Annotated in this window: 58 protein-coding genes, 1 tRNA gene and 1 riboswitch (1 of these 60 cut by a window edge); of the genes, 47 read left to right on the top strand and 12 right to left on the bottom strand. The window is 63.9% G+C overall.

From position 1 onward, the window contains the following. From PQQ53_RS26520 to PQQ53_RS26505, 4 genes are all read left to right on the top strand, one after another. On the top strand, positions 1 to 554 hold the final stretch of the coding sequence (locus PQQ53_RS26520; protein WP_408327317.1) for a type IV pilus secretin PilQ. It extends 1186 nt beyond the left edge of the window; only the last 554 of its 1740 coding nucleotides appear in the window; the start codon falls outside the window, past its left edge; it ends in the stop codon at positions 552 to 554. A gap of 106 nt (positions 555 to 660) precedes the next feature. Next, positions 661 to 1212 carry a shikimate kinase gene (locus PQQ53_RS26515; RefSeq protein WP_121315876.1) on the top strand — a complete coding sequence of 184 codons (552 nt, stop codon included), beginning with the start codon at positions 661 to 663 and terminating at the stop codon, positions 1210 to 1212. Then, positions 1212 to 2297 carry a 3-dehydroquinate synthase gene (gene aroB, locus PQQ53_RS26510; protein ID WP_408146413.1) on the top strand — a complete coding sequence of 362 codons (1086 nt, stop codon included), beginning with the start codon at positions 1212 to 1214 and terminating at the stop codon, positions 2295 to 2297. Before PQQ53_RS26515 ends, aroB begins: the two co-directional genes overlap by 1 nt. A gap of 75 nt (positions 2298 to 2372) precedes the next feature. Then, a complete protein-coding gene (locus PQQ53_RS26505; RefSeq protein WP_408146415.1) occupies positions 2373 to 3578 on the top strand; it encodes a deoxyguanosinetriphosphate triphosphohydrolase in 1206 nt (401 codons plus the stop codon). A gap of 177 nt (positions 3579 to 3755) precedes the next feature. On the opposite strand, the gene PQQ53_RS26500 is transcribed toward PQQ53_RS26505, so the two are convergent. Both PQQ53_RS26500 and PQQ53_RS26495 read right to left on the bottom strand, forming a co-directional pair. Next, positions 3756 to 4136: an ElaB/YgaM/YqjD family protein gene (locus PQQ53_RS26500; RefSeq protein WP_408146417.1), complete on the bottom strand. Its 381-nt coding sequence runs from the start codon at positions 4134 to 4136 to the stop codon at positions 3756 to 3758. A gap of 346 nt (positions 4137 to 4482) precedes the next feature. After that, a complete protein-coding gene (locus PQQ53_RS26495) occupies positions 4483 to 5208 on the bottom strand; it encodes an OmpW/AlkL family protein (RefSeq protein ID WP_408327314.1) in 726 nt (241 codons plus the stop codon). Positions 5209 to 5395: 187 nt separating this feature from the next. Between PQQ53_RS26495 and PQQ53_RS26490 the strand changes: the two genes are divergently transcribed. The 3 genes from PQQ53_RS26490 to PQQ53_RS26480 all read left to right on the top strand — a co-directional run bounded on the left by PQQ53_RS26490 (position 5396) and on the right by PQQ53_RS26480 (position 12690). Then, on the top strand, positions 5396 to 6103 hold the full coding sequence (locus tag PQQ53_RS26490) for a transposase (protein ID WP_168663499.1): 708 nt from the start codon (positions 5396 to 5398) through the stop codon (positions 6101 to 6103). 294 nt (positions 6104 to 6397) lie between these two features. Further along, a complete protein-coding gene (locus PQQ53_RS26485; protein ID WP_408327311.1) occupies positions 6398 to 11101 on the top strand; it encodes a glutamate synthase-related protein in 4704 nt (1567 codons plus the stop codon). A gap of 119 nt (positions 11102 to 11220) precedes the next feature. Continuing rightward, positions 11221 to 12690, top strand: coding sequence for a glutamate synthase subunit beta (locus PQQ53_RS26480; RefSeq protein WP_408327308.1), 1470 nt, complete (start codon positions 11221 to 11223; stop codon positions 12688 to 12690). A 215-nt stretch (positions 12691 to 12905) separates the two neighbouring features. On the opposite strand, the gene PQQ53_RS26475 is transcribed toward PQQ53_RS26480, so the two are convergent. After that, on the bottom strand, positions 12906 to 14171 hold the full coding sequence (locus tag PQQ53_RS26475) for a D-amino acid dehydrogenase (protein ID WP_408327306.1): 1266 nt from the start codon (positions 14169 to 14171) through the stop codon (positions 12906 to 12908). A 37-nt stretch (positions 14172 to 14208) separates the two neighbouring features. Beyond that, a complete protein-coding gene (locus PQQ53_RS26470; RefSeq protein WP_408146425.1) occupies positions 14209 to 15468 on the bottom strand; it encodes an MFS transporter in 1260 nt (419 codons plus the stop codon). A 352-nt stretch (positions 15469 to 15820) separates the two neighbouring features. Here PQQ53_RS26470 and PQQ53_RS26465 point away from each other — a divergent pair, with 352 nt between their 5' ends. Continuing rightward, complete coding sequence (locus tag PQQ53_RS26465) at positions 15821 to 16771, top strand: tyrosine-protein phosphatase (RefSeq protein ID WP_408327303.1); 951 nt, start codon at positions 15821 to 15823, stop codon at positions 16769 to 16771. A 191-nt stretch (positions 16772 to 16962) separates the two neighbouring features. Here the strand turns inward: PQQ53_RS26465 and PQQ53_RS26460 are convergent, their stop codons facing one another. Both PQQ53_RS26460 and PQQ53_RS26455 read right to left on the bottom strand, forming a co-directional pair. Further along, a complete protein-coding gene (locus PQQ53_RS26460) occupies positions 16963 to 18258 on the bottom strand; it encodes an ATP-binding protein (RefSeq protein WP_408146429.1) in 1296 nt (431 codons plus the stop codon). Further along, positions 18255 to 18995: a response regulator gene (locus tag PQQ53_RS26455; RefSeq protein ID WP_408146431.1), complete on the bottom strand. Its 741-nt coding sequence runs from the start codon at positions 18993 to 18995 to the stop codon at positions 18255 to 18257. Before PQQ53_RS26455 ends, PQQ53_RS26460 begins: the two co-directional genes overlap by 4 nt. Before the next feature lie 417 nt (positions 18996 to 19412). Between PQQ53_RS26455 and PQQ53_RS26450 the strand changes: the two genes are divergently transcribed. From PQQ53_RS26450 to PQQ53_RS26435, 4 genes are all read left to right on the top strand, one after another. Further along, on the top strand, positions 19413 to 19595 hold the full coding sequence (locus tag PQQ53_RS26450; RefSeq protein WP_408146433.1) for a hypothetical protein: 183 nt from the start codon (positions 19413 to 19415) through the stop codon (positions 19593 to 19595). Between the two features lie 15 nt (positions 19596 to 19610). Then, positions 19611 to 19808, top strand: a complete 198-nt coding sequence (locus PQQ53_RS26445) for a DUF6726 family protein (protein ID WP_408146435.1) — start codon at positions 19611 to 19613, stop codon at positions 19806 to 19808. Between the two features lie 3 nt (positions 19809 to 19811). Then, positions 19812 to 20561: a hypothetical protein gene (locus PQQ53_RS26440; RefSeq protein ID WP_408146437.1), complete on the top strand. Its 750-nt coding sequence runs from the start codon at positions 19812 to 19814 to the stop codon at positions 20559 to 20561. 103 nt (positions 20562 to 20664) lie between these two features. After that, on the top strand, positions 20665 to 21336 hold the full coding sequence (locus PQQ53_RS26435) for a flagellar basal body L-ring protein FlgH (protein ID WP_408146438.1): 672 nt from the start codon (positions 20665 to 20667) through the stop codon (positions 21334 to 21336). A 70-nt stretch (positions 21337 to 21406) separates the two neighbouring features. On the opposite strand, the gene PQQ53_RS26430 is transcribed toward PQQ53_RS26435, so the two are convergent. The 5 genes from PQQ53_RS26430 to PQQ53_RS26410 form a co-directional block, all read right to left on the bottom strand. Beyond that, positions 21407 to 22144 (bottom strand): response regulator, encoded by a 738-nt coding sequence (locus PQQ53_RS26430; RefSeq protein ID WP_121315861.1) that lies wholly within the window; start codon positions 22142 to 22144, stop codon positions 21407 to 21409. A 90-nt stretch (positions 22145 to 22234) separates the two neighbouring features. Continuing rightward, complete coding sequence (locus PQQ53_RS26425; protein WP_408146596.1) at positions 22235 to 22861, bottom strand: hypothetical protein; 627 nt, start codon at positions 22859 to 22861, stop codon at positions 22235 to 22237. A gap of 97 nt (positions 22862 to 22958) precedes the next feature. After that, on the bottom strand, positions 22959 to 23420 hold the full coding sequence (locus PQQ53_RS26420; RefSeq protein WP_408327300.1) for a hypothetical protein: 462 nt from the start codon (positions 23418 to 23420) through the stop codon (positions 22959 to 22961). 249 nt (positions 23421 to 23669) lie between these two features. Beyond that, the gene (locus PQQ53_RS26415; protein ID WP_408146442.1) at positions 23670 to 24464 is read right to left on the bottom strand and encodes an SDR family NAD(P)-dependent oxidoreductase; all 795 of its coding nucleotides are present in this window, start codon (positions 24462 to 24464) and stop codon (positions 23670 to 23672) included. 5 nt (positions 24465 to 24469) lie between these two features. Then, on the bottom strand, positions 24470 to 26221 hold the full coding sequence (locus PQQ53_RS26410) for an ABC transporter ATP-binding protein/permease (protein ID WP_408146444.1): 1752 nt from the start codon (positions 26219 to 26221) through the stop codon (positions 24470 to 24472). Between the two features lie 409 nt (positions 26222 to 26630). Then, a riboswitch (TPP riboswitch) is annotated at positions 26631 to 26754 on the top strand. 231 nt (positions 26755 to 26985) lie between these two features. Between PQQ53_RS26410 and PQQ53_RS26405 the strand changes: the two genes are divergently transcribed. The 28 genes from PQQ53_RS26405 (at position 26986) to tatC (ending at position 48703) form a co-directional block, all read left to right on the top strand. Further along, complete coding sequence (locus PQQ53_RS26405; RefSeq protein ID WP_408327299.1) at positions 26986 to 28116, top strand: FAD-dependent oxidoreductase; 1131 nt, start codon at positions 26986 to 26988, stop codon at positions 28114 to 28116. Positions 28117 to 28181: 65 nt separating this feature from the next. After that, complete coding sequence (gene thiS / locus PQQ53_RS26400) at positions 28182 to 28379, top strand: sulfur carrier protein ThiS (protein ID WP_121315856.1); 198 nt, start codon at positions 28182 to 28184, stop codon at positions 28377 to 28379. Between the two features lie 47 nt (positions 28380 to 28426). Continuing rightward, entirely contained in the window at positions 28427 to 29242 is an 816-nt protein-coding gene (locus PQQ53_RS26395) for a thiazole synthase (protein WP_408146448.1), read from the top strand. Next, positions 29239 to 30342 carry a thiamine phosphate synthase gene (gene thiE, locus PQQ53_RS26390; RefSeq protein ID WP_408327297.1) on the top strand — a complete coding sequence of 368 codons (1104 nt, stop codon included), beginning with the start codon at positions 29239 to 29241 and terminating at the stop codon, positions 30340 to 30342. The genes PQQ53_RS26395 and thiE overlap by 4 nt, the downstream gene beginning before the upstream one ends. A gap of 94 nt (positions 30343 to 30436) precedes the next feature. After that, positions 30437 to 31258, top strand: a complete 822-nt coding sequence (locus PQQ53_RS26385; protein ID WP_408146452.1) for an ABC transporter ATP-binding protein — start codon at positions 30437 to 30439, stop codon at positions 31256 to 31258. Beyond that, complete coding sequence (gene mlaE, locus PQQ53_RS26380; protein WP_408146454.1) at positions 31255 to 32022, top strand: lipid asymmetry maintenance ABC transporter permease subunit MlaE; 768 nt, start codon at positions 31255 to 31257, stop codon at positions 32020 to 32022. Before PQQ53_RS26385 ends, mlaE begins: the two co-directional genes overlap by 4 nt. Before the next feature lie 91 nt (positions 32023 to 32113). Further along, positions 32114 to 32653, top strand: a complete 540-nt coding sequence (gene mlaD / locus PQQ53_RS26375) for an outer membrane lipid asymmetry maintenance protein MlaD (RefSeq protein ID WP_408146456.1) — start codon at positions 32114 to 32116, stop codon at positions 32651 to 32653. Positions 32654 to 32664: 11 nt separating this feature from the next. Further along, the gene (locus PQQ53_RS26370) at positions 32665 to 33702 is read left to right on the top strand and encodes an MlaA family lipoprotein (protein ID WP_408155278.1); all 1038 of its coding nucleotides are present in this window, start codon (positions 32665 to 32667) and stop codon (positions 33700 to 33702) included. A 114-nt stretch (positions 33703 to 33816) separates the two neighbouring features. Beyond that, entirely contained in the window at positions 33817 to 34449 is a 633-nt protein-coding gene (locus PQQ53_RS26365) for an MlaC/ttg2D family ABC transporter substrate-binding protein (protein WP_408146460.1), read from the top strand. Beyond that, a complete protein-coding gene (locus PQQ53_RS26360) occupies positions 34446 to 34739 on the top strand; it encodes an STAS domain-containing protein (RefSeq protein WP_408327295.1) in 294 nt (97 codons plus the stop codon). The genes PQQ53_RS26365 and PQQ53_RS26360 overlap by 4 nt, the downstream gene beginning before the upstream one ends. Before the next feature lie 299 nt (positions 34740 to 35038). After that, positions 35039 to 35971: an ABC transporter ATP-binding protein gene (locus PQQ53_RS26355; protein WP_408327292.1), complete on the top strand. Its 933-nt coding sequence runs from the start codon at positions 35039 to 35041 to the stop codon at positions 35969 to 35971. After that, complete coding sequence (locus PQQ53_RS26350) at positions 35968 to 36732, top strand: ABC transporter permease (RefSeq protein WP_408146465.1); 765 nt, start codon at positions 35968 to 35970, stop codon at positions 36730 to 36732. Before PQQ53_RS26355 ends, PQQ53_RS26350 begins: the two co-directional genes overlap by 4 nt. A 15-nt stretch (positions 36733 to 36747) precedes the next feature. After that, positions 36748 to 36987 carry a BolA family protein gene (locus PQQ53_RS26345; protein ID WP_007180203.1) on the top strand — a complete coding sequence of 80 codons (240 nt, stop codon included), beginning with the start codon at positions 36748 to 36750 and terminating at the stop codon, positions 36985 to 36987. 111 nt (positions 36988 to 37098) lie between these two features. Then, positions 37099 to 38361: a UDP-N-acetylglucosamine 1-carboxyvinyltransferase gene (gene murA / locus PQQ53_RS26340; RefSeq protein WP_408327326.1), complete on the top strand. Its 1263-nt coding sequence runs from the start codon at positions 37099 to 37101 to the stop codon at positions 38359 to 38361. Further along, a complete protein-coding gene (gene hisG, locus PQQ53_RS26335; RefSeq protein ID WP_408327289.1) occupies positions 38358 to 39044 on the top strand; it encodes an ATP phosphoribosyltransferase in 687 nt (228 codons plus the stop codon). Before murA ends, hisG begins: the two co-directional genes overlap by 4 nt. A 63-nt stretch (positions 39045 to 39107) precedes the next feature. Then, the gene (hisD, locus tag PQQ53_RS26330) at positions 39108 to 40442 is read left to right on the top strand and encodes a histidinol dehydrogenase (protein ID WP_408155271.1); all 1335 of its coding nucleotides are present in this window, start codon (positions 39108 to 39110) and stop codon (positions 40440 to 40442) included. Positions 40443 to 40625: 183 nt separating this feature from the next. Beyond that, entirely contained in the window at positions 40626 to 41696 is a 1071-nt protein-coding gene (gene hisC / locus PQQ53_RS26325) for a histidinol-phosphate transaminase (protein WP_408327286.1), read from the top strand. A gap of 67 nt (positions 41697 to 41763) precedes the next feature. Further along, positions 41764 to 42351, top strand: coding sequence for an imidazoleglycerol-phosphate dehydratase HisB (gene hisB / locus PQQ53_RS26320; protein WP_042329170.1), 588 nt, complete (start codon positions 41764 to 41766; stop codon positions 42349 to 42351). Positions 42352 to 42479: 128 nt separating this feature from the next. After that, the gene (gene hisH / locus PQQ53_RS26315; RefSeq protein ID WP_408146472.1) at positions 42480 to 43121 is read left to right on the top strand and encodes an imidazole glycerol phosphate synthase subunit HisH; all 642 of its coding nucleotides are present in this window, start codon (positions 42480 to 42482) and stop codon (positions 43119 to 43121) included. Positions 43122 to 43335: 214 nt separating this feature from the next. Further along, positions 43336 to 44088 (top strand): 1-(5-phosphoribosyl)-5-[(5-phosphoribosylamino)methylideneamino]imidazole-4-carboxamide isomerase, encoded by a 753-nt coding sequence (gene hisA / locus PQQ53_RS26310; protein ID WP_121315844.1) that lies wholly within the window; start codon positions 43336 to 43338, stop codon positions 44086 to 44088. A gap of 242 nt (positions 44089 to 44330) precedes the next feature. Next, the gene (gene hisF, locus PQQ53_RS26305) at positions 44331 to 45104 is read left to right on the top strand and encodes an imidazole glycerol phosphate synthase subunit HisF (RefSeq protein WP_408146475.1); all 774 of its coding nucleotides are present in this window, start codon (positions 44331 to 44333) and stop codon (positions 45102 to 45104) included. Position 45105: 1 nt separating this feature from the next. Then, positions 45106 to 45516: a phosphoribosyl-AMP cyclohydrolase gene (hisI, locus tag PQQ53_RS26300; RefSeq protein WP_408327284.1), complete on the top strand. Its 411-nt coding sequence runs from the start codon at positions 45106 to 45108 to the stop codon at positions 45514 to 45516. After that, positions 45513 to 45896, top strand: coding sequence for a phosphoribosyl-ATP diphosphatase (locus PQQ53_RS26295; protein WP_408146478.1), 384 nt, complete (start codon positions 45513 to 45515; stop codon positions 45894 to 45896). The genes hisI and PQQ53_RS26295 overlap by 4 nt, the downstream gene beginning before the upstream one ends. A gap of 84 nt (positions 45897 to 45980) precedes the next feature. After that, positions 45981 to 46376, top strand: a complete 396-nt coding sequence (locus PQQ53_RS26290) for a DUF4870 family protein (protein WP_408327281.1) — start codon at positions 45981 to 45983, stop codon at positions 46374 to 46376. Positions 46377 to 46457: 81 nt separating this feature from the next. Then, on the top strand, positions 46458 to 46823 hold the full coding sequence (locus PQQ53_RS26285) for a histidine triad nucleotide-binding protein (RefSeq protein ID WP_408146481.1): 366 nt from the start codon (positions 46458 to 46460) through the stop codon (positions 46821 to 46823). 265 nt (positions 46824 to 47088) lie between these two features. Then, positions 47089 to 47328: a Sec-independent protein translocase subunit TatA gene (gene tatA, locus PQQ53_RS26280; protein WP_408146483.1), complete on the top strand. Its 240-nt coding sequence runs from the start codon at positions 47089 to 47091 to the stop codon at positions 47326 to 47328. A 39-nt stretch (positions 47329 to 47367) separates the two neighbouring features. After that, a complete protein-coding gene (gene tatB / locus PQQ53_RS26275; RefSeq protein WP_408146485.1) occupies positions 47368 to 47886 on the top strand; it encodes a Sec-independent protein translocase protein TatB in 519 nt (172 codons plus the stop codon). 34 nt (positions 47887 to 47920) lie between these two features. Continuing rightward, positions 47921 to 48703: a twin-arginine translocase subunit TatC gene (tatC, locus tag PQQ53_RS26270; RefSeq protein WP_408146487.1), complete on the top strand. Its 783-nt coding sequence runs from the start codon at positions 47921 to 47923 to the stop codon at positions 48701 to 48703. A 145-nt stretch (positions 48704 to 48848) separates the two neighbouring features. Here the strand turns inward: tatC and PQQ53_RS26265 are convergent, their stop codons facing one another. Further along, positions 48849 to 50072: a Do family serine endopeptidase gene (locus tag PQQ53_RS26265; protein ID WP_408146489.1), complete on the bottom strand. Its 1224-nt coding sequence runs from the start codon at positions 50070 to 50072 to the stop codon at positions 48849 to 48851. Between the two features lie 19 nt (positions 50073 to 50091). Here PQQ53_RS26265 and PQQ53_RS26260 point away from each other — a divergent pair, with 19 nt between their 5' ends. The 7 genes from PQQ53_RS26260 to PQQ53_RS26230 all read left to right on the top strand — a co-directional run bounded on the left by PQQ53_RS26260 (position 50092) and on the right by PQQ53_RS26230 (position 55231). After that, positions 50092 to 50838, top strand: coding sequence for a Nif3-like dinuclear metal center hexameric protein (locus PQQ53_RS26260; protein ID WP_408146491.1), 747 nt, complete (start codon positions 50092 to 50094; stop codon positions 50836 to 50838). Positions 50839 to 51058: 220 nt separating this feature from the next. Beyond that, positions 51059 to 51682, top strand: a complete 624-nt coding sequence (gene petA, locus PQQ53_RS26255; RefSeq protein WP_168663719.1) for a ubiquinol-cytochrome c reductase iron-sulfur subunit — start codon at positions 51059 to 51061, stop codon at positions 51680 to 51682. Then, positions 51682 to 53061, top strand: a complete 1380-nt coding sequence (locus PQQ53_RS26250; protein ID WP_408155262.1) for a cytochrome b — start codon at positions 51682 to 51684, stop codon at positions 53059 to 53061. The genes petA and PQQ53_RS26250 overlap by 1 nt, the downstream gene beginning before the upstream one ends. A gap of 22 nt (positions 53062 to 53083) precedes the next feature. Then, positions 53084 to 53839, top strand: coding sequence for a cytochrome c1 (locus PQQ53_RS26245; protein WP_408146495.1), 756 nt, complete (start codon positions 53084 to 53086; stop codon positions 53837 to 53839). A 95-nt stretch (positions 53840 to 53934) separates the two neighbouring features. Beyond that, positions 53935 to 54546: a glutathione S-transferase N-terminal domain-containing protein gene (locus PQQ53_RS26240; protein ID WP_006052302.1), complete on the top strand. Its 612-nt coding sequence runs from the start codon at positions 53935 to 53937 to the stop codon at positions 54544 to 54546. A 68-nt stretch (positions 54547 to 54614) separates the two neighbouring features. Then, on the top strand, positions 54615 to 55136 hold the full coding sequence (locus PQQ53_RS26235) for a ClpXP protease specificity-enhancing factor (RefSeq protein ID WP_408146496.1): 522 nt from the start codon (positions 54615 to 54617) through the stop codon (positions 55134 to 55136). Positions 55137 to 55155: 19 nt separating this feature from the next. Further along, positions 55156 to 55231: transfer RNA gene (locus PQQ53_RS26230), tRNA-Thr, on the top strand. Positions 55232 to 56068 lie beyond the last annotated feature (837 nt).

Here is a 56068-nt window from a genome sequence, read left to right as displayed (position 1 = left end):
CCGGCTTCGACGCCGCCAGCGCTGGGCTCACGTTGTTCGCAGCCGGCGCGACGCGGCTGCTGAATATCCAGTTGAGCGCGCTCGAAGCGGAGGGGCGCGGCAAAATCATCTCGAGCCCGCGGGTCGTCACCGCCGACCGGATGAAGGCGGTGGTCGAGCAGGGCACCGAGCTGCCGTATCAGGCCAAGGTGGGGCAGGGCGTGTCGGGCGTGCAGTTTCGCCGGGCCACGCTCAAACTGGAGGTCGAGCCGCAAATCATGCCGGACGGCCGGGTGGTGCTGGACCTCGATGTCGCCAAGGACAGCGTCGGCGAACAGACCGACGCCGGGCCCGCGATCAACACCAAACACGTGCAAACGCGCGTCGAAGTCGAGGATGGTGGTACGGTGTCGATCGGCGGAATTTACGCGTCCGATGACCGGGACGATATGACTCGGGTCCCTGTCCTGGGCAAAATACCCATTTTGGGCGCGCTTTTCCGCAATCGGGCACATCGCGACCAGCGTAGCGAACTGGCGGTATTCATCACGCCGAGCGTCGTTCCGATAAATTAGGGGCAGGCCGCCGCCGCTCGCCAGCGGCGGCGCGTAGGCTCGACAAGGCAGCCGCTTTGCCAGTAAGCTGCGGCACGAACCATACCGGATTAGCCAGAGGACACCGTTGCAAGCGCGGGACGCACACGCCAATGTTTTTTTTGTAGGTCTCATGGGGGCAGGGAAAACCACCGTGGGCCGGGCCATTGCGCGCCGTCTCGATCGCCCGTTCTTCGATTCCGACCATGAAATCGAGGCGCGCACGGGCGCGCGCATTCCGGTGATCTTCGAGATGGAAGGCGAAGCGGGCTTCCGCGAGCGCGAGGCGAGCGTGATTTCCGAGCTCACCGGGCGCGACAATATCGTGCTGGCGACGGGCGGCGGCGCGGTGCTACGGCCGGAAAACCGCGCGGCGCTCCAGAACAACGGCGTAGTGATCTATCTGCGGGCCAATCCTCACGACCTGTGGCTGCGCACGCGGCGCGACAAGAACCGCCCGCTGTTGCAGACCGAAGATCCCAAAGCGCGCCTCGAAGCGCTCTACGAAGTGCGCGACCCGCTCTACCGCGAATGCGCGCATTTCGTGATTGAAACCGGCCGGCCGTCGGTCAACGGACTCGTCAACATGGTTCTGATGCAGCTCGAGATGGCCGGCGTCGCCAAACATCCTGCGTCATAATGGACCGTATGATTACCGTCAACGTCGAACTGGGCGAGCGCGCCTACCCCATCCATATCGGTGCCGATCTGATCGGCCAGACCGCGCTGTTCGCGCCGCATATCGCCGGCAGTTCGGTCACCATTGTCACGAACACCACGGTCGACCCGCTCTACGGCGACACGCTGCGCGCCGCGCTCGCGCCGCTCGGCAAGCAGGTGTCGACGGTCGTCTTGCCGGACGGCGAGGCGCACAAGAACCTTGGCACCCTGAACCTCATCTTCGACGCGCTGCTCGGCTCGCGCGCCGATCGCAAGACCACGCTGATCGCTCTGGGCGGCGGCGTGATCGGCGACATGACGGGTTTTGCCGCGGCCTGCTATATGCGCGGCGTGCCGTTCATTCAGGTGCCGACTACGTTGCTGTCGCAGGTGGATTCGTCGGTGGGCGGCAAGACCGGCATCAATCACCCGCTCGGCAAGAACATGATCGGCGCGTTCTACCAGCCGCAGGCGGTGATCGCCGACATCGGCGCGCTGCGCACGCTGCCTGCGCGTGAACTGGCGGCGGGCGTCGCCGAAGTGATCAAGACCGGCGCGATCGCCGACGCTGATTTCTTCAACTGGATCGAAGCCAACATCGAGGCGTTGAATCGCTGCGAACCGGAGGCGTTGACGGAGGCGGTCAAGCGTTCGTGCGAGATCAAGGCGTCGGTGGTGGCCAAGGACGAGCGCGAAGGCGGACTGCGCGCGATCCTCAATTTCGGCCATACGTTCGGCCACGCGATCGAGGCTGGCCTCGGCTATGGCGAGTGGCTGCACGGCGAGGCCGTCGGCTGCGGGATGGCGATGGCGGCGGATCTGTCCGTGCGCATGGGCTATCTCGACGATGCTGCGCGCCGGCGCCTCGTCGACGTGATCGTAGCCGCGCATTTGCCGACCAAAGCGCCTGCGCTCGGCGAAACGCGCTATGTCGAACTGATGCAGGTCGACAAGAAGGCCGAAGCCGGCGCGATCAAATTCATTCTGCTGAAGCGTTTCGGTGAGACGCTGATCACCCAGGCGCCCGATGCCGAGGTGCACGCCACGCTGGCCGCCGCCGTCTAGACACGACGAGGCAATTCCCAGCTACGCATCACGCACCAGCGTCACGAGGCGCCGCCCCATGTTTCGGAGAACCCGGTGACTGACAGGCGCAGCGACGATGTACAGCATGACCCCGCGGCAGGCATGGCGGCGATCGCCGTGCCCACACAGGATGCACTCGAAGCGCACCTCGCGCCGTACGCAGCGCATTCCGCGCAATCGCGCGGCCGCCGTTATCCCGAAGCCGCGCCGAGCGCGCGCACCGAGTTCCAGCGCGACCGCGACCGCATCGTTCACTCGACGGCATTCCGCCGGCTCGAATACAAGACGCAGGTGTTCGTGAATCACGAGGGCGACCTGTTTCGCACGCGCCTCACCCATAGCCTGGAGGTCGCGCAGATCGCGCGCTCTGTGGCGCGCAATCTGCGCGTCAACGAAGACCTCGTCGAAGCCATTTCGCTTGCTCATGATCTCGGCCATACACCATTTGGCCATGCCGGCCAGGACGCGCTGAACGAATGTATGCGCGAGCACGGCGGCTTCGAGCACAACCTGCAAAGTCTCGCGGTGGTGGACGATCTGGAGGAGCACTACGGCGCGTTCAACGGCCTGAACCTGTGCTTCGAAACCCGCGAGGGCATCCTCAAGCATTGCTCGCGAGAAAACGCGCGGCGGCTCGGTGCGTTGGGCGAGCGCTTTCTCGAAGGACGCCAGCCGTCCATCGAAGCGCAGATCGCGAATGTCGCCGACGAGATCGCGTACAACAATCACGACGTCGACGACGGTTTGCGCTCAGGCCTCCTCACGGTCGAGCAGCTTGCCGAAGTGGAGTTGTGGCAGACGCATTTCGAGGCGTCGCGTCGCGATTTTCCGCAGATCGAAGGGCGCAGGCTGATTCACGAGACGGTGCGCCGGATCATCAACACGCTGATCGTCGACCTGATCGATACGACGCGGGAGAACATCGTCCGGCATGCGCCGGCCTCGCTCGACGCCGTGCGCGCCGCGCCCGCCCTCGTCGCGCACAGCGACGCGATTGCCGCCCAGGCTGCGGCGCTCAAGCGCTTCCTCTTCAAGAACCTGTATCGCCACTACCGCGTGATGCGCATGGCCAACAAGGCGCGCCGCGTGGTGGTCGGCCTGTTCGACGCGTTCACCGAAGACCCGCGGCTGTTGCCGCCGGCTTATCAGTCGGCGGACGTGACGCAGCAGCCGCGACTGATTGCCCATTACATCGCGGGAATGACGGATCGCTATGCGGTGAAGGAGTATCAGCGGCTGTTCGTGATCGACGACAACTAGCCAGCACCACGCGAACGCACGTCGGCGCCGAGCTCGGGCGCCGACGCAACCGCACATTCGCGATCGCAACTGATAGCCGTCAGTCAAAGCCGCCGGAATGATGGCGGCTCGACTCTTCACTCAGCGCAGCCTGCGAGTGCAACTCAGGCGTACACGGAAGTGCACCTTCGGCGTACCTCAGCGCAACCGCGACGCGAACAGCGCGCCCGCGATCAGCGCCACCCCACCGACGATGGCAATCGTCTGCCACGGATTTTCATGCACGTAATCGTCCGCGTCGGACATCGCGACTTCAGCGCGTTCACGCACGACTTCGCGGGTGTCGTTCAGGCGGGTGCGCGCGGCGTCCAGCTGTTTGCGCAGCTTGCCGCGCAATGCCACGGCGTCGGCATGGGTGCCGTCCGCCAGCGTGGATTCGAGTTCGGTCAACAGCGTGCGCAACTCGCCCGCGATGTCTTCGGCAGCATGGCGGCTATGGCGGGCGATGCGCCGTGCGCGGCGGCTCGTGCTGGTCCAGGATTCGCCGAGGGCGTCTCTCGTATTCGGAAGTGCTGTCATGGTCGCTCCGTCGATGAGGGTGAAAGAGTTCACGCGTTGTCACGATGACGCGCTAGCGCGTCACGACGCGGAAAACACCGTGAGAACGCAACTTCAGTGCCAAACCCGTAAAGCCCCTCAGGGCGTGGCGCGGATGAAGAATCCTCCGCAGATATTGCACGAGCCGGGCCGATTCCGGGTCAAATTTACAAATACTCACGCGTGCGTGCGGCACCGGCCTAGCCGTGCTGCGGATCGCCCCTTGCTGCGAGCGCAAATAGAAACGCCGTCATCGAATGGATGACGGCGTTGTCCAAGCCACGAAAATTCGACTACCCTACCTCTACGCCCCCAATTTCTCGAAGCGTTAGAAACGGTAACCAATGTTGACGTAGCTAACGATCGGGTTCAGCTTGATCTTGGTCTGCGACTGCACGTTCAGCGTGCCGACCGGCGTGTTCGCGGCGGTGTTCAGCTTGGCCGTGGTGCTGAGCGGCAGGTACGAGATCGAGACGCCCGCGAACCAGTGCTGGGTGAACGCGTACGTGAAACCGGCATTAAACACCGGCGCCCACGAACTATCCGTGGTGACGCTGGTCGGACCATGCAGAACGTTGGCTTCGAATGCGCTGTTGGTGATCTTTTCGTCCGTGAACCAGACGCGGCTCACACCGACGCCGAGATACGGACGGAACGCGGCGGTCGGAGCGTTGAAATAGTACTTGAACAGCAGAGTCGGGCTCCATTGTTTCGCCTGGCCCAGCTTGCCGAACTGTTGGAGGCTGCCCGTGCCGTTCAGATCGAACGTGGGCGGATAGCCCATGACGAGTTCGGTTGCGATGTGGTCGGTGACGAAGTAACCCGCAGTGAAGCCGATGGTGTCGGTTGAATTGAGTGATGCCCCGGTATTCGGTTCTGTGATGTTGGTCGGGCTGCCGCCAATGCTTGTCACTCTCAATGGGTCGCTGCTCGATTGAGGCGCAAGATGGAACCAGCCCGTCGTGACGTAAAAACTGCCGGCCGATTGTGCGTGCGCTGCCGTCGTCATGCAGACTAGCGCCGCCATCCCCGTTACGGCCTGTTTTAATTTCATATGTGCTCCTCCAAAAAAGGCCCGCTCATTATGACGAGAACGTTTGAAACAAACCATACGCGGCGGTTAGAGCTTTCTCCCTAAGCGCCGCGCGGTTTCTGGCTTAGCCGCGTCGCGCCGAACCTTGAGCGCATGCGGTTCTTCGGACCTTCGGGTATGTACCAACGCGACTATTGGATACTCCAGCATGGCACGGCTTGCACGTCTTTATGTCCCTGACCAGCCGCAGCACGTCATCCTTCGCGGGCTCGATCAGCAGCCCGCATTCGTCGACGACCAGGACTACGAGCTCTTCATCGACTGCCTGAAAGCGGCTTCTCGCGACCATCATCTTTCGATCCACGCGTACGCATTGATGCCGGGCGCCGTGCAACTGCTCGTCACGCCAACCGAAGAGTCGAGCTTGCCCAAGGCGATGCAGGCGGTGGGTCGTCGCTACGTCGCGCATTTCAATCGACGCTACGCACGCCGCGGCACGTTGTGGGAAGGCCGCTACCGGGCCACGGTGATCGAAGGCGAGCGTTACTTCCTGCTGGCGAGCCGTGTCGTGGAGATGTGTCCGGTGCGCGCCCAACTCGTCAACGCGCCGGAGGACTATCGCTGGTCGAGCTACCGTCATCACATTGGCCTCACGCTCGACAGCCTGATCACCGACCATCCGTTGTACTGGTCTTTGGGCAACACGCCGTTCGAGCGTCAGCGCGCATACCGCGAATTGTGTGAGCAACCGCTCGACGAACGCGAAGCCAGCCAACTTCAGCAAGCCACCCTGAAAGGCTGGGTTCTGGGCAGCGATACCTACCGGGAATGGGCGGCGCGGGCTGCAAACCGGCGCGTCTCGCCGCTGCCGCGCGGGCGGCCGCGCAAGGTCCGCGAGACGCCGCACACGCAATAAAGCGTTTCGCGTCAAAGATCTAAAGGGAAACGGCATCGCGCATGCCGTTTTCTTTTGCCCTGTTTTGATATGGCACCAATAAAAAACGAGCGCGATGCACCAATTTGATAATTGGGGTTCGATCGTCACGTTTTATTTGCTATTCCATTGATTCGTCGCGTATATTCCGAATTCCGGCGCTTTTTGACACGCGTAGCATTCAGCGTAAAGAGCGCCGTCGTGGTTGCGATGCCAACTGCGGCAATAGAAAAATGGTTTTAACGGCCTGTCCGGCCCCTCACAGACGGTGTCCCCATGAACGACCACCAGCAACCGACTCACCCGGTTCCCGCCGCGCAAGGTCTGTACGACCCGCAAAACGAGCACGACGCCTGCGGCGTCGGCTTCGTCGCTCACATCAAGGGCCAGAAGAGCCACCAGATCATCGAGCAAGGCCTGAAGATTCTCGAGAACCTCGACCACCGGGGCGCCGTCGGTGCCGATCCGCTGATGGGCGACGGCGCGGGCATCCTGATCCAGATTCCGGACGGTTTCTATCGTGAGGAAATGGCCAAACAAGGCGTGACGCTGCCGCCGTACGGCGAGTACGGCGTCGGCATGGTGTTCCTGCCGAAGGAACACGCATCGCGCCTCGCCTGCGAACAGGAGCTCGAGCGTACGGTGAAGGCCGAAGGCCAGGTCGTGCTGGGCTGGCGCGACGTGCCGGTCGACCACACCATGCCGATTTCGCCCACCGTGAAGGCGAGCGAGCCGCTGATCCGCCAGATCTTCATCGGCCGCGGCAAGGACATCATCGTGACCGACGCGCTCGAGCGGAAGCTGTACGTGATCCGCAAGACCGCGAGCCACCGCATCCAGGCGCTCAAGCTCAAGCACGGCAAGGAATACTTCGTGCCGTCGATGTCGGCCCGCACGGTCGTCTACAAAGGTCTGCTGCTGGCCGGTCAGGTCGGCGTGTACTACCGCGACCTGCAGGACGAGCGCACGGTCTCGGCACTGGCGCTGGTGCACCAACGCTTCTCGACCAACACGTTCCCGGCGTGGGAGCTGGCGCACCCGTACCGCATGATTGCCCACAACGGCGAAATCAACACGGTGAAGGGCAACGTCAACTGGCTGAACGCCCGTACCGGCGCAATCGCGTCGCACGTGCTCGGCGACGACCTGCCGAAGCTGTGGCCGCTGATCTATCCGGGCCAATCGGACACCGCCTCGTTCGACAACTGTCTCGAACTGCTGGTGATGGCCGGCTACCCGCTCGTCCACGCGATGATGATGATGATCCCGGAAGCCTGGGAACAGCACACGCTGATGGACGACAACCGCCGCGCGTTCTACGAATACCACGCCGCGATGATGGAGCCGTGGGACGGCCCCGCCGCCATCGCGTTCACCGACGGCCGCCAGATCGGCGCGACGCTCGACCGTAACGGTCTGCGTCCGGCGCGCTACATCGTCACGGATGACGACCTCGTCATCATGGCGTCGGAAGCGGGCACGCTGCCGATCCCCGAGTCGAAGATCGTCAAGAAGTGGCGTCTGCAGCCGGGCAAGATGTTCCTGATCGACATGGAACACGGTCGCATCATCGACGACAAGGAACTGAAGGACAACCTCGCGAACGCCAAGCCGTACAAGAGCTGGATCGACGCGGTCCGGATCAAGCTCGACGAAATCGAGGCGAAGGCCGAAGACGTCGCGACCGAACGCCGCGAAGCCGCTGCTTTGCTGGATCGTCAGCAGGCGTTCGGCTACACGCAGGAAGACCTCAAGTTCCTGATGGCGCCGATGGCGCAAGCCGGTGAAGAAGCGGTAGGTTCGATGGGCAATGACTCGCCGCTGGCGGTCATGTCCAACAAGAACAAGACGCTGTATCACTACTTCAAGCAGCTGTTCGCGCAAGTCACGAACCCGCCGATCGACCCCATCCGTGAAAACATGGTGATGTCGCTGGTGTCGTTCGTCGGTCCGAAGCCGAACCTGCTGGACACGAACAACATCAACCCGCCGATGCGCCTCGAAGTGTCGCAGCCCGTGCTCGACTTCAAGGACATCGCGAAGATCCGCGCGATCGATCAGTACACGGGCGGCAAGTTCAGCTCGTACGAGCTGAACATCTGCTATCCGGTGGCGTGGGGCAAGGAAGGCATCGAAGCGCGTCTCGCGTCGCTGTGCGCGGAAGCCGTCGATGCGGTCAAGTCCGGCTACAACATGCTGATCGTGTCGGACCGCAAGACCGACCGCGACAACGTCGCGATTCCGGCGCTGCTGGCCACTGCCGCGATCCACACGCACCTCGTGCAGCAAGGTCTGCGCACGAGCACGGGTCTGGTCGTCGAAACCGGTTCGGCGCGTGAAACGCACCACTTCGCGCTGCTCGCGGGCTACGGCGCGGAAGCCGTGCACCCGTACCTCGCGATGGAAACGCTCGGCCAGCTCGCCAGCGGGCTGAAGGGCGACCTGTCGGCGGAGAAGGCGGTCTACAACTTCACCAAGGCGGTCGGCAAGGGCCTGATGAAGGTCATGTCGAAGATGGGCATTTCGACCTACATGTCCTACACCGGCGCGCAGATTTTCGAAGCGGTCGGTCTCGCTGAAGACCTCGTGCAGAAGTACTTCAAGGGCACGTCGTCGAAGGTGGGCGGTATCGGCCTGTTCGACGTCGCGGAAGAAGCGATCCGTCTGCACCGCGACGCGTTCGGCGACAACCCGATCCTCGCGAACATGCTCGACGCGGGCGGCGAATACGCGTACCGCGTGCGCGGCGAAGAACATATGTGGACGCCGGATGCGATCGCCAAGCTGCAGCACTCGGCGCGCTCCAACTCGTACCAGACGTACAAGGAATACGCGCATCTGATCAACGATCAGACGAAGCGCCACATGACGTTCCGCGGCCTGTTCGAATTCAAGTTCGATCCGACCAAGGCGATTCCGCTCGACGAAGTCGAATCGGCGAAGGAGATCGTCAAGCGTTTCGCGACCGGCGCGATGTCGATGGGCTCGATCAGCACGGAAGCGCACGCCACGCTGGCAGTCGCGATGAACCGCATCGGCGGCAAGTCGAACACCGGCGAAGGCGGCGAGGACGCGAACCGTTACCGCAACGAACTGCGCGGCATTCCGATCAAGAACGGCGACACGATGAAGTCCGTGATCGGCGACGAAGTGGTTGTCGACATTCCGCTGAAGGATGGCGATTCGTTGCGCTCGCGCATCAAGCAGGTGGCGTCGGGCCGTTTCGGCGTGACGGCGGAATACCTCGCGTCGGCCGACCAGATCCAGATCAAGATGGCGCAGGGCGCGAAGCCGGGCGAAGGCGGTCAGCTGCCGGGCCACAAGGTGTCGGACTACATCGGCAAGCTGCGTTACTCGGTGCCGGGTGTCGGCCTGATTTCGCCGCCGCCGCACCACGACATCTATTCGATCGAAGATCTGGCGCAGCTGATTCACGACCTGAAGAACGCCAACTCGGCGGCTAGCGTGTCGGTGAAGCTGGTGTCGGAATCGGGCGTCGGCACGGTGGCCGCGGGTGTCGCGAAGGCGAAGGCCGATCACGTCGTGATCGCCGGCCATGACGGCGGTACGGGCGCATCGCCGCTGTCGTCGATCAAGCATGCGGGCACGCCGTGGGAACTAGGTCTCGCCGAAACGCAGCAAACTCTGGTGCTGAACCAGTTGCGCGGCCGTATCCGCGTGCAGGCCGACGGTCAGATGAAGACCGGCCGCGACGTCGTGATCGGCGCGCTGCTCGGCGCGGACGAGTTCGGCTTCGCGACGGCGCCGCTCGTCGTCGAAGGCTGCATCATGATGCGCAAGTGTCACCTGAACACCTGCCCGGTCGGCGTCGCGACGCAAGATCCGGTGCTGCGTGCGAAGTTCCAGGGCCAGCCGGAACACGTCGTGAACTTCTTCTTCTTCGTTGCGGAAGAAGCGCGCGAGATTATGGCGCAACTGGGCATTCGCAAGTTCGACGACCTGATCGGCCGTGCCGAACTGCTCGACACGAAGAAGGGCATCGAGCACTGGAAGGCGAAGGGTCTCGACTTCTCGCGCGTGTTCTATCAGCCGCAAGTGCCGGCCGAAGTGGCGCGCAAGCACGTCGACGTGCAGGACCACGGTCTGGACAAGGCACTCGACCACACGCTGATCGAAAAGGCGAAGGCGGCGATCGAGAAGGGCGAGCACGTCTCGTTCATCCAGCCGGTGCGCAACGTGAACCGTACGGTCGGCGCGATGCTGTCCGGCACGATCGCGAAGAAGTACGGCCACGACGGTCTCGCCGACGACACGGTGCACATCCAGTTGAAGGGCACCGCGGGTCAGAGCTTCGGCGCGTTCCTCGCGAAGGGCGTCACGCTGGATCTGGTCGGCGACGGCAACGACTACGTGGGCAAGGGCCTGTCGGGCGGCCGCATCATCATCCGTCCGACTAACGATTTCCGCGGCAAGTCGGAAGAGAACATCATCTGCGGCAACACGGTGATGTACGGCGCGATCGAAGGTGAAGCCTTCTTCCGCGGCGTGGCGGGCGAGCGCTTCTGCGTGCGTAACTCGGGCGCGACGGCGGTCGTCGAAGGCACGGGCGACCACGGTTGCGAATACATGACGGGCGGCACGGTCGTCGTGCTCGGCGAAACGGGCCGTAACTTCGCAGCCGGTATGTCGGGCGGCGTCGCGTATGTGTTCGATCCGGACAGCACGTTCGCGAGCAAGTGCAACAAGTCGATGGTCGCGCTCGATCCGGTCTTGCAACAGGCCGAACAGGAACGCACGGTCGACAAGGGCCTGTGGCACGCCGAGACGACCGACGAGGCACTGCTGAAGGGGCTCATCGAGCGTCACTTCCAGTTCACCGGCTCGCCGCGTGCGAAAGCGCTGCTCGAAAACTGGGACGCATCGCGCCGTCAATTCGTGAAGGTGTTCCCGACCGAATACAAGCGCGCGCTGGGCGAACTGGCAGCGAAGAAGGCGAACAAGGAAGTACTCGCCGCTTAAACACCGCTGCGCTGTTCATCAGCAAGATGTCACCTTTAGCCGTACCCGCCGCCGCTCGATGATTCGACGCGCGGCGGGTGTAGATCACCCCACCTGATACAGATAGAGAAGAGAACCACATGGGCAAGGCAACCGGTTTTCTCGAGTTCGAACGCCGCCACGAGGCGTACGAAGCTCCGCTCACGCGTGTGAAGCACTACAAGGAATTCGTCGCGGCTCTCAGCGACGACGAAGCGAAGATTCAAGGCGCACGTTGCATGGACTGCGGCATTCCGTTTTGCAACAACGGCTGCCCGGTGAACAACATCATCCCGGACTTCAACGACCTGGTGTTCCATCAGGACTGGAAGAACGCGATCGAAGTGCTGCACTCCACGAACAACTTCCCGGAGTTCACGGGCCGCATCTGCCCGGCACCGTGCGAAGCGGCGTGTACGCTCGGCATCAACGACGACCCGGTCGGCATCAAGTCGATCGAGCACGCGATCATCGACAAAGCCTGGGCCGAAGGCTGGGTGGCGCCGCAGCCGCCGAAGCACAAGACCGGCAAGAAAGTCGCCGTGGTCGGCTCTGGCCCCGCGGGTCTCGCTGTCGCGCAGCAACTCGCGCGTGCGGGGCACGATGTCACCGTGTTCGAGAAGAACGACCGCATCGGCGGCCTGCTTCGTTATGGCATTCCCGACTTCAAGCTGGAGAAGTGGCTGATCGATCGCCGCATGCGCCAGATGGAAGCCGAAGGTGTGACGTTCCGCGCCAACGTGTTCGTCGGCAAGGCGGATTCGCTGCCGGCCTACATCGGCAGCACGGCGAAGGAAACCATCACGCCGGCCGAGCTGAAAGAACAGTTCGACGCGGTCGTGGTTGCAGGCGGTTCGGAAACGCCGCGCGATCTGCCGGTGCCGGGTCGCGAGCTGGAAGGCGTCCACTACGCGATGGACTTCCTGCCGCAGCAGAACAAGGTCAATGCCGGCGACAAGGTCGCGAACCAGCTGCTCGCGAAGGGCAAGCACGTGGTCGTGATCGGCGGCGGCGATACGGGTTCGGACTGCGTGGGCACGTCGAATCGTCACGGCGCGAAGAGCGTCACGCAATTCGAGTTGCTGCCGCAACCACCGGAAGAGGAGAACAAGCCGCTCGTGTGGCCGTACTGGCCGATCAAGCTGCGCACGTCGTCGTCGCATGACGAAGGCTGCGAGCGCGATTGGGCGGTTGCGACCAAGCGCCTCGAAGGCAAGAACGGCAAGGTCGAGAAGCTGATCGCCGCGCGCGTCGAATGGAAGGACGGCAAGATGCAGGAAGTGCCGAACTCGGAATTCGAAATGAAGGCCGATCTGGTGCTGCTCGCGATGGGCTTTACGCAACCGGTGTCGCCGGTGCTCGAAGCGCTCGGCGTCGACAAGGATGCGCGCGGCAACGTGCGCGCGTCGACCGAAGGCGACAAGGCGTATTACACGTCGGTGGACAAGGTGTTCACCGCGGGCGACATGCGCCGCGGCCAGTCGCTGGTGGTGTGGGCGATCCGCGAAGGCCGTCAGTGCGCGCGTTCGGTCGATGCGTTCCTGATGGGTCATTCGGAACTGCCGCGCTAAAACGTCTCCGGCCGGTTGCCGTTGCGGTCCGCGTTCTGGATTGGCGTGACACGGATACCGGCCACTGCTTGCAGGAAGAGGTGGAGACGACAATGTGCTGAACAACGGCACATAAGCGGTACATCAAAGCGGTGAAAAACAAAGCCGGGCCACCTGAGAGGGTGGACCCGGATTTTTAACGTCCAGTGGTTCGTGCGCCTGGCGCAGACGCGCCGTTACTTCCCGTACCGCGCCAACGTCAATCCTTCCAGATCGATTTCCGGTTTGCGCTGCGCGATCAGATCCGCGACCACGCGTCCCGAGCCCATCGACATCGCCCAGCCGGTCGAACCGTGTCCGAGGTTCAGCCACAGATTGTCCACACCGGATGGTCCGAGCAGCGGCGCCCCATCGGGCGTCATCGGCCGGCGGCCGACCCAGAAATGCGCGGACGTGGGATTGGCCGCGTACGGGAACCAGTCGGCGAGTACTTTCATCAACGTTTGCAGCGCCTGTTCGCGCAGGGTGGATTGGCCATTGCCCAACTCCGCCGTCCCCGCCACGCGCAAGTTGTTGCCGAAGCGTGTGATCGCCGTTTTCAGCGACTCGTCCATCAACGCGGCGCGGGGGGCTTTTTCTTCGTCGGTGATCGGCAGCGTCGCCGAATACCCCTTCACCGGATAGAGCGGCACTTTCACGCCGAGCGGTGCGAGCAGCGCCGCGCTATCGACGCCTAACGCCACCACTACCGCATCGGCCTGCCATGTCTCGCTGCCGCGTTCACTGTCGACACGCACGCCGCGCACCGCTGCGCCTTGCACATCGAGCGACGTCACACGCGTGTCGAAGCGAAAGCGCACGCCATTGCGCTCGCAGATCGCGCGCAGCTCACGGGTGAAGCGCGCGCAGTCGCCGGCTTCGTCGTCGGGCAGATAGAGACCGGCGAGCGGCATCTGACGGGCCCAGCGCAGCCCCGGTTCGATCTCGACACATTGCGCCGCGTTAATTTCCCGATGTGCGATGCCGGCGTCGCGCAGCACCGCGAGCGCCGGTTGCGCGAGTTCAAGGTCGTACTCGCTGCGAAACAGTTGCAGATAGCCCTGGCTGCGGCCGTAATCGAACGGGTGGCGGCCGCGAAACTCGTGCAGACAATCGCGGCTGTAGTAGGCGATGCGCTGCATCCGCTGCTTGTTGACGCGAAAGCGTTCGAGGTCGCATTCACGCAGCCAGCGCGCGATCCAGCGCCATTGCGCGGGATTGAAGGTGGGCCGGAAGATCAGCGGTGAGGCCGGTTTGAACAGGTATTTGAGAATTTTGGCCGGCATGCCCGGCGCGGCCCACGGCGTCACATAGCCCGGGGCGATCACGCCGGCGTTGCCGAAACTGGTGGAGAGCGCGACGTCGGGTTCGCGCTCGATCACCGTGACTTCGCAGCCTTGCTGGCACAGGTAAAAAGCGCTGGCGACGCCGATGACGCCGCCGCCGAGAACAATCGTTTTCATGTGTGTGTGCTGCAAATTCAGGCGAATGCTGGCGATTTCAGGTGGCTGCGCGTGTCGAGCCGAGCACCTTGCCTTTGGTTTCCGGCAGGCACAACGCGGCGACGATCACGAGCAGATAGCCCGAGCCGGCCACGATGCCCATCGCCTTCACGAGCGTCATGGTTTGCGACAGTGTACCGACCAGAATCGGGAAGAAGGAGCCGAGCCCGCGTCCCAGGTTGTAGCAGAAGCCCTGGCCCGAGCCGCGTATCTCGTTCGGATAGAGCTCCGACAGATATGCGCCCACGCCCGCGAAAATGCCTTGCACGACGATCCCGAGCGGGAAGCCGAGTGCGAGCATCATGACGTCGGTGATCGGCAGCATCGTGTAGACCATGCCGAGCACGAACGAGCCGATCGCGAACAGCACGAACGACGCGCGCCGGCCGATCCTGTCGCACAGAATCGCGCCGACGATATAGCCGGTGAACGACCCGACGATCAGCACGATCAGATAGCCGCTGGTGTTGAACACCGACAGATGGCGCACGGTCTTCAGATAGGTCGGCAGCCACGTGGTGATCGCGTAATAGCCGCCGAGCATGCCGGTGCACAAAGCGCTGCCGAGCAGCGTGGTCTTCACGTGAGCGGCCGAGAAAATCTGCATGAAGTGCGAGGTGTCGAAGCCGCTTTCGCGCGCGCGGCGCGTCTCGAGATAGATTTCGGGATCGCTCACGTTGCGGCGAATGTAGATGATCCACGCCGCGGGCAGCAGGCCGATCCAGAAGCACGCGCGCCATGCGTACTGTTCCGGCAGCAGCGCAAAGGCCGCCCAATAGACGATCGCCGCCGCGGCCCAGCCGAACGACCAGCTGCTTTGCACGGTACCGACCGCCTTGGCTCGATGCTGCGGCGAGCGGATGGTTTCGGCCATCATGATCGTCACGACCGACCACTCACCGCCGAAGCCGATGCCTTGCAGTGTGCGGGTCGTGAGCAGTTGCCAGAACGAATTGGTGAAGCCCGACAGGAAGGTGAACACCGCGAAGGTGGCGATGGTCCATTGCAACACGCGGATGCGGCCATATCGATCGGCGAGTATGCCCGCGAGCCAGCCGCCGATGGCCGACGAGATCAGCGAACTGGTGGCAATCATGCCGGCTTCGCTTTTGGTCATGCCCCAGGTCGCGATCAGCGTCGGGATGAGGAACGAGTAAATCATGAAGTCGAAGGCATCGACCGCGTAGCCGCCGAAGCCGGCGTAAAGCGTGCGGCGCTCGCGCGTGGTCAGCTCGGTGAACCATTGGAGAGAAGGCATGTTTTGTTGTGGTCTCCAGATCTTTCTGCCGGCGGGGGGCTCGATAGTAGGGTGGTTGTATTCTACGGGGATGCGGCGTCCTGCGGCCAGTTGTGGTCAAAAATGGCGGCGGCGGTAATCGCTGATAAGCGCCGATAACCGGCGATAAGAGACGCAAGCAGGTGGAAACGAGTCCGGAAACATGCCGCGCGCCTTGGGTTGGCCGTTCTAGCCGCCGCCGTGGACAAACTCACATCTCGCCTTCCCTTACGAACTACTACTGTGTAACGCAAAAGATATTGAGCACCGTTAAACTTTGCCCGCAGCCTCGATGCTGCGAATCACTCCCTCACGCCCGCGCCAGCCACGCCTAATGCCCGCAACCGCGAAATCCTGCTCGCCGTCCCACCGCTCAGCGAGTTCGATCGTGACGGGAAGCCATTGCACGCGCGGTGCCATATCCATGTCGCGCAGAGGCTTCCTCAAGGGCTCCGCGAACGTGGTGCTCGCCTCCGGGCTGGGCGGCGCGCTGCTGTCTGCGTGCGGTGGTGGCGACCTCGACACCGAACTGCCCGAGACCCCGCGTCTGGCATCGGTCAGCAACTTTCGCGATCTGGCGGGCGTCGGCGCAGGCTACACGACCGTCGACGGCAAACGGATGCGCCGTGGCGCGTTCTATCGCGCGAATGTGCTGGCGCTGAGCAGCGCCGATGAAACCGCGATCGACAAACTCGGCATCGCGTCGGTCTACGATCTGCGCACGCCTGGCGAAATCGCGCGGAAAGACGACGTGGTGCCGGGCGGCGCGGCGGCGCAAAACCTCAACGTGCTCGGCAGCAGCGACTTCGTCGTGCCTGAGATGAATACGACGGCGGCCTCCACCGCGTTCATGGAAGCGCAAGCGCGCGCCTATGTGACCGGCGCCGCGCAGCGAGCCGCGTACGGCACGTTGCTGACGCGTCTCGCCGATGGCGCCGGCGCGCAACTGTTTCATTCGAACGCGGGTAAGGATCGCGCCGGCTGGGTCGCGGCGCTGTTGCTCAGCATCGCCAACGTGCCGCTCGACGTCGTCATGCAGGACTATCTGCTCAGCAACACTTACCTGGCGGCGTCGCTCGATGAACAGACCAAGACGCTGCACGCGCAGGACGGCGAGGCCGCCGTCGCGATCCAGATGCCTTTGCTGGAAGTTCAGGAGAGTTATCTGCAAGCCGGTTTCGATCAGGTGCAGATGAGCTACGGCACGATGGCGAACTATCTGACGCGCGGCCTCGGCATGTCGCAAACGACGATCGACACGCTGCGTGCCCGGCTCGTGAGCTAAGGCGCGTCAAAGACTCGCGCAAAACGCGGGCAAACACGCAGGCGAAAAAAAAGTCCGCCCCAAGTAACCGGGCGGACAGAGAAGGGCGGCATCGAGGTTGCCGTCTCTGACTATAAAGCCGCAGTCATCGCGAGGATCCATTCAGTAAGGACGCGTAAGCGGCCACGTTCGCCGTGCCGCTTCGCTCGGTGTCACGCGGTCGGCGCGGCAACCGGTAGTTCGATCCGTACTTCCAGTCCGCCTTGCACGTGATTGCGCACATGACAACGCCCGCCGCGATCGTGCGCGAGCCGCGCGACGATCGCGAGGCCGAGGCCGCAATGGCCTTCGCCGCCCCGCGCGGCATCGAGCCGGACGAACGGCTTCATCGCCGCGGCGATGCGCTCGTCGGGAATGCCGGGACCGTGGTCGCGCACGCTGATCACCCAATGCCGATCGTCGCGCCCGGTGGCGATCTCCACCGGGGGCGTGCCGTGTTCGAGCGCGTTATCGACGAGGTTCGTTACGAGCCGGTCGAGCAGTGTGCGCGGCAGCGTGAACGAGGGGCCCGCGCGCAGATCGAGCGTGAAGAGCGGTGCTTCGGCGCTGTCGCCGGCAGTATCGCCGGACGCGTCACCGGACGAGAACTGCTCCCGTAAGAATTCTTCGACTTCGACCGGCGGCCCCGCGTCGGCGGATTGGCCGGCGAATTCGAGAAACTGCTGGACGATGTTGGTCAGCGAGTCGACATCGCGAATCAGACCGGCGCGTTCGTTCTCCGCCACCAGCACGCTTGCGCGCAACTTGAGCCGCGTGAGCGGCGCTTTCAGATCGTGGGCGACGCCGGCCAGCATCACCGCTTGATCGTCGCCGGCTTCGTTCAGGCGCCGCATCATGTCGTTGAACGAACCGATCAGATCGCGCAACTCGCGCGGGCCCTGCACGGTCACCGGTTCGGGACGCCCGCCCGAGCCGAACGCACGCGCGGCGGTGGAGACGCGCGACAGCGGCCGCTGCATCTGCCAGACCGCGAACAGCGAAAGAATCAGCGCGGCGAGCAGCATCGACGCGCCTTCGACGACAAAACGCGGGCGCGGCGGCACATCGACCGGCACGACCACCCAGTTCGACTTGCCGGGGAACAATACCCAGAGCTGCGGCGGATGCAGGTCGTCGACGGCGATCTGCGTGCCCGGCGGCAGGTTCTCTCGCAGATGCCGGCTCAGTTCGACCAGCGGATGAGCCGTGGGCTTGCGCAGATGCACGCTCGCCGGCATGTTCCAGGTGGGGACCAGATGCACGCGCAAGGCCGGCGGAAGCGCCGTGCCTTTCATCGGCTCGCCGTTGATGGCTTGCAGCACCAGCAGAATGCCGCGTGCGAAGCCGTCGATTTCGTGGCGCGGCGGCTGCATCACCACCAGCACGAACCAGCCGGCCTGAATCGCGAACAACACCGCCGCAGACAGCAACGCCATTCTGCCGAACAGCGTGTTCAGCGGATTTTTCATGCGCTTGGGGCGGCCTCGTCGGCGAAGGGCGAGGCGTTGGCGTCGGGCACGAACACGTAGCCCTTGCCGCGCACCGTCTGCACGTAGCAGGGGTTGGACGGATCTTCCTCAATCACGCGGCGCAGGCGCCAGATCGGCACGTCGAGACTACGGTCGCGGAACGCGAGATTGTCGCGATGCACGAGGTCGTGAATCAGCACGCGCGACAACACCTTGTACGGATTGTTGACGAAGATCTTCAGGAGCGCGAATTCACTGTCGCGCAACGGCAGCTTCGAATCGTCGCGCGACAGCGAACGGGTCGCGAAGTCGAGTTCGAACGGGCCGAAGCGATAGCGCTTGCGGGCTTCCGGCGCGCTGGTGGTGCTCGGCCCGCGACGGCGCAGCACGGTCTGGATGCGCGCGAGCAATTCGCGCGGATCGAACGGCTTGGTCAAATAGTCGTCCGCACCGAGCGAGAGCCCGACGATGCGGTCGGCCACCGTGCCGCGCGCGGTCACGAAGATCACCGGTATGTCGTCGCCGGCGGCGCGCAGCGCGGTGAGCGCGCGCAGGCCGTCGGTGTTCGGCATCATGATGTCGAGCACGACGACCGATGGCCGTTCACGTTCGAGCCGGCGCTGGAGATGGGTGCCGTCGTGCAGCACGGACGCGTCGAAGCCGTTCGATTGCAGAAACTTGCATAGCAGATCGCGTACGACCGGATCGTCGTCGACGATAAGGACCTGTGGATTCATGGCGAAATTCTAGACTGGCGCGCGCAACGCGAGACCGACTGTTTTCTTACCAATGCTTACGATGCGCCGCGCGGTCCTGGGCGACTCGCGTGTCAGGCCCGCCGCTCAAGGCTCACAGCATATTTCAGCGCGGCTGGATCGGGGCAATCGTGCGGAATCCGTGTCACACCAGCGCCTCCCGCCGATCAAAAACGGCTGCGCGATGGCATCCGTTGCAAGCATTGGAACCGATGGCAACGGCTCGGAACGGCTCGTAAGAACCGCCGGAAAGCGCGCTTTGCTTCGTGCATCGCCGATGCGGGTGCGGCGCGATGATTCGCCGTGCAGTACGTTGCGCCGCATGCCGGGGACAGCCTTGATGCGTTGGACCACGGCCGGTGGCGTGAAATCGAAACCCGGTGCCACGCGAGGCTCATCATGACCATTCACAGCAACCTCAGTTCGACTCACCTTCCTTCGCTCACGTCCACGACCGCGAGGGACAAACCCGCGAGCGCCAGCAACCCGGCCGCGAGCGCGCAGACGCAGGAGAGCGCAACCCGCGCGCAGCCGTCGCCGCCGACCGGGGTCGTCGGGCACAACGTCAATACGACTGCCTGATCCCACGAGGCCTGTGTGTCGACTCCGAGAATTTTTGCCCGCCTCGTCCGTGCCGCCGTGTGGTTGACGCTCGGCGCGGCGCTGCTGCCGCTCGGCGGCTGTGCCGTCGCCGCGCTGCCGTGCCGGCTGACTTCGGCCACGCTGAAGATCATCCCGGTCGTCGGCCATGCCGCGGCCACGCCATTCGATATGTGCTCCTCCGCAATCGACTGAACCATGACACTCACACGGATTGTTTGCGCGCTGGCGCTGTTGGGCGGAATCGTCGCGTCGGCCGCTGGTGCACAACCCGGCGCACAGCCCGGCGCGCGCGAAGCGAAGGCGGTGGGCGCCGCGTCGAACAACGGGTCCGCCGACGCGTCCGTCAACACCGCGTTCACCGCGCGCCGGCGCTCGCAGGACGCGCCGTTTGCTTTTCGCGGCGTGGCGCTCGGCATCACGCTCGACGAATTCCGCGCGGGTTCGACCGTGCGGGCTACGCCAATCGGTAGCGTGCCCGTCTGCGAGACCGACGTGCAGGCGGGCACGCTCGGCATGCGGCTGAAATCACGCGAGAGCCTGATGGTCGCGTGCCGCTGGGCGCATCGCGTGGATGACCGCTGGGCGATGTCCCAAGCGGTGGTGGACGGCGCGCCCGCGCTCGAGCACGTGCTGCGCTTCGCGCGGACCGACGCGCAGAGCGCGCTGCGTCTGTATGAGATTTCGTTCGTGATCGACGAACTGACCGCCGAGGACTTGCGCGACGCGCTCGAGGATCGCTACGGGCCGCCGCGTCTCGCGACGCAGAACGTGGCGGCGTCGGGTGCGATGCCGACGTACGTGTGGGAAAACGCGGTGAGTTCGATCACGTTGTGCTTTTTGCCGGGCAGCCGCAACGGCACGCTCACTTATCTGCTGAAGGGTTCGGATGCGTGGGTGAAGTCGGTCGTGCGGCAGTGGCAGGCAAGCGGCGCGGAGGCGGGGTGATGAACCGCTCTGATCGTCGATGCGAGGGGGCGGTGGTGCGTTCACGTCGGCCGAACCCATTCCGAACCCGGCCCATCCGGCCGATCCCCTTCAAGGAGCACGCATGATCGCGCTACGTCTCACGGTCACGCTAGGCGCGGCGGTTTGTCTCGCCGCTTGCGCGGGCCATCAGCAGAACTCGATCGTCGACACGCCGATGGCGCCGCCGCTCGCTTCGGCGCCGCTGAACGTCAACACGCAAGGCGCGATCTATCAGGCGGGCACACCGCTGCTGCTTTACGAAACGCCGCGCGCCCAACATATCGGCGATGTGCTGACGATCCGTCTCGCGGAATCGTATAGCGGCAACAACAGCTCGACCGCGGCGGCGAGCCGCGCGAGCAGCATCACCGCCGACGCTGCCGATCATTCGAGCAACGCCGCCGCGCGGCTCGCGAGGCTGTTCAACATCGGCTCGGCGAGCACCGACTACAAAGGCCAGGGCAGCCTCACCGACGTCAGCGGCATGACCGGCACGCTTGCCGTCACCGTGATCGGCACGATGTCGACCGGCAACCTCGTGGTGTCGGGCGAGAAGGTGATCGCGATGAGCGGCAACCGCGACCGGTTGCGGCTGTCGGGCATCGTCAATCCGAAGGATATCGAAGCAGGCAATTACGTCGCGTCGAGCAAGGTCGCCAACGCGCGCATCGAGCAGGCCGGCGTCGGCATGGTGTCCGACGCCACCACGATGGGCTGGCTGCAGAGAATGTTCCTGAGTGTGCTGACTTTCTAACGCATGCGCGCGCGGCGTTGCTGCGCGATGCCGCGCAAGCTGCGCAGTTCGTCTTCCGCGCCGCGCCGTGTCAGGCGAGCGCTGCGCTTCGTTCCGCGGCCCCGATCTCACCGTCCGGCACGAACACATAGCCGCGTCCCCACACGGTTTGCACGTAGCGCGGCTCGGACGGATCGACTTCGATCAACCGGCGCAAACGCCAGATCGACACGTCCAGACTGCGGTTGCGATGCGCCTCGCTATTGCCGTGTAGTTTCTCCAGCAATTGCGAGCGCGTGAGCACGGTCATCGCGTGGGTGACGAACACCTTGAGCATCGCAAATTCGCTCGAACGCAGCGTGATGCGCTCGCCGTCGCGGCGCAGTTCGCGCGCGGGAAAATTCACTTCGAAACGCCCGAAGTGATACGGCGCGCGCTGCTCCGGCGCGCTCGGCGCAATCGAGCCGCGCCGGCGCAGCACCGTGCGAATGCGCGCGACGAGTTCGCTCGGCTCGAACGGCTTGCCGAGATAGTCGTCGGCGCCGAGTTCGAGCCCGATCACACGGTCGATCGTATCGGCGCGCGCGGTCAGCAGGATCACGGGGATATCGTCGCCGGCGACGCGCAACGCGCGCAGCGCGCTGATGCCGTCGAGCTCCGGCATCATGATGTCGAGCACGATCAGCGCGGGACGCTCGTCCTGCAATTTGCGCTGCAGCGCCATGCCGTGTTCGAGCGTGGCGACCTTGAAGCCGCGCCCCTGCAAATATTCGCTGACGAGCTCACGTACGACGGGGTCGTCGTCGACGACAAGAATGGTTTGGTTCATTCAGGGCATCTTAGTGATGCGCGCGCGCGGAGCAAAGCGCGCGATACTTTCGAATCCTTTCCCGCGTAAGACAAAGCAAGCAGCCGGCGCTCAGTTTGCCTGCGACGTTTGAATGGTCTGCGGCGGCGAGCGCGCGAAGTCGGTCTGATCGACCACCATCCGGTCGATCAGACCGCTGAGCTTGGTCGATGCGGAAGAGAAGCGGTCGGTGTTGAGGCCGCCGGTCTGATAACGCGCCGTGACGAGGATGCGGCCGTTCTGGATCAGCGTCAGATCGATGATCGACAGATACTGGATCGATTCGTCGCTGAACGAGCGGCGGCCATAGTCGATCGCGGCGTTGTAGACGAGCCGCGCCTCGCAGCCGGCGGGCGAGGTGCCCGGATTGTAGACGTCCGAACGAATGCCGCGCCGGTCGAGCGCGAGTTGCAGCGCCGGCACGAAATCGCCGACCGACACCGTCTGGTTCACTTCGATGCAGACGTGATGCAGGTCGGCCGGCCTGCCGTTGACGAAGGTCGGTGACGAGTAGTTCGCCGCGATCGCGTAGCCCGCCTGAATCACCGAGCCGGTGGCGTCGGCCGCCTGGATCAGCGTCCATGCGCAGCCGTTCAGCCCGAACGCGAGCGGAGCGGCGACGGCCAGCCACGCGCACGGTCGCCGCAGCCGGACCCACGCGGCCCGTGAGGGGCGCGTGAAGCGGGCGTCGACGCGCATGCTCGGCGTGAGGGTCATGAGAGCGGATGCCTGGTGGCGGTGAGGAATGCGGCCGATCGCGGCGGATCGCTACGGAGAATGGCGCTTGCGCGCACGCTCAGCGCGTGACGCGCAGGCGCAATTCGTTTTGCCCTTGCACGCTGGCCGTGACGCTGACGCGCCGCTCGGCGGTGGTCACGATGAAATGCTGACGCGTCGGCGTGTTGACGTCGTGCACGACGTTCGGGAAGCACGCGGCGATGTCGGCGCCGAATTCTTCGAGCGGATCGTTGATCACGCCGTCGGCTTCCCAGTGCGCGCGCCAGTGGCAGTCGTACGAGTGCGAGTTGGCGCGGCAGTCGTCGGCGGTCGATACGCCCGGCAGTTGTGCAGCGGGCTGGCTGCGCAGCTGCTTGAAATCGTCGGCGTCGACGATGTGTTTCAGCGCGGGGCAAACGTCTGCGGGCTCGTTCGGTTGAGTGGCTTGCGCTGCATGCGCGGTGCTCGCGACCAGCAACGCTGCGCCGAGAGCGAGCGCGAGGCGCTGGGTCAATGGATGGGGGCGGCGATCGAATGACATGGGCAAAGAGTCCGGTAACAGTGAATGACGTTGGGGCGAGGACGGGATCGGCCCGCATGACTATCGTCGCTGCCGGGAGGCATTTTCAAAGCGCGGAACAGCTTGCCCGCTTCGCAAATGCTTTCGAGCCCTTCTCGCGTGTTTCCGGATGTTGCGGGATGTTGTGTTGCGGCGAGGGGAAGGCGTGACGGGGTCGCGCGTGCGGCGGGAGTGGTGTGCCGTTGCGTAGTGCGTTGCCAGGATTGCCGCTCAGCCGAGCGTAAGACCGCCGTCGATATGAATCACCTGCCCGGTGATATGGCGCGCTTCGTCGGAGAGCAGGAACGCGATCAGCGCGGCGACATCCGCAGGCTCGCCGACGTGGCCGAGCGGCGTCGCTTCGGCGGCGCGCGTCCACGCCGACGCATTCTCCGCGCTCGGGCCGCGATCCTTGCGGGTGTAGCCGGGTGCCACGCAGTTGACGGTCACGCCGTGTGGCGCCAGTTCCGCGGCGGCGGTCTTGGCCAGCGATTCGAGCGCCGCTTTCGCCGCCGCCGTCGCGGCAAACGGCGCGTCCGCGCGATAGCGGTGCGCAACGAACGAACTCAGCGCGATCACGCGAGCGCGCTTCGACGTTTCCAATGCAGGGGTTGCGCGTCTGACGAGCGCCGCGAACGCGGCCGGCATCGCAGCGAAGGCGGCGCTGAACGTGTCGGGGTCGAGTGCGTTGAGGGTCTGGCGTTGCGCGTGCCCCGCGTTGGCGACCAGTTGATCGAGTGCGCCAAAGTGTGCCAGCGTCTGGTGAACCAGATGTTCCGCGGCACCGGGTTCGGCGAGGTCGCCGAACACCGTCGCGCAGCTTGCGCCGCGTGCGCGGCACTCGGCGGCGACTCCGGCAAGCCGCTGGCGGGCGGCGTCATCGGCGCCACGGGCGTGCAGCATCAGTGCCGAGTGCGGCGCGGCGATGCGCCGGGCAAGCGCCGCGCCAATGCCGGAGCCCGCCCCGGTGATCAGCACGACGCGCTCATCAGGGCGGGCTGCGCTCACGTCACGGATGTCGCTCATGATGGTCAGGCCGCGACCGCTTCGCCCGCACGTTCGACGTCGAGCGTTTCGTCGTGGAACGCCGCCAGCGATTCGCGATGCGCAACGCTGACGATCGCCGCCTTCGGCAGCCGCTCCGTGAACAGGCGATACAGACGTGCTTCGTTTTCCGCGTCGAGCGCGCTGGTCGCTTCATCGAGGAACAGGTAGTCGGGCTTGTGCAGGAGCACGCGCGCGGCGGCGAGGCGTTGCTGTTCGCCCGGCGACAGGATGCGGGTCCAGTGTCCGGACTCCTGCAGGCGGTCGGCGTACTCCGACAGATGGCAGATGACGAGCGCTTCGCGGCACTCTTCGTCGGTGTAGGTGGCGGCCGAGGACGGGTAGGTGAGCGCCGCTTTGAGCGTGCCGATCGGCATGTAGCTGACCTGCGGAATGAACATCATGCGCGCGTTGACCGGTGCGTCGATCGAGCCGTCGCCGAACGGCCACAGGCCGGCGAGCGCGCGCATCAGCGTGCTCTTGCCCGAGCCGGACGGACCGCGCACCAGCCAGCGCGAGCCCGGTTGAATCGCGATATCGCGGATGCGCGACAGCGGGTTGCCGTTCGGCAGAGCGAGCTTGAGGCCTTCGGTGGAAAGCTGATCGGCGTCGACGAAATGCAGGTTGATGCCGCCATGCTCGGTAGCCGGCGAGACCGATTCCTTCAGGCGCGGCGCATGCACGACGCGTTTGAATTCGCGCAACCGGTTCACGGTGGCGCGCCATTCGACGAGGCTCGCATAACTATTGATGAACCACGAGAACGAATCGCTGACAGTGCCGAACGCGCTCGAAATCTGCATCAGCACACCGAAGGTGAAGGCGCCCGCGAAGTAGCGCGGCGCGGCGACCACCAGCGGAAAGATGATCGCGATCTGGCCGTAGAAGCTCAGCACGAAGGTGAGCCGCTTGGTGTACTTCATCACCTGCCACCAGTTGTCGCGGATGCGGCCGAACAGCGAGTGCGCGTTCGACTTCTCGGTGTCCATGCCGTTGTAGAACGCGATCTGTTCGGCGTTCTCACGCAGCCGGATCAGGCCGAAACGGAAATCCGCTTCGACTTTCTGCGCCTGGTAGTTGATCGACACGAGCGGATGGCCGACCTTCTGGATGATCAGCGAGCCGACCACCGCATACAGTGCCGCGGCCCACACCATGTAGCCGGGAATCTGCAACGGCATGCCGCCGAGCGAGATGGTCAACGCACCGGCCAGCGACCACAGGATCGTAATGAACGACACCAGCGTGACGACCGTGGACAGCAGATCGAGCGTCAGCGACAGCGTGGTGGTGGCGAACGATTGCAGGTCGTCGCTGATCCGCTGGTCGGGGTTGTCGGCGAGCCGGTCGCGTTCGATCCGGTAGAAGGCGCTGTCGTGCAGCCACTCGTTCAGATAGCGCGTGGTCAACCACTGGCGCCAGCGGAAGCCGAGCATCTGACGCAGGTATCGCCCGTACACCGCGAGGATGATGAAGCCGAACGCGAGTCCCGAGAACACCATCAGCAGGTGCGGGAAATCGTGCACGTTCTTGGATTGCAGCGCGTTGTAGAAGTCGGCGCTCCAGCGGTTCAGGCGCACGTTGATCCACACGACGAGCAGGTTCATCACGATGATCGCAACGAGCAAGCCCCACGCCGTCTTGCGTTCTTCGGAAACCCAGTAGGGTTTGATCAGGCTCCAGGCGGAGACTTTTTCGTCGGGCGGTAGCGCGGGGCTGGCAGAAATATTGGGTGTCATGAGCGTCCTGATGAAGTGCAGGCCCGAAGTGCTGATCCGAAGCGCCGACCCGACTCCGGCCGGCCCATGTCGGGCTATTGCGCCGCGAAGCGGCCCAATGTTGGGCCGCTCTGCGACGGCGGTGCGATACCTGCCCGGGCGACGTGTTTCGGCGAACGCGCGTCCAGGCGAGCGCCCGATTCTGGCGTGAGGCCCTTAAGCGAAAATTAATTTTCGCTTAAGGGCCTCGCCTTGGCGCCGCCCGTCGCGCATGCGGCGAGGCGCGCTTGCGGCATCCGGTCCCGGCATTGTGCCAGAGCGCCGGGTCCCGCCCACATCGATGCAATGAAACAAGGTGCCGGATCAAACGCCGGCTGCGCGCGCGAGCCGCTGGTTTGCGGGTGCCGCGCCTTTTATGGTCTAATGACCTGTGACGAAACAGGGGTGCTTCGCCCACAGGCGGCTTGATTTTCAGGCTGCGGCGGCGAGGCTGAGAGAGACCCTTTGCACCCGATCCGGGTAATACCGGCGCGGGAAGTTTCCGGAAGCAGCCAGTCTTCCATTCCCCGCCGGACGGCGTCCGTACGTAAGTGCGCGCGTATTGTCCGGCCGGCTTCACCCGCCGGTTTCGTCCTGGGTACGTGCGTTTTTTTGCCGTACGGAAAGGACTCGATGACCGCCTATTCTTCAGATATGTGTTTTGCTCTTCGCTACGTCGCCGTCGGTGCGTCGTGCTTCAGCCTTGCTTGCCGCCGTAGAGCGGCGCCCACGCGGGAGTCCGCGCGATGAACCGGTCCGCCCAACCTGATTTCGCCGTCCTCGGCGGCGGTCTTTGCGGCCGGCTGGTCGCGTGGCGTCTGGCGGGCCAGGGACATCGCGTGGCGCTGTATGAGCGCGGCGACGCCGCCGGTTCGCAGGCCGCCGCGTGGGTCGCCGCGGCGATGCTCGCGCCGCTCGCCGAAGCCGCCAGCGCCGAGCTGCTGATCACGCGTCTCGGCGCGAGTTCGCTCGATACCTGGCCGCAGTTGCTGGCCGAATTGCCCGAGCCGGTGTTCTTCCAGCGCAATGGCACGCTGGTCGTCTGGCATCATGCCGACCGCACCGAAGCGCCGCTGTTCGAGCGCCGGGTTCGCTCGAACGCGCCGGCCGACCTGCTCGACGGCGGTTTCGTGACGCTGGCGGGCGCCCAGGTCGGCGCGGCCGAGCCCGCGCTGGCGGGCCGCTTCAATCAGGGCTGGCTGCTGCCGCGTGAAGGCCAACTGGACAACCGCCAGGTGCTGGCCGCGTTGGCCGCGGGGCTTGCCCAGCGCGGCGTCGACGCTCACTGGAACACGCCCGTCGACGAGCAGTCGCTGCCGTCCGCGCGCATCACGATCGACTGCCGGGGCCTCGGTGCGAAGCCCGTGCTGCCCACGCTGCGGGGCATTCGCGGCGAAGTCGCGCGGGTGCATGCGCCAGGTATCAACCTGACGCGCCCGGTGCGGCTGCTGCATCCGCGCTATCCGCTCTATATCGCGCCGAAGCAGAACGACCTGTACGTGATCGGCGCTACTGAAGTCGAAGGCGAGGACATGTCGCCGGTCAGCGTGCGCTCCGCGCTCGAACTGCTGAGCGCGGCGTTTTCCGTACATCCGGGCTTCGGCGAGGCACGCATCCTGGAACTGAATTCGCAGTGCCGCCCGACCTTGCCGGACCACCGTCCGGCGCTCCTGTGGGACGGCGCGCGGACACTGCGCGTGAACGGGCTGTACCGGCACGGCTACATGATCGTGCCCGAAGTCGCCGACGAAGCCGTGCGCTTCGCGTCGGCGCTGCTCGACGGCCGTATCGGCGATGCCGACGCGTTCGCCGACTGGCGCCGCGACGCGCGCTGGAGCGAGCTTTTCCAACAGGATTGCGCGCGGGAGCCGGCATGAGCGTTGCGCGCTCCCATGCCGCTCGCCCGCCGCTTTCGCCATCGATTGAACCGCATTCGAACACCATGGACATTCATATCAATCAGAAGCCGTTGTCGCTGCCCGAAGGCGCGACCGTCGCCGATGCGCTCGCCGCGTACGGCGCGCGCCCGCCGTTCGCGGTCGCGCTGAACGGCGATTTCGTCGCGCGCACCCAGCATGCGGCGCGCGCGCTGCAGCCGGGCGACCGGCTCGACGTCGTGCAACCCGTGGCCGGCGGCTAAGCGTTGCCCGCCGCCCGCCACGCCTTGCCGGAGACCCGATGATGCAAATGACTTCCCCCCAAACCGCCGACGCGCTCACGCTGTACGGCCAATCCTTCGCGAGCCGCGTGCTGCTCGGCACCTCGCGCTATCCGTCGCTGCAGTCGCTGTCCGATTCGATCGACGCGGCGCGCCCCGGCATGGTCACCGTCGCGCTGCGCCGGCAGATGAACGAAGGCGGCGCCGAAGCCGGCTTCTTCGATCTGCTCAAGCGCCACGGCGTGCCGCTGCTGCCGAACACGGCCGGCTGCCTGACAGTCGGCGAGGCGGTGACTACCGCGCACATGGCGCGAGAAATCTTCGAAACGGACTGGATCAAGCTCGAACTGATCGGCGACGACTACACGTTGCAGCCTGACCCCGTCGGGCTGATCGAAGCGGCCGCGCAGTTGATCAAGGACGGCTTCAAGGTGCTGCCGTATTGCACCGAAGACCTCGTGATCGGCCGCCGTCTGCTCGACGCCGGTTGTGAAGCGCTGATGCCATGGGGCGCGCCGATCGGCACCGGCAAGGGTGTGATCAACCCTTACGGGCTGCGGGTGCTGCGCGAGCGGCTGCCGGACGTGCCGCTGATCGTCGACGCCGGGCTCGGCGTGCCGTCGCATGCGGCGCAGGTGATGGAGTGGGGTTTCGACGGCGTGCTGCTGAACACCGCAGTGTCGCAGGCGACGCACCCCGATGCGATGGCGCGCGCGTTCGCGCTGGGCGTCGAAGCGGGCCGCCAGGCTTTTCTGGCGGGGCCGATGGCCGAGCGCGAAAGCGCGCACGCGAGCACGCCGGTGGTCGGCATGCCGTTCTGGCACCAAGACGGGAGCGCCGCATGACGCAAACACTGGCATTGAAGCATCGCGACCTGTTCTGGCCGCCCGCCGACGAACTCACCGAAGCCACCGAGCGCATCCGCGCGCGCCTCGGCGACTGGCCGCCGACGCATGCGCCGTGGCGCATCTGCCTGACCGCGCCGGACGAGCCCAACGGCGGCGACCTGATCGTGATCGCCGACGCCCAGCAGCACGGCGAGCAGATGGCGCGCTGGCTGGTGCAGGGCGCCGGCGTGGTTGAAGCGGCGCAGGACACGGCCACGCTGCATCTGGGCGGCGAGAAGTACCGCCTCGAAGGTCATCTGGCGGACGACTGGATTGCCGCGCTGGCCGCGTTTCTCGACTGTGGTTTCGACCCGCACGATGCGCTGGTGCTGGCGCTCGCGTGGCGCGACGGCGACGAAACTCGCGCCGACGACGCCTTTCCGGCCGACATCGCGCGATTCCCGCGCCTTGCCGGTTTGCCGGCCGCGCCCGCGCAAGCGTTCGCGCGCTGCCCGGACCGGCTTGGCCTGTATCCGGTGCTGCCGAGCGCGGAATGGGTCGAGCGGGTGGTGGGCTTCGGCGTGAAGACGGTGCAGTTGCGCCGCAAATCGGCCGAACCCGCCGATGAGCTGAAGCGCGAAATCGCCCGCTGCGTGGCCGCCGGACGCGCGCACGACGCTCAGGTATTCATCAACGACCACTGGCAGGCCGCGCTCGAAGCGGGCGCGTATGGCGTCCACCTCGGTCAGGAAGACGTGCATACCGCCGACCTCTCCGCGCTGGCCGCCGCCGGCATCCGGCTGGGTCTGTCGACGCACGGTTTCTACGAGATTCTGAAAGCGCTGCATTTTCGGCCGAGCTACATTGCATTGGGCGCGGTGTTTCCGACCACGACCAAGGTCATGCCCACCGCGCCGCAGGGTCTCAAGCGCCTTGCGCGCTACGTGCGTCTGCTCGACGGTGTCGTGCCGCTGGTGGCGATTGGCGGCATCGAACTGCAGGTGCTGCCCGACGTGCTGGCGACGGGTGTCGGCTGTGCTGCGGTGGTGCGCGCGGTCACGGAAGCAGCCGATCCGGCGGCCGCCGTTTCTGCGCTGCAGCAAGCGTTTACGCAATAATCGTCAGGCTTATTTTAGAGACAGGGCACCTCACGGCAGCTTTTGCATGATGGCCCTATAATTCGGCCTTCCGTGTAAAAGGACTGTCAGTTTCGTGTCTTCCTCCCCCGAGACCTTACTCGAGCTGCGCGACGTCGACTTCGGTTACGGCGACCGGCTCGTCCTGTCGAGCCTGAATCTGCGCTTCAAACGCGGGCAGGTCGTCGCGGTCATGGGCGGCTCGGGTTGCGGCAAGACCACGGTGCTGCGTCTGATCGGCGGTCTGGTGCGCGCGCAGCGCGGCCAGATCCTCTTTCACGGCCAGGACGTCGGCCAGCAGACGCGCGACGGCCTTTACGCGCTGCGCCGCAAAATGGGCATGCTGTTCCAGTTCGGCGCGCTGTTCACCGACATGTCGGTGTTCGAAAACGTGGCCTTCGCGCTGCGTGAGCACACCGATCTCCCCGAAGAATTGCTGCGCGACCTCGTGCTGATGAAGCTCAACGCGGTCGGCTTGCGCGGCGCGCGCGACTTGATGCCGTCGGAGATTTCCGGCGGTATGGCGCGGCGCGTGGCGCTCGCGCGCGCCATCGCGCTCGACCCCGAACTGATGATGTACGACGAGCCGTTCGCCGGTCTCGATCCGATCTCGCTCGGCATTACCGCGAACCTGATCCGCGCGCTGAACCAGGCGCTGGGCGCCACCTCGATCCTGGTCACGCACGACGTGCCTGAATCGTTCGCGATCGCCGATTACGTCTACTTTCTCGCCAACGGCGGGGTCCACGCCGAAGGCACGCCGGCCGAACTTCGCGCGTCGGCCGATCCGACAGTGCGGCAGTTCATCGACGGCGCCCCGGACGGCCCGTTCAAATTCCACTATCCGAGCAAGGCGTCGCTGGCGGCGGACTTCGGCATCGGCGGAGGCCAGTCATGATCAGTGCGATCGGTCGCTCGGTGATCGGCGGGCTCGGCACGGCCGGCTACGCCACGCGTTTTTTCTTCCGGCTGCTGCTCGAGTTCTTCCCGTTGCTGCGTCGTCCGCGCCTTGTCACGAAGCAGATCCACTTCGTGGGTAATTATTCGCTGGTGATCATTGCCGTGTCGGGGCTGTTCGTCGGCTTCGTGCTTGGGTTGCAGGGCTATTACACGCTCAATCGGTACGGTTCCGAGCAGGCGCTGGGCCTGCTGGTCGCGCTGTCGCTCGTGCGCGAACTCGGACCGGTGGTGACCGCGCTGCTGTTTGCCGGCCGCGCCGGCACGTCGCTCACGGCCGAGATCGGCCTGATGAAGGCGGGCGAGCAACTCACCGCGATGGAAATGATGGCGGTCGACCCGGTCAAGGTCGTGGTCGCGCCGCGCCTGTGGGCCGGCATTGTCGCGATGCCGGTCCTCGCCGCGATTTTCAGCGCGGTCGGCGTGTTGGGTGGTTATGTGGTGGGCGTACTGCTGATCGGCGTCGACGCGGGCGCGTTCTGGTCGCAGATGCAAGGGGGCGTGGACGTCTGGCGCGATGTCGGCGCCGGGGTCGTCAAGAGCGTGGTGTTCGGCCTCGCGGTGACCTTCGTCGCGCTGTTTCAGGGCTACGAAGCCAAGCCCACGCCGGAAGGCGTGTCGCGCGCGACGACCAAAACGGTCGTGTATGCGTCGCTGGCGGTGCTCGGGCTCGATTTTCTGCTGACCGCACTGATGTTCAGCTAAGACTGCGCGGCACGTTGGCCGCCGGCGACGCGTCACTGGACGCGCGCGGCGGGCAGCGTTGGCGGCGTGGCAGATTCACTTTGGGATGACGATGAAAAAGACTGCTCTCGACTTCTGGGTCGGCCTGTTCGTGGTGTTGGGTTTCGTGGCGTTGCTGTTTCTCGCGCTGAAGGCCGGCAACATGAGCTCGTTGTCTTTCCAGGCAACGTACCCGGTCAAGCTGAAGTTCGACAATATCGGCGGGCTGAAGGCGCGCGCGCCGGTGAAAAGCGCGGGCGTGACGGTGGGCCGGGTTGCGTCGATCGGCTTCGACAGCAATGCGTATCAGGCAGTCGTGGTGATCGATCTCGACAAGCAGTACCAGTTTCCGAAAGACACCTCCGCGAAGATCCTGACTTCGGGTCTGCTCGGCGAGCAGTACATCGGACTCGAACCCGGCGGCGACACCGAAATGCTGAAGGCCGGCGACACGATTTCGATGACGCAATCGGCGATCGTGCTGGAAAATCTGATCGGCCAGTTCCTGTATAGCAAGGCCGCGGATTCGGGGGCGTCGAAGCCCGCGACGGCCGCGCCCGCCCCGGCGGCTGCGGCGCCGGGTTCGTCTGCCGCCGGCGCGGCCGGTCAATAAGGAGAACACGAATGCAGACCACACGCATCGGAGGCGTGCGCGCCTTCCAGTTGGGCACGATCGTGGTGGCGGCCGCGGTGCTGGCCGGCTGCGCCACGGTGGAAACGCCCACCAAGGGCGATCCGTTCGAAGGCCTGAACCGCACCATCTTCACCGTCAACGACAAGATCGACCAGTACGCGCTGAAGCCGGTCGCCAAGGGCTACGTGTGGGCGACTCCGCAGCCGGTGCGCGACAGTGTGACGAACTTCTTCTCGAACATCGGCGACGTCTACATCGCGGCGAACAACCTGCTGCAGTTGAAGATTACCGACGGCGTGCAGGACATCATGCGGATCGTGATCAACACGGTGTTCGGTGTCGGCGGCCTGTTCGACGTGGCGACGCTCGCCAAGCTGCCCAAGCACGAGAACGACCTCGGTCTGACGCTCGGTCACTACGGCGTGCCGCCGGGGCCGTACCTGGTGCTGCCGCTGTTCGGCCCGAGCACGGTGCGTGACGCGGTCGGCTCGGTCGGCAACTACTATGTGAACCCGCTGAGCTACATCGACCCGCCGGGTCTGAGCTGGGCGCTGTACGGCCTGAACATCGTCAACGTGCGCGCGAATCTGCTGAGTGCGAGCGACGTGCTGGAAGGCGCCGCGCTCGACAAATACTCCTTCGTGCGTAACGCGTATCTGCAACGCCGCCAGTATCTGCTGTCGGACGGCCGCCGGCGCACGCAGGAGCTGCCGAACTACGACGACGAAGCGCCGCTGCCGAAGTACGACGAGGACGTCGACGGCGCGGCAGGCGCGGCCGCCGCGCCTGCCGGTGCGGTCACCGGAACGGCCGGCGCCGCGGCGGGCACGCAAGCTGCTGCTGCGAAGGCTGCGCCAGCATCCGGCCCGGTCGTCGCGACGCCGCCGCGAGCTGCGTCGGGAGCCGCGGCGGGCGAGTCGGAAACGCCACCGCTCGACCTGAACGGCGGTCCCGAAACGACGCAAATTCCGGCCGGCCAACTGGTTCCGCCGTCGCGTTTCAACTTTCCGTCATTCAAATTGCGCTGAACGTGCGGCGGTAACAGATCGATACGACTCTCGCAGTTTGCGCATGGATTGCCGTCGAACTCGCGTGCTAAGGTCGCCTCAAACGCTTGCACTACTTTTAAGGCTAGGCTCGATATGAAAAAACTTTTCCTGATTCCGTTGTTCGCCGTGTTGTTTTCCTTCGTGAGTGCCGGGGCATCGGCGCAAACCGTGGACACGAATTCGCCCGACGTCCTGATCAAGACCGTCACCCAGCAGGTGGTCGACGCGGTGCGCGGCGACAAGTCGATCCAGCAGGGCGACATTTCGCACATCACCCGTCTCGTCAACGAAAAGATCCTGCCGTACATGGATTTTCGCCGCACCACGCAACTGGCGATGGGCCGTAACTGGCGCACCGCCTCGCCCGAGCAGCAGAACCAGGTCGTCGAGCAGTTCAAGATGCTGCTGATCCGCACGTACTCGGGCGCGCTCGCGCAGGTGCGCGACCAGCAGATCCAGTACAAGCCGTTCCGCATGAATCCGGACGACACCGACACGGTGGTGCGCTCGGTGGTGATGAACAACGGCTCGCCGATCGAACTCGACTACCGTCTGTACAAGACGCCGCAAGGCTGGCGCGTGTATGACATCAACGTGCTCGGCGCATGGCTGATCCAGGCGTATCAGCAGCAATTCAATGAGCAGATCCAGCAGAAGGGCGTCGACGGGCTGATCCAGTTCCTCACGCAGCGCAACCAGCAACTCGCCGCGGGCAAGCAGTCGTGAGCGAAGGGCTGAGCGCCGTCGCGAACCGCTTCGAGAGCGGCGCATCGTTGACCCACGAGAGCGCGAAGGCCGCGCTCTCGGCGGGTTTGCAACGCATCTCGGCCGGCGCGACCGGTGTGGATTGCACGCCGCTCGCGCAATTCGATTCATCCGCACTGGCTGTGTTTCTCGCGTGGGAGCGTGCCGCCCAGGCACGCGGCGTCAAGTTCGAGATCGTCAATCTGCCGGCTGGTCTCGCCAGTCTCGCCCAGGCCTACGGCGTCGATACGTTGGTGTGTCGAGCTGCCTAGGCGCTTTAGCGCTTACGCACGGCCCCACGCAGCGCGAGGCCCCGGGCTTCCCGCTTTAGCGCTTACACCGCTTCCTCCCATCATCGCTGCATCAACGCGACATTGACGCTCCGTCCGCGTCACTCCCAATCCTCCCAGTCGAGTCGGGCTTGCTGATTTTTGCCCTATAATCAAACGTTTTTTGGTGCTCGTCACCGGCCCCAATTCCGTTCTCCCAGCATTTTGTTGACCCTGCTCTGGGCTGCCTCCAGGCTCCCACAGGGTTCATTTAGGCGCTGCGACCCACGCGGCCCACAGTCATGTCAGCCATAGAAATTCGTAACGTCAAGAAGCGCTACAAGGACTTGCAGGCGCTCAAGGGCGTCAGCCTCACAGTCGAAGAAGGCGAGTTCTTCGGACTGCTCGGTCCGAACGGCGCGGGCAAGACGACGCTCATCAGCATCCTCGCCGGCCTCGCCCGCGCCGATGAAGGCAGCATCGCGGTACGCGGCCACGACGTCGTGGCCGACTTCCGCCACGCGCGCCGCGCGCTCGGCGTGGTCCCGCAGGAGCTCGTGTTCGATCCGTTTTTCACCGTCCGCGAAACCTTGCGCATCCAGTCCGGCTACTACGGGCTACGCAACAACGACGCGTGGATCGACGAGATCATGGCCAATCTCGACCTCACCGATAAAGCCGACGCCAACATGCGCGCGCTGTCGGGCGGCATGAAGCGTCGCGTGCTGGTCGCGCAGGCGCTGGTGCACCGCCCGCCGGTGATCGTGCTCGACGAACCGACCGCGGGCGTCGACGTCGAGCTGCGTCAGACGTTGTGGAAATTCATCTCGCGCCTGAACCGCGAAGGCCACACCATCGTGCTGACCACGCACTATCTGGAAGAAGCCGAGTCGCTGTGCGACCGCATCGCGATGTTGCGGCGTGGTGAAGTGGTCGCGCTGGAGCGCACCAGCACGCTGCTGCAGCGCTTTGCCGGCATGCAGTTGTTCGTGCGTTTCGCGCAGGGCGTGCTGCCTGCCGAGCTGCGTCCGCTCGAAGCGGAAAGTGGCGCGGGCAACGGCAATGGCCGTCAGCATCTGCTGCGCCTCACGAGCTACGACGAGGTCGAACGGATTCTCGCGCAGTGCCGCGCAGCGGGCTGTACATTCGAAGAAATCGAGGTCCGCAAGGCCGACCTCGAAGATGTGTTCGTTCAGGTGATGAACGGTCCGGAAGTGATCGAGGGGCTTGCATGAGCGGCTACAGTGGATTCAGTACGCTGTTTTACAAGGAGTTGCTGCGTTTCTGGAAGGTGGCGTTCCAGACCGTGCTCGCACCGGTCATCACTGCGCTGCTCTATCTGACCATCTTCGGCCACGCATTGCGCGACCACGTGCAGGTCTATCCGGGCGTCGAATACACGAGCTTCCTGATTCCGGGTCTCGTGATGATGAGCGTGCTGCAGAACGCGTTCGCGAACAGTTCGTCGTCGCTGATCCAGTCGAAGATCACGGGCAACCTCGTGTTCGTGCTGCTGCCGCCGCTGTCGCATTACGAGATGTTCGCCGCCTATGTGCTCGCTGCCGTGGCGCGCGGGCTCGCGGTTGGCTTCGGCGTGTTCATCGTGACAATCTGGTTCGTGCCGCTCAGCTTCACCGCGCCGCTCTACATCATTCTGTTCGCGATTTTCGGCGCGGCGATTCTCGGCACGCTCGGTCTGATCGCCGGTATCTGGGCGGAGAAGTTCGACCAGCTCGCCGCGTTCCAGAATTTTCTGATCATGCCGCTTACGTTCCTCTCGGGCGTGTTCTACTCGACGCATACGCTGCCGCCGGGCTGGCGCGAAGTGTCGCGTCTCAATCCTTTTTTCTACATGATCGACGGCTTTCGCTATGGGTTCTTCGGGATGTCGGATATCAATCCGCTCGTGAGCCTTGCGATTGTCGCCGGTTTCTTCGTGGTGCTGGCTGTGGTAGCGATGCGCATGCTCGCTTCCGGCTACAAACTGCGCCACTGATCAGGAGCTTCTCTCATGTTGCCGACTCCCGAACAGGTCAAGCAATACATTGCGGCTGGGCTCGCTTGCCAGCATCTCGAAGTCGAAGGCGACGGCCAGCACTTCTTCGCGACCATCGTGTCGCCGAGCTTCGAAGGCAAGCGCCCGATCCAGCGTCATCAACTGGTGTATGCGGCGCTCGGCGACCGCATGCGCGAAGAAATCCACGCGCTCAGCATGAAGACGCTGACGCCCGCCGAATGGCAGAACGCGTAATCTGGAAATTTAGTGCGAATTACTCAAGAAGGACGCGACGCCGGTAGCGGCGCGTCGAACACGCTCAATGCAGCCCCGGCCGAAGTCCGGGTCAATCAGGAACTGACAGGCATGGATAAACTCGTCATTGAAGGTGGCTACCCGCTGTCGGGTGAAGTCGTCGTCTCGGGTGCGAAGAATGCGGCGTTGCCGATCCTGTGCGCGGGTTTGCTCAGCGCGGAACCGGTGCATCTGGACAATGTGCCCGACCTGCAGGACGTACGCACGATGCTCAAGCTGCTCGGCCAGATGGGCGTGCGCATCGAGAGCGGCGAAGGCCGCGTGACGCTGGACGCATCGAAGGTCGACAACGTCGTCGCGCCGTACGAGATGGTGAAGACCATGCGCGCGTCGATTCTCGTGCTCGGCCCGCTGGTCGCGCGCTTCGGCCACGCGCGGGTGTCGCTGCCGGGCGGCTGCGCGATCGGCGCGCGTCCGGTCGATCAACACATCAAGGGCCTGCAGGCGATGGGCGCCGAGATCACGATCGAGCACGGCTTCATCGAAGCCCGCGCGAAGCGTCTGAAGGGCGCGCGCATCGTCACCGACATGATCACCGTGACCGGCACCGAAAACCTGCTGATGGCGGCGGTGCTGGCCGAAGGCGAAACGGTCATCGAGAACGCGGCGCGTGAGCCGGAAGTCGGCGACCTCGCACATCTGCTGGTGTCGATGGGCGCGCAGATCGAAGGCATCGGCACGGACCGTCTCGTGATCCAGGGCGTCGACAAGCTGCATGGCGCGAAGCACACGGTGATTCCGGATCGCATCGAAGCCGGCACGTTCCTGTGCGCGGTGGCGGCAGCCGGCGGCGACGTCACGCTGCGTAAAGTGCGTCCGCTGATTCTCGAAGCCGTGACCGAAAAGCTGCGCGAAGCGGGCGTCACGATCGAAGAAGGCGACGACTGGATGCGCGTGCGCATGGACAAGCGTCCGAGCGCCGTCACGTTCCGCACCTCCGAATACCCCGCGTTCCCGACCGACATGCAGGCGCAGTTCATGGCGCTGAACACGATCGCGGAAGGCACCTCGCAGGTCGTCGAAACGATCTTCGAGAACCGCTTCATGCACGTGCAGGAATTGAACCGCCTTGGCGCGAGCATCACGATCGACGGCAACACCGCGCTCGTGAATGGCGTCGACAAGCTGTCGGGCGCGATGGTGATGGCCACCGACCTGCGCGCGTCCGCGAGTCTCGTGATTGCCGCGCTGCGTGCCGAAGGTGAGACGCTGATCGACCGTATCTATCACCTGGATCGCGGCTACGACCGGATGGAGACCAAGCTCAACGCGATCGGCGCGAAGGTGCGCCGCGTGTCCGGGAGCCAGGCATGAGTTCGATGCCGCAAACGTCGTCGTCGCCGGCGGTGAGCGCGCCGCTCACGCTGGCGTTGTCGAAAGGGCGTATCTTCGAAGAAACGCTGCCGTTGCTCGCGGCAGCCGGCATCGAAGTGGCCGAGGATCCGGAAACCTCGCGCAAGCTGATTCTGCCAACCACCGACGCGAACCTGCGCGTGATCATCGTGCGCGCCACCGACGTGCCGACCTATGTCGAATACGGCGCGGCCGATTTCGGCGTGGCGGGCAAGGACGTGCTGCTCGAGCATGGCGGCAGCGGCCTGTATCAGCCGGTGGACCTGGATATCGCGCGTTGCCGGATGTCGGTCGCAGTCGCCGCGGGTTTCGATTATGCGAAGGCGGTGCGCCAGGGCGCGCGCCTGCGCGTGGCGACCAAGTACGTTGAGACCGCACGTGAGCATTTTGCCGCCAAGGGGGTACACGTCGATCTGATCAAGCTGTACGGTTCGATGGAACTGGCGCCGCTCGTCGGCCTCGCCGATGCGATCGTCGACCTGGTGAGTTCGGGCAATACCTTGCGCGCCAACAATCTTGTCGAGGTGGAGGAGATCATGCAGATCTCGTCGCGCCTCGTCGTGAACCAGGCGGCGCTGAAACTGAAGCGCGCCGCGCTGCGGCCGATTCTCGACGCGTTCGAACGTGCGTCGAAAGCCGGCTGATCGGCGGCCCGACAATGTTGTGACCACGCTGTAAAGCGCGCCTTACCGAAAACGGATACCCGTATGTCTATCAAGATTCGCAAACTCGATTCCACCGCTTCCGACTTCCACAAGTCGTTGCATGCGGTGCTCGCGTTCGAGGCGAGCGAAGACGAAGCAATCGAGCGCTCGGTCGCGCAGATTCTGAACGACGTGAAGGCGCGCGGCGACGCGGCGGTGCTCGAGTACACGAACCGCTTCGACCGGCTCGACGCGAAGAGCGTCGCCGCGCTGGAGCTGCCGATGGCCGAGCTGGAAGCGGCGCTCGAAGGTCTGGAGCCGAAGCGGCGCGCCTCGCTCGAAGCGGCGGCGGCGCGCGTGCGCGGCTACCACGAGAAGCAGAAGATCGAGTGCGGCAGCCATAGCTGGCAGTACACCGAGGCCGACGGTACGGTGCTTGGCCAGAAGGTCACGCCGCTCGATCGCGCGGGCATCTACGTGCCGGGCGGCAAGGCCGCCTATCCGTCGTCGGTGCTGATGAACGCGATTCCGGCGCGTGTGGCCGGCGTGCGCGAAATCGTCATGGTCGTGCCCACGCCGGACGGCGTGAAAAATCCGCTCGTGCTGGCGGCCGCGCTGCTGGGCGGCGTGGATCGCGTGTTCACGATCGGCGGCGCGCAGGCGGTGGGCGCGTTGGCTTACGGCACGCAAACCGTGCCGGCGGTCGACAAGATCTGCGGCCCCGGCAACGCGTACGTCGCATCGGCCAAGCGCCGCGTATTCGGCACGGTCGGTATCGACATGATCGCCGGGCCGTCGGAAATTCTCGTGCTGTGCGACGGCACCACCGACCCGCGCTGGGTCGCGATGGACCTGTTCTCGCAAGCCGAGCACGACGAACTCGCGCAATCCATCCTGCTGTGCCCGGATGACGCGTTCATCGCGCGCGTGCACGATGCAATCAACGAATTGCTGCCGACCATGCCGCGCCAGGACGTGATCCGCGCGTCGCTCGAAGGGCGCGGCGCGCTGATCAAGGTGCGCGACATGGCGGAAGCCTGCGCGATCGCCAACGACATCGCCCCGGAACACCTCGAAATCTCCGCGCTGGAGCCGCATCAGTGGGGCCAGCTGATTCGCCATGCAGGCGCGATCTTCCTCGGCCGCTACACCAGCGAGAGCCTCGGCGACTACTGCGCGGGACCGAATCACGTGCTGCCGACCTCGCGTACCGCACGGTTCTCGTCGCCGCTGGGCGTCTACGATTTCTTCAAGCGCTCGAGCGTGATCGAAGTCAGCGCGGAAGGCGCGCAGACACTCGGCGAGATCGCCGCTGAACTCGCGTATGGCGAAGGCCTGCAGGCGCATGCCCGCAGCGCTGAATACCGGATGCGGCAGAACAACAACGATCGCGGCTAGGCGCGGCGAGTCGGACACGGAAGATAAGCGGGCAGCCAGCGAACCGGTGCCCCCAATCTTCAGCGACGGACTGCGCGTGCTCGTTGCCCTCCCGTTCAAAACGACAATAGAGACCAACCAGGGCGGCCCGTGCGCCGCCGATGCCCGGCCGGCATCTTCCTTCGCGGCCGGTTCCACACTGCTATGACGACACCTCAAGACATCATCCGCCGCGACGTGCTCGCGATGACGAGCTATCCGGTTCCGGACGCCACGGGCTTCATCAAGCTCGACGCGATGGAAAATCCGTTTCCGCTGCCGCCGGTCCTGGCCGCGCATCTGGGCGAGCATCTCGCCGGCGTCGCGCTGAACCGCTACCCGGCGCCGCGCCCGGACGCGCTGATCGAAAAGATCAAGCGCGTGATGGGCGTGCCGGCCGGCTGCGACGTGCTGCTCGGCAACGGGTCGGATGAAATCATCAGCATGGTGTCGGTCGCGTGCGCGAAGCCGGGTGCGAAGGTGCTCGCGCCGGTGCCGGGTTTCGTGATGTACCAGATGTCGGCGAAGCTGGCGAATCTCGAATTCGTGGGCGTGCCGTTGAAGGCGGACTTCGCGCTCGATACCGAAGCGATGCTCGCCGCGATCGCTGAGCACGAACCGGCGATCGTCTATCTCGCGTATCCAAACAACCCCACCGGCACGCTTTTCGACGACGCCGACATGGAACGCATCATCGCCGCGGCGGGCAAGAGCCTGGTGGTGATCGACGAGGCGTATCAGCCGTTCGCGCAGCAAAGCTGGCTGCCGCGCGCCGACGCGTTCGACAACGTCGTCGTGATGCGCACGGTGTCCAAGCTCGGCCTCGCCGGCATCCGTCTCGGCTACCTGGTCGGCAAGCCCGCGTGGCTGACCGAGTTCGACAAAGTGCGGCCGCCGTACAACACCAACGTGCTGACGCAGGCTGCCGCCGATTTCCTGCTCGACCACGTCGACGTGCTCGATGCGCAAGCCGCGCAATTGCGCGAAGAACGCACGAGGCTCGCGCAGGCGGTCGCCGCGTTGCCGGGCGCGCAAGTGTTCCCGAGCGCCGGCAACTTCCTGCTGGTGCGCGTGCCCGATGCGTCCGTTATGTTCGAAACCCTGCTCACTGCGCGGGTTCTGATCAAAAACGTGAGTAAAATGCATCCATTGCTGGCCAATTGCGTGCGTTTGACCGTCGGATCGCCGGAGGAGAATGCGCAATTGCTGGCCGGCCTGAAGCTCGTGCTGCACTGAACGAACGGCATTGCCGTTTTCCCATCCCACACTACTATCGCTTTCTAGCTAGATTCGAGGAATTACCATGCGCCTTGCGGAAGTCGTTCGCAACACCAGCGAAACGCAGATCCGTGTGAAGATCAACCTGGACGGCACCGGTCAGCAGAAGCTGGCCACCGGTGTGCCGTTTCTGGACCACATGCTCGACCAGATCGCACGGCATGGCCTGTTCGACCTCGAGATCGAAGCGCATGGCGACTTGCATATCGACGACCATCACACGGTCGAAGACACCGGCATCACACTCGGCCAGGCCGTCGCGAAGGCGATCGGCGACCGCAAGGGCATCCGCCGGTACGGTCATTCGTACGTGCCGCTCGACGAAGCGCTGTCGCGCGTCGTGATCGATTTTTCCGGCCGCCCGGGCCTCGAATTCCACGTGCCGTTCACGCGCGCGCGCATCGGCACGTTTGACGTCGATCTGTCGATCGAGTTTTTCCGCGGCTTCGTGAATCACGCGGGCGTCACGCTGCATATCGACAACCTGCGCGGCCTGAACGCTCACCATCAGATGGAAACGGTGTTCAAGGCATTCGGCCGGGCGTTGCGTATGGCCACGGAAATGGACGAACGCGCGGCGGGGCAGATTCCGTCGACCAAGGGCAGCCTTTAAGCCTAACCAAGCCGCATTCAGCCGCTCAACTTCAGACGACTCATTGACCAGGATCGCGCGTCGGCCGACCGTCGTTCGGCGCCGGACCTCACCGTCGATCGATTGACGGCGTTGCCGCCAAACTTGAAATGAAAACTTCGATAGCGATTGTGGATTACGGAATGGGCAACCTGCGTTCGGTTGCCCAGGCATTGCGCAAGGCTGCGCCGGAAGCGGACGTCGCGATCGTCGACCGGCCGGAAGCGATCCGCACGGCCGACCGCGTGGTGCTGCCCGGCCAGGGTGCGATGCCCGACTGCATGCGCAGTCTCGGCGAGTCCGGCTTGCAGGAAGCCGTGATCGAGGCGTCGCGCAGCAAGCCGCTGATGGGCGTGTGCGTCGGCGAGCAGATGCTGTTCGACTGGAGCGCGGAAGGCGACACGCCGGGCCTCGGTCTGCTGCCGGGCAAGGTGCTGCGCTTCGACCTGGAAGGCCAGGTGCAGGACGACGGCTCGCGCTTCAAGGTCCCGCAAATGGGCTGGAACCGCGTGCGCCAGGCGCAGCCGCATCCGCTGTGGGACGGCGTCGCGGACAACGCATTTTTCTATTTCGTGCACAGCTATTATGTGCAGCCGGACAACGCGGCTCATACCGCGGGCGAAACGGTGTACGGCGTGCCCTTTACCTCGGCGGTGGCGCGCGATAACATCTTCGCCACCCAATTCCACCCGGAAAAGAGCGCTGACGCGGGGCTGCGCGTGTATCGCAACTTCGTGCACTGGAACCCGTGAGCGCCTTTTTTCATCCGGTTGCTGCGCGCCATTGCGCCGCAAATGCGGCGGCTGCCGCGCGCCGTAACCGCGGCACTGCGATTTCGCTTGCAGAGGACGCTCAGCAAGGGCGTCGAAAGACTTGTACTAAACTAGCGAAACGGCGTTTTGGCGGACTGGCTCATCAGCCGCTGCCGCCGACCTTCAACCCCTTCCCAGACAACACCCGATTGCTATGCTGCTGATTCCCGCCATCGACCTGAAAGATGGTCAGTGTGTACGCCTCAAACAAGGCGATATGGACCAGGCGACGATATTTTCCGAGGAACCGGCGGCGATGGCCCGACATTGGGTCGAGCGTGGCGCCCGCCGTTTGCACCTCGTCGACCTGAATGGCGCGTTTGCCGGCAAGCCGAAGAACGAAGAGGCGATCCGGGCGATCATCGAGGAAGTGGGCGGGGAGATTCCCGTGCAACTGGGCGGCGGTATCCGTGACCTGAACACGATCGAGCGCTATCTGGACGACGGTCTGTCGTACGTGATCATCGGCACCGCGGCGGTCAAGAATCCGGGCTTTCTGCAGGATGCGTGCACGGCGTTCGGCGGCCACATCATCGTCGGGCTGGATGCGAAAGACGGCAAGGTCGCGACCGACGGCTGGAGCAAGCTGACCGGCCACGAAGTCGCCGATCTCGCGCGCAAGTTCGAGGATTACGGCTGCGAGTCGATCATCTACACCGACATCGGCCGCGACGGCATGCTGCAAGGCATCAACATCGAAGCGACGGTGCGCCTCGCGCGCGCGGTGAAGATTCCAGTGATCGCGAGCGGCGGTCTGTCGAACCTCGCTGACATCGAATCGCTGTGCGAAGTCGAAGACGAGGGCATTGAAGGCGTGATTTGCGGCCGTGCGATCTACTCGGGCGATCTCGACTTCGCGGCGGCGCAGACGCTCGCGGACCGGCTGCGCGAATCGGACGACGCGTAACCCCGATTCGGGCTCGCGGCGAGACCCCGAGCCCCGAGCCCCGAGCGCCGGCCGTCGCGGTAGACCGATCGTGCGGCGTGCGCCACGGACGCGGTGCTTCGTCCGCGGAACAACGCGTCGCGGCCGAGCTTCACTCGCGGCGTGATCCAGCCTCGGCAGCCTCGCGGCGGGTCGCGCCGGCATAGCGCCGCAAGCCCCCGGGCGAGCGGCCTCATCAGCGGTATTGGCAGAATTGCAAGATCATGGCTCTAGCTAAACGCATCATCCCCTGTCTCGACGTCACGGCCGGACGCGTGGTCAAGGGCGTCAACTTCGTCGAACTGCGCGATGCGGGCGACCCCGTCGAAATCGCCCGCCGTTACGACGATCAGGGCGCCGACGAACTCACCTTCCTCGACATCACCGCCACCTCCGACCAGCGCGATCTGATCCTGCCGATCATCGAAGCGGTCGCCTCGCAGGTGTTCATTCCCCTGACGGTCGGCGGCGGCGTGCGCGCGGTCGAAGACGTGCGGCGCCTCCTGAACGCAGGCGCGGACAAGATCAGCATGAACTCGTCGGCGGTCGCGAACCCGCAGCTCGTCAAAGACGCAACCGACAAATACGGCTCGCAGTGCATCGTCGTTGCGATCGATGCGAAACGCGTGTCCGCGGACGGCGAGCCGCCGCGCTGGGAAGTCTTCACGCACGGCGGGCGCAAGGCCACCGGCCTCGATGCGGTCGAATGGGCGCGCAAGATGGCCGAACTCGGCGCCGGCGAAATCCTGCTGACCAGCATGGACCGCGACGGCACCAAGAGCGGCTTCGACCTCGCGCTCACGCGCGCGGTGTCGGACGCCGTGCCCGTTCCGGTGATCGCGTCGGGCGGCGTGGGCAACCTGCAGCATCTGGCCGATGGCATCAGGAGCGGCCACGCAGATGCGGTATTGGCCGCGAGCATCTTCCACTACGGCGAGCACACCGTGGGCGAGGCCAAGCGCTTCATGGCCGATCAAGGCATTTCGGTGAGGTTGTGACGTGGTGAATCCCTCGGCGGTGAATTGGCTCGATAAGGTGAAGTGGGACGCGAACGGCCTCGTGCCGGTGATCGCGCAGGAAGCGTCGACCAACGACGTGCTGATGTTCGCGTGGATGAACCGCGAAGCGCTGGCGAAGACCATCGAATTGGGCCGTGCGGTGTACTTTTCGCGTTCGCGTCAGCGTTTGTGGTTCAAGGGCGAGGAGTCCGGCCACGTGCAGCACGTGCACGAAGTGCGGCTCGATTGCGACGAAGACGTCGTGCTGCTGAAAGTGGAGCAGGTGTCGGGCATCGCGTGCCACACCGGCCGCCACTCGTGCTTTTTCCAGAAATTCGAAGGCTCGGTGGACGATGGCGACTGGCTCGCCGCCGATCCCGTGCTGAAAGACCCCGAACACATCTACAAATGACGCAATCCACGCCAACCACGTCGTCTACCGCCGATACCTTGCTGCGCCTCGCGGCGATCATCGACAGCCGCAAGGGCGGCGACCCGGACGTTTCCTACGTGTCGCGCCTGTTCCACAAGGGCGATGACGCGGTGCTCAAGAAGATCGGCGAAGAGGCCACCGAAGTCGTGCTGGCCGCCAAGGACGCGCGCCACGGCGGCGCGCCGAAGGCGCTGGTCGGCGAGGTCGCGGACCTGTGGTTCCATTGCCTCGTGATGCTGTCGCACTTCGATCTGAGTCCGGCGGACGTGCTCGCCGAACTCGAGCGCCGCGAAGGCCTGTCGGGTATCGAGGAAAAGGCGCTGCGCAAGAGCCGCGAACGCGAGCAGAACGGCGATTGATCGGCAGGCCCGGCTTGAAGCCGCGCGCACCGGCGCCCATATTGCACTGAACGCATCTGAGCGCATCATCGGGAGGACGCAAGCATGGAACAGCCGCACGAGAGCTACCCGCCGCCGGTTTATCGCCACGCGATGGAGCCGGAACGCGAACGCAGTCTGCGCACGCTCACCCACGTGCTGTATGCGCTATACGCGGTCCACTGGCTGACGGGCGGCCTGACGATCCTGATCGCGATCATCATCAACTCCGTGAAGCGGCCCGACGTAGCGGGCACGCCGTATGAAGCCCACTTCGAATGGCAGATCCGTTCGTTCTGGCTGTGTCTGCTTGGTTACGCGATCGGGGCCATGCTGTTGCTCGTCGTGATCGGCATACCGGTTCTGTGGGCCGTCAGCATCTGGATGTTGTACCGTATTATCAAAGGCTGGCTGTATCTGTACGATAACAAGCCGCTTGCGAATCCGCGTGCCTGGGTCTGAGTGTAGTACGCCCGTTTATCGGGCTTTGCTCGAATCTTGCCGCGTCGCTTCGCGCCCCAGTCATACCGCGTCAGGAATACGATGAGTCACGATCCGAACTGCCTTTTCTGCAAGATCGCCACTGGCGAGATCCCATCGACCAAAGTCCACGAAGACGAAGAGTTCGTTGCCTTCCGCGACATCCGTCCGGCGGCCGACACGCATGTGCTGGTGATCCCGCGCAAACACATCGCCACACTGTCGAATTGCACCGATAGCGACGCGCCTCTGCTTGGTAGAATGATCGTCTTGGTGGCGCGTCTGGCCGATCAGCTCGGGGTTGCCTACACCGGCGGCGAAACGGGTTTTCGCACGGTAATCAATACCGGCCCCGGCGGCGGCCAGGAGGTGTATCACCTGCATGCGCACATTCTCGCGGGACCGCGTCCGTGGCAACGGATGGGCTGACGCAAAAGCGGGGTCATGTATGCCCGCTGCAAGTTTTGGTCGTGGACAATAGCGCAGCTGTCGTTTTTTAAGCACTGTAATAACGACGACGCGATCGTTCGGCCACAATGACATTCGTCATGTCGCCGGTTGAATCGGAGCAGTCCGCGGTCACGTATAGAGGAAGCGCAAGCGCGACAGAGCAAACGCAAGCGCTTCGGTCACGCCGCAAGGCGCACGAATTTTGCCGCATCGCGGTGCGGTGTCGGGGTTAAGGAGAGTAGTCATGGGTTCGTTGAGCATTTGGCATTGGCTGATCGTGTTGTTGATCGTGGCGCTCGTGTTCGGCACGAAGAAGCTGCGCAATATCGGCACCGACCTGGGCGGCGCGGTGAAGGGTTTCAAGGAAGGCATGAAGGAAGCCGAAACGCCGGCAGGTGACGCGCAGCAGCGCGAACTACCGCGCAACGGCGCCGTGGATGTGGATGCGAAGGAAAAAGCGCCGCGTTCCGGCGATTACCGCTAAGCCGCGGCTCACCCGCGTTACTGACGGACATTCCACTTCATGCTGGACCTCGGTCTAACCAAGATGGCGCTGATCGGCGTCGTCGCGCTGGTCGTACTCGGACCGGAGCGCCTGCCACGCGTCGCCCGCACGGCGGGCGCGCTGTTCGGCCGCGCGCAGCGGTATATCAACGACGTGAAGTCCGAAGTGACGCGCGAAATCGAGCTCGACGAATTGCGGCGCATGAAGACCGAGTTCGAAACGGCCGCGAGCAATGTCGAAACCTCTGTTCAGGACAATCTGCGCAAGCACGAGAGCGAACTGAACGACGCGTGGAACAGCGGCACGTCGGTGTCGCCGAGCATTGCCGGCGGCGCGCTCGAAGACGTCGGCAATTCGCCGTGGCAGACCAGCACGCCGGCCACGGCGTCCAAGCGCAAGAACTGGCGTGTCAAGCAGACCGCCATGCCCACCTGGTACAAACGCGCCACCACGCGGCGCACGCGCGTGCAATCGGGGGCGGCGCGCGTCGCGCGGCATACGCCCGCCACCTTGCGTCGTCCGACGCGGTTCTTCTGATGATCAGAACGACAATCTCTAACCGAGGGCCGGTGTGAGCGACCCCCAGCATACCCAGAACGAAGGCACTGAAGAGACCTTCATTTCACACCTCGTCGAATTGCGCGACCGCATCATCCGCGCGGGCCTTTCCGTCATCGTGGTGTTCATCGGACTCGTGTATTGGGCGCCGGATATTTTCCGGCTGCTGGCGCGCCCGCTGATGCAGAACCTGCCGAAGGACGGCAAGATGATCGTCACCGACGTCACCGGCTCGTTCTTCGTGCCGATGAAGGTGACCATGCTGGTCGCGTTCGTGATCGCACTGCCCATCGTGCTGTACCAGATCTGGGCGTTCGTCGCGCCGGGTCTCTATCAGCACGAGAAGAAGCTGGTCGTGCCGCTGGTCGCCAGCAGCTACACGCTATTCCTGTGCGGCATGGCGTTCGCGTACTTCGTGGTGTTCCCGACCATCTTCCGCGTGATGGCGCACTACAACGCGCCGCTCGGCGCGGAAATGACCACCGACATCGACAACTACCTGAGCTTCGTGCTGACCATGTTCATCGCGTTCGGCGTGACGTTCGAAGTGCCGATCGTCGTCGTGCTGCTGGTTCGCATGAACGTCGTCACGTTGAAGAAGCTCAAGGAGATCCGGCCGTATGTGATCGTCGGCGCGTTCGTGATCTCGGCCGTGGTGACGCCGCCGGACGTGTTCTCGCAACTGATCCTGGCGATTCCGCTGATCGTGCTCTACGAAGCGGGGATCATTGCGGCGCGCCTGATTGTCCGCAAGCAGCCGATCGCGGTCGAAGACGCGAGTTCGCCGCCGGGTTGAATTGACACATGCCGGGGTCTTGCAGAAAAGCAGTGATCGCCATGCAAAAGGGCAGTCCATCGCGGACTGCCCTTTTTGCTTTCGGCATTCGCGGGTCGCTCGCTATGCCTTTGCGCGACCCGCTGCGTACTCTCTTCCCTCTGCCTTAACCCGCGTCGTCGTCCTGCTGGTCGCCGCCGCCGTTATCCTCGACCGGCTGCTTCGGAGGGGGCGGACGCTTGCCGATGGTGACGTCCAGATCGATCTCGCGGCCCTTGCGCACCAGATGCACCTTTGCGGCCGTGCCCGGCTTGATCTGCGCAATGACGTTCAGCAAGCGCGTGGTGTCGGTGATCTCCTGGCCGTTCACGCTGACCAGGATGTCGCCCGGCTTGACGCCCGCGCGGTCGGCAGGGCCGCCCTTCAGCACGCCCGCGACGATTGCGCCCGATTTCTGATCGAGCCCGAACGACTCGGCGATCTCCGGCGTTACGTCCTGCGGCTCGACGCCGATCCAGCCGCGCGTGACCGTACCGGTGGTGATGATGCTCTCCAACACGCTGCGCGCGGTCGACACGGGGATCGCAAAGCCGATGCCGAGCGAGCCGCCCGAGCGCGAATAGATGGCGGTGTTGATGCCGAGCAGGTTGCCGTTCTCGTCGACCAGCGCGCCACCCGAGTTGCCGGGGTTGATCGCCGCGTCGGTCTGAATGAAGTTTTCGAACGTGTTGATGCCGAGGTGGTTGCGCCCGAGCGCACTGACGATGCCCATGGTCACCGTCTGGCCGACGCCGAACGGATTGCCGATGGCGAGCACCACGTCGCCGACGCGCGTCTGATCCATGCGGCCCAGCGTGATGGTGGGCAGGTTGGTCATGTTGACCTTGAGCACGGCCAGATCCGTTTCAGGATCGATGCCGATCACCTTGGCATTGGTGGTGCGGCCGTCGGCCAGCGCGATTTCAATCTGATCGGCGCCGTCCACGACGTGCTGGTTCGTTAGAATGTAACCTTCCGAACTCACGATCACCCCGGAGCCGAGGTTGGATGCCGGTTGCTCCTGCTGATTGCGTTTGTTCTTGTCGCCGAAGAAATAACGGAACAGCGGATCTTTCGCGCGCGGATCGGGCGGCAGTGAGCCATCCTTGCTGGAGAACACATTGACGACCGCGGGCATGGCCTTTTGCGCGGCGTCCGCGTAGGACGCCTTAGCCGGGCCGCTGCCGATGCCTGGCGCCACTTCCCGCAGGGCGACGATGGGTTCGGCGAGTTGTTTGCCGAATTGCCCTTGACGCTGGAGCCACTGCGGTTTGAGGGTCGCAATGATGAACATCAGCGCCAACAGCACAGTCACCGCTTGGGCAAAGAACAGCCAAAAGCGTCTAAGCATCTGAAGACTAGAGGTTTATATGGATCGGATCGAACTTGAATTGTACTTGAACAATCTTCTTGAAACCGCGCGCTTCAAGGACTATTGCCCCAATGGATTGCAGGTCGAAGGGCGGCGCCGGATCAATAAACTCGCGACCGGCGTGACCGCGTCGGTCGCCTTCCTGGAGGCCGCGCTCGACTGGGGCGCGGACGCCGTGCTGGTCCACCACGGCTACTTCTGGCGCAACGAAGCGCCGCAGATCACCGGCCGCAAACATGCGCGCCTGAAACTGCTGATCGGCAACGACCTGAACCTGTTCGCCTATCACCTGCCGCTCGACGACCACTCCGAGTTCGGCAACAACGCGCAGATCGGCGCGAAGATGGGCTGGATCAGCGACGCGCGCTTCGGCGAGAACGACCTCGGCTGGCTCGCCACTTTTCCGATGCCGATTACGCTCGCGCACTTCACCGCGGAAATCGAACAGACGCTCGGCCGCACGCCGCTCGTGTTCGGCGACCCGGACCGCGAACTGCGGCGCGTAGGCTGGTGCACGGGCGCCGCGCAAGGCATGTTCGACGCGGCGATCAACGCGGGCGCCGACGTCTACCTGACCGGCGAGGTCTCGGAATCGGTGATGCACACGTCGGCGGAGAGCGGCGTCGCGTTTCTCGCGGCCGGACACCATGCGACCGAGCGCTTCGGCGTGCAGGCGGTGGGCAAGCATCTGTCCGAGCAGTTCGATATCGAACACCTCTTTATCGATATCCCTAATCCAGTTTGAATTGCGAATTGCATTAAAGAAGGAAAAGTCACGAATAACGCAGAGGGTACTTAAAAGGAGGTGCAAAATAGTTTGCGATCCGTACGGAGAAACCCTGATTTATCAAGGGCTTCGCACGGTTTTTGGCAATCGGCCCTTGTAAATGGCGACTCCATTCGCGCAAACTAGCGGCGGTAGAAGCGACGTGAAGGAAAAATCCAACTCAGAAGTGGGGCGTGTGATGCGAGACAAGGAAGATGAACGCGTCGTCGACGGCAGCCGCCGTAACTGGCTGGTAGCGACGACCGTAGCAGGTGGCATCGGAGGTGTTGCCATTGTCGTACCCTTTGTTAGTTCGTTTGCACCATCTGAAAAGGCCAAGGCAGCAGGCGCCCCGGTCGAAGTCGATATCAGCAACCTCAAGCCCGGCGACATGATGACCGTCGCCTGGCGTGGCAAGCCGGTGTGGATCATCAACCGCACCGACCAGATGCTCGCCGATGTTCAGAAAGCCGATAACCAGGTAGCGGATCCCCTCACCAAGAATCCCTTTTCAATGCCGTTGCCGGAGTACTGCAACAACGAATTCCGTTCACGCGCCGAGAACAAGCACCTTCTAGTCGCCGTCGCCGTGTGCACCCATCTGGGCTGCACGCCGACGCCGCGCTTCCAGCCGGGCGCGCAGCCCAATCTTCCGGACGACTGGCCAGGCGGCTTCCTGTGCCCGTGCCACGGCTCGACCTACGACATGGCCGGCCGCGTCTTCAAGAACAAACCTGCGCCGCAAAACCTCGATATCCCGCGCTTCATGTTCACGTCGGCCACCGGCCTCGTGATCGGGAAGGACGAGAAAGGAGAAGCGTAATGGCGAGCGACCACGAAGTAGAGACGACCGGGCTGGTCGGCTGGATCGACCGGCGCTTCCCGATGACTTCCACCTGGAAGAAGCACGTTTCCGAGTACTACGCGCCGAAGAACTTCAACTTCTGGTACTTCTTCGGTTCGCTCGCGCTGCTGGTGCTGGTCAACCAGATCGTCACCGGCATCTTCCTCACGATGAACTACAAGCCCGACGCGACGCTTGCGTTCTCGTCGGTCGAGTACATCATGCGCGAGGTGCCGTGGGGCTGGCTGATCCGCTATATGCACTCCACGGGCGCGTCGATGTTTTTCGTCGTCGTGTATTTGCACATGTTCCGCGGGCTGATGTACGGCTCGTACCGCAAGCCGCGCGAACTGGTGTGGATCTTCGGCTGCCTGATCTTCCTGTGTCTGATGGCCGAGGCGTTCTTCGGCTATCTGCTGCCATGGGGGCAGATGTCGTTCTGGGGCGCGCAGGTGATCGTGAATCTGTTCTCGGCAATTCCGTTCATCGGGCCCGATCTGTCGCTGTGGATTCGCGGCGACTACGTCGTCTCGGACGTCACGCTGAACCGCTTCTTCGCGTTTCACGTGATCGCGATTCCGCTGGTGCTCGTCGGCCTCGTGATCGCCCACCTGGTCGCGCTGCATGAAGTGGGGTCGAACAACCCGGACGGCATCGAGATCAAGGCGAAGAAAGGCCCGGACGGTGTGCCGCTCGACGGCATTCCGTTCCACCCGTTCTACTCGGTGCACGACTTCATGGGCGTGACGGTGTTCCTGCTGATCTTCGCGGCGATCATTTTCTTCGCGCCGGAGATGGGCGGCTACTTCCTCGAAGCCAACAACTTCGTGCCGGCCAATCCGCTGCAGACGCCGCCGGAAATCGCGCCGGTGTGGTACTTCACGGCCTTCTACGCGATGCTGCGCGCCACCACCGACCCGTTCAAGATCGTGCTGATGATCGTGATCGCGCTGCTCGGCCTGCTCGCGGTGGTGCGCGCGCGCGGCAAGTGGAAGCTCGGATTGCCGGTGCTCGCGGTGCTGGTGATTCTGGCGATGGCCTTCACGGAGTCGAAGTTCTGGGGCGTGGTGGTGATGGGCAGCGCGGTGATCTCGCTGTTTTTCCTGCCGTGGCTCGACCGCTCGCCGGTGAAATCGATCCGCTACCGGCCGTTTTTTCACAAGGTGTTCTACGCGATCTTCGTGCTCGCTTTCCTGACGTTGGGCTTCCTCGGCACTAAACCGCCGTCGCCTGCCTCGACGTTGATTGCCCAGGTGTGCGCGCTGATCTACTTCGCGTTCTTCCTCGGCATGCCGTTCTGGACGCGGCTTGGCAAGTTCAAGCAGCCGCCCGAGCGGGTGCGGTTCAAGCCTCACTAATCGCGAGCCAGGAGAACACGAAATGAAGAAACTGCTTTCGACGTGCGCGCTGATCGGCGCGACACTGCTCGCGGTGCTGGCCACTCCGGCTTACGCGGACGAGAATTTCCATCTCGACCGCGCGCCGGATAACGCGGAGAATTTCGCTTCTTTGCAGCACGGCGCGCAATTGTTTGTAAACTACTGCCTGAATTGCCACAGTGCGAGTCTGATGCGCTACAACCGCCTGACCGACATCGGCATCACGCCGAGCGAAATTCAGGCGAACCTGCTGTTCACCACCGACAAGGTCGGTAACACGATGACCGTGGCGATGCGTCCGGACGACGCGAAAGCGTGGTTCGGGGCGGCGCCCCCGGATCTGTCGGTGGAAGCGCGGGCGCGGGGCAAGGACTGGCTCTACACGTATCTGCGCAGTTTTTATCGCGACAATACGCGGCCGACCGGCTGGAACAATCTGGTGTATGAGAACGTGAGCATGCCTCACGTGCTGTGGCAGCTTCAGGGGCAACGTGCAGCGAAGTTCGGTGACGAAACCGACGAAAAAACTGGCGAGACGGTACACAAATTTGTCGGCTTCCAGCAGCTCACTCCGGGGACGATGTCGCCGGTAGATTATGATTCTGCTGTGGCCGACCTCGTGTCGTACCTGTCATGGATGTCCGAACCGACGCAGAAAACCCGCAAACAGCTTGGCGTGTGGGTGCTGCTGTTCCTCGGTATCCTGAGCTTTTTCGCCTGGCGACTGAACGCCGCGTACTGGAAACATATCAAATAATCACGCCGTCACCCGGCGTGGGGCCGGCGCCAGGAAAAACCTGCTGAACGGTTTTTCCGCGCGCTGGCCCTTCAGCTTTTTGAGGAAACGTAAACATGATGGTTCTGTATTCCGGCACAACTTGCCCGTTCTCCCAGCGTTGCCGGCTGGTGTTGTTCGAAAAGGGCATGGACTTCGAAATCCGCGACGTCGACCTGTTTAACAAGCCGGAAGACATCGCCGTGATGAATCCGTATGGTCAAGTGCCGATTCTCGTCGAACGGGACCTGATTCTGTACGAATCGAACATCATCAACGAGTACATCGACGAGCGCTTCCCGCATCCGCAGCTGATGCCGGCCGATCCGGTGCAGCGTGCTCGCGCCCGTCTGTTCCTGCTGAACTTCGAAAAGGAACTGTTCGTGCACGTCGGCACGCTCGAGAACGAGAAGGGCAAGGCCGCCGAGAAGAATCACGAGAAGGCCCGCCTCGCGATCCGCGATCGCCTGACCCAGCTTGCGCCGATCTTCCTGAAGAACAAGTACATGCTCGGCGAAGAGTTCTCGATGCTCGACGTCGCGATCGCGCCGCTCCTGTGGCGTCTGGATCACTACGGCATCGAACTCTCGAAGAACGCCGCACCGCTGATGAAGTACGCTGAGCGCATTTTCAGCCGCCCGGCTTACATCGAAGCGCTGACGCCTTCGGAAAAGGTGATGCGTCGTTGAGTTTGGCTTTGGGGTGAGGGCGCCGCGCAACTCGTTGCGCGAGCCCGAACCCGGTAAGAGGACTGTTGATGCAAGAGATTTCCACCAAGCCTTACCTGCTGCGCGCGCTCTACGAGTGGTGCACGGATAACGGCTATACGCCGCACATCGCGGTCCGGGTCGACAATCAGACGCGCGTGCCGCGTCAGTTCGTGCGTGACAACGAGATCGTGTTGAACATCAGCTTCGAGGCGACCAGCCAGTTGCAGATGGGCAACGAGTGGATCGAGTTTAGCGCGCGGTTCTCCGGCAAGTCGCACAAGATCGAGGTGCCGGTCGCGAATGTTCTCGCGATCTATGCGCGCGAAAACGGCCAGGGTATGGCGTTTCCGGTCGAGTCGGCGGGTGGCGAGGCGCAGGATTCCGGCGCCGATGCGGTGCCGGCGGACGAGGCCGCAGCGCCGGTTACACCCGCAGCGCCGCGCGCGGTCGAGGCATCGCCGGCGAGCGACGCAACTGCCGCGAAGGCGGATAGCGCGACGAACGCCCCCCAACCTGACGACGATGGCTCGAAAGGTGGCGGAAGGGCTCGCCTCAAGATCGTAAAATGAAGTAGAATCACGGCCTCATGCCGGCTTAGCTCATCAGGTAGAGCGCTTGACTTGTAATCATGAGGTGGCGGGTTCGAGTCCTGCAGCCGGCACCAGTAGTACGAAACGGGGTTTCTGTTCAACCAGAAACCCCGTTTTTTATTTGCCGGTCCGCAATTCAATTTACTGGGCGTGCGATTAACCTGGCTGTGCCGGGATGTGCAAATGGTCTTATTGCAGAGGGAAACGAGCTTGAATGCGTTAAACGCCAGAGATGGCCAGTGGCGATTAAGCGTTAAAGAAAAGATGAGTTGCGGACCGCGGCGGGTCCGCAACGGAAGGACGGCCTATTTGTTTGACTAGGGCGCTAGGCAGAATACCGTGCCGCGCCACTTTTGGTCTCTCAGGTTCTTTTTCAGCCATATTCTTACTAACGATAACTATACCCAGAGGATACGCGTCTGTCTATTTTGCTCATTGACGGCGATGTTAAAACATCACATTACGCAATAGGCAGTCGATTCTCTATTTATTCATTTTGCATATTTCATGCATTAAGTTTTTCGGCCCGACCAGATCATTACAGGATCCGTCGTCGAGAAAATGACGTGCATCGGCATTGTTGTCGCCGACCGGTCTGTTGATTTCCGTGCCTTGCCGTGCGTTGGCGCCGGCAGCGCGGTGCCGGATCGCACACGGCTTTAGCCGCCAAGGCCGCTGGCTGAAGGCGTCGAGCCTTTGCCGACCGCATCGGTGAGAACGGCAACGGCTCAAAATCACCATATCTCTTTCACCTTGTCGATTGTAGATTTTTTAGTCCACGCAGTCGGCGCCGACGCCCCCCAATCACGCTCGTCCGCGAATAGCGCGCCGCGAAACCGTGCGACAGAGGTACTATTCGGGCGTCAGTCGGCATCGCTAATAAGTACTCCGGCGGGCAGCGCCCCCAACGA

The sequence above is a fragment of the Paraburkholderia strydomiana genome, from assembly GCF_046030495.1.
Classification (GTDB): domain Bacteria; phylum Pseudomonadota; class Gammaproteobacteria; order Burkholderiales; family Burkholderiaceae; genus Paraburkholderia; species Paraburkholderia strydomiana_A.
The sequence above is the reverse complement of the archived record's forward strand: the minus strand, read 5'-3'. Positions and strand labels throughout refer to the sequence as shown.

Bases quoted from the DNA above. Each gene is read 5' to 3' on its own strand.
- aroB (WP_408146413.1), top strand. From the start codon at position 1,212: ATGGACCGTATGATTACCGTCAACGTCGAACTGGGCGAGCGCGCCTAC.
- PQQ53_RS26500 (WP_408146417.1), bottom strand. From the start codon at position 4,136: ATGACAGCACTTCCGAATACGAGAGACGCCCTCGGCGAATCCTGGACC.
- PQQ53_RS26495 (WP_408327314.1), bottom strand. From the start codon at position 5,208: ATGAAATTAAAACAGGCCGTAACGGGGATGGCGGCGCTAGTCTGCATG.
- PQQ53_RS26490 (WP_168663499.1), top strand. From the start codon at position 5,396: ATGGCACGGCTTGCACGTCTTTATGTCCCTGACCAGCCGCAGCACGTC.
- PQQ53_RS26485 (WP_408327311.1), top strand. From the start codon at position 6,398: ATGAACGACCACCAGCAACCGACTCACCCGGTTCCCGCCGCGCAAGGT.
- PQQ53_RS26480 (WP_408327308.1), top strand. From the start codon at position 11,221: ATGGGCAAGGCAACCGGTTTTCTCGAGTTCGAACGCCGCCACGAGGCG.
- PQQ53_RS26475 (WP_408327306.1), bottom strand. From the start codon at position 14,171: ATGAAAACGATTGTTCTCGGCGGCGGCGTCATCGGCGTCGCCAGCGCT.
- PQQ53_RS26470 (WP_408146425.1), bottom strand. From the start codon at position 15,468: ATGCCTTCTCTCCAATGGTTCACCGAGCTGACCACGCGCGAGCGCCGC.
- PQQ53_RS26465 (WP_408327303.1), top strand. From the start codon at position 15,821: ATGCCCGCAACCGCGAAATCCTGCTCGCCGTCCCACCGCTCAGCGAGT.
- PQQ53_RS26460 (WP_408146429.1), bottom strand. From the start codon at position 18,258: ATGAAAAATCCGCTGAACACGCTGTTCGGCAGAATGGCGTTGCTGTCT.
- PQQ53_RS26455 (WP_408146431.1), bottom strand. From the start codon at position 18,995: ATGAATCCACAGGTCCTTATCGTCGACGACGATCCGGTCGTACGCGAT.
- PQQ53_RS26450 (WP_408146433.1), top strand. From the start codon at position 19,413: ATGACCATTCACAGCAACCTCAGTTCGACTCACCTTCCTTCGCTCACG.
- PQQ53_RS26440 (WP_408146437.1), top strand. From the start codon at position 19,812: ATGACACTCACACGGATTGTTTGCGCGCTGGCGCTGTTGGGCGGAATC.
- PQQ53_RS26435 (WP_408146438.1), top strand. From the start codon at position 20,665: ATGATCGCGCTACGTCTCACGGTCACGCTAGGCGCGGCGGTTTGTCTC.
- PQQ53_RS26430 (WP_121315861.1), bottom strand. From the start codon at position 22,144: ATGAACCAAACCATTCTTGTCGTCGACGACGACCCCGTCGTACGTGAG.
- PQQ53_RS26425 (WP_408146596.1), bottom strand. From the start codon at position 22,861: ATGCGCGTCGACGCCCGCTTCACGCGCCCCTCACGGGCCGCGTGGGTC.
- PQQ53_RS26420 (WP_408327300.1), bottom strand. From the start codon at position 23,420: ATGTCATTCGATCGCCGCCCCCATCCATTGACCCAGCGCCTCGCGCTC.
- PQQ53_RS26415 (WP_408146442.1), bottom strand. From the start codon at position 24,464: ATGAGCGACATCCGTGACGTGAGCGCAGCCCGCCCTGATGAGCGCGTC.
- PQQ53_RS26410 (WP_408146444.1), bottom strand. From the start codon at position 26,221: ATGACACCCAATATTTCTGCCAGCCCCGCGCTACCGCCCGACGAAAAA.
- PQQ53_RS26405 (WP_408327299.1), top strand. From the start codon at position 26,986: ATGAACCGGTCCGCCCAACCTGATTTCGCCGTCCTCGGCGGCGGTCTT.
- thiS (WP_121315856.1), top strand. From the start codon at position 28,182: ATGGACATTCATATCAATCAGAAGCCGTTGTCGCTGCCCGAAGGCGCG.
- PQQ53_RS26395 (WP_408146448.1), top strand. From the start codon at position 28,427: ATGACTTCCCCCCAAACCGCCGACGCGCTCACGCTGTACGGCCAATCC.
- thiE (WP_408327297.1), top strand. From the start codon at position 29,239: ATGACGCAAACACTGGCATTGAAGCATCGCGACCTGTTCTGGCCGCCC.
- mlaE (WP_408146454.1), top strand. From the start codon at position 31,255: ATGATCAGTGCGATCGGTCGCTCGGTGATCGGCGGGCTCGGCACGGCC.
- mlaD (WP_408146456.1), top strand. From the start codon at position 32,114: ATGAAAAAGACTGCTCTCGACTTCTGGGTCGGCCTGTTCGTGGTGTTG.
- PQQ53_RS26370 (WP_408155278.1), top strand. From the start codon at position 32,665: ATGCAGACCACACGCATCGGAGGCGTGCGCGCCTTCCAGTTGGGCACG.
- PQQ53_RS26365 (WP_408146460.1), top strand. From the start codon at position 33,817: ATGAAAAAACTTTTCCTGATTCCGTTGTTCGCCGTGTTGTTTTCCTTC.
- PQQ53_RS26355 (WP_408327292.1), top strand. From the start codon at position 35,039: ATGTCAGCCATAGAAATTCGTAACGTCAAGAAGCGCTACAAGGACTTG.
- PQQ53_RS26350 (WP_408146465.1), top strand. From the start codon at position 35,968: ATGAGCGGCTACAGTGGATTCAGTACGCTGTTTTACAAGGAGTTGCTG.
- PQQ53_RS26345 (WP_007180203.1), top strand. From the start codon at position 36,748: ATGTTGCCGACTCCCGAACAGGTCAAGCAATACATTGCGGCTGGGCTC.
- murA (WP_408327326.1), top strand. From the start codon at position 37,099: ATGGATAAACTCGTCATTGAAGGTGGCTACCCGCTGTCGGGTGAAGTC.
- hisG (WP_408327289.1), top strand. From the start codon at position 38,358: ATGAGTTCGATGCCGCAAACGTCGTCGTCGCCGGCGGTGAGCGCGCCG.
- hisD (WP_408155271.1), top strand. From the start codon at position 39,108: ATGTCTATCAAGATTCGCAAACTCGATTCCACCGCTTCCGACTTCCAC.
- hisC (WP_408327286.1), top strand. From the start codon at position 40,626: ATGACGACACCTCAAGACATCATCCGCCGCGACGTGCTCGCGATGACG.
- hisB (WP_042329170.1), top strand. From the start codon at position 41,764: ATGCGCCTTGCGGAAGTCGTTCGCAACACCAGCGAAACGCAGATCCGT.
- hisH (WP_408146472.1), top strand. From the start codon at position 42,480: ATGAAAACTTCGATAGCGATTGTGGATTACGGAATGGGCAACCTGCGT.
- hisA (WP_121315844.1), top strand. From the start codon at position 43,336: ATGCTGCTGATTCCCGCCATCGACCTGAAAGATGGTCAGTGTGTACGC.
- hisF (WP_408146475.1), top strand. From the start codon at position 44,331: ATGGCTCTAGCTAAACGCATCATCCCCTGTCTCGACGTCACGGCCGGA.
- PQQ53_RS26295 (WP_408146478.1), top strand. From the start codon at position 45,513: ATGACGCAATCCACGCCAACCACGTCGTCTACCGCCGATACCTTGCTG.
- PQQ53_RS26290 (WP_408327281.1), top strand. From the start codon at position 45,981: ATGGAACAGCCGCACGAGAGCTACCCGCCGCCGGTTTATCGCCACGCG.
- PQQ53_RS26285 (WP_408146481.1), top strand. From the start codon at position 46,458: ATGAGTCACGATCCGAACTGCCTTTTCTGCAAGATCGCCACTGGCGAG.
- tatA (WP_408146483.1), top strand. From the start codon at position 47,089: ATGGGTTCGTTGAGCATTTGGCATTGGCTGATCGTGTTGTTGATCGTG.
- tatB (WP_408146485.1), top strand. From the start codon at position 47,368: ATGCTGGACCTCGGTCTAACCAAGATGGCGCTGATCGGCGTCGTCGCG.
- PQQ53_RS26265 (WP_408146489.1), bottom strand. From the start codon at position 50,072: ATGCTTAGACGCTTTTGGCTGTTCTTTGCCCAAGCGGTGACTGTGCTG.
- PQQ53_RS26260 (WP_408146491.1), top strand. From the start codon at position 50,092: ATGGATCGGATCGAACTTGAATTGTACTTGAACAATCTTCTTGAAACC.
- petA (WP_168663719.1), top strand. From the start codon at position 51,059: ATGCGAGACAAGGAAGATGAACGCGTCGTCGACGGCAGCCGCCGTAAC.
- PQQ53_RS26250 (WP_408155262.1), top strand. From the start codon at position 51,682: ATGGCGAGCGACCACGAAGTAGAGACGACCGGGCTGGTCGGCTGGATC.
- PQQ53_RS26245 (WP_408146495.1), top strand. From the start codon at position 53,084: ATGAAGAAACTGCTTTCGACGTGCGCGCTGATCGGCGCGACACTGCTC.
- PQQ53_RS26240 (WP_006052302.1), top strand. From the start codon at position 53,935: ATGATGGTTCTGTATTCCGGCACAACTTGCCCGTTCTCCCAGCGTTGC.
- PQQ53_RS26235 (WP_408146496.1), top strand. From the start codon at position 54,615: ATGCAAGAGATTTCCACCAAGCCTTACCTGCTGCGCGCGCTCTACGAG.